At 66.7% G+C, this 52633-nt stretch carries 33 protein-coding genes and 4 pseudogenes; 27 read left to right on the top strand and 10 right to left on the bottom strand.

All coding sequences use genetic code 11. The annotated features are described in order from the left end of the window. The 7 genes and pseudogenes from xseA to Uis4E_RS06805 all read left to right on the top strand — a co-directional run. Nucleotides 1-1250: pseudogene (gene xseA, locus Uis4E_RS06830) on the top strand (exodeoxyribonuclease VII large subunit); the annotation flags it as partial. Nucleotides 1251-1361: 111 nt separating this feature from the next. Continuing rightward, on the top strand, nucleotides 1362-1733 hold the full coding sequence (locus Uis4E_RS12210) for an exodeoxyribonuclease VII small subunit (RefSeq protein ID WP_101622450.1): 372 nt from the start codon (nucleotides 1362-1364) through the stop codon (nucleotides 1731-1733). A 334-nt stretch (nucleotides 1734-2067) separates the two neighbouring features. Beyond that, a complete protein-coding gene (gene nrdD / locus Uis4E_RS06820; protein ID WP_243394407.1) occupies nucleotides 2068-4467 on the top strand; it encodes an anaerobic ribonucleoside-triphosphate reductase in 2400 nt (799 codons plus the stop codon). A 363-nt stretch (nucleotides 4468-4830) separates the two neighbouring features. After that, the gene (gene nrdG, locus Uis4E_RS06815; RefSeq protein WP_101622449.1) at nucleotides 4831-5547 is read left to right on the top strand and encodes an anaerobic ribonucleoside-triphosphate reductase activating protein; all 717 of its coding nucleotides are present in this window, start codon (nucleotides 4831-4833) and stop codon (nucleotides 5545-5547) included. Nucleotides 5548-5947: 400 nt separating this feature from the next. Next, nucleotides 5948-9127: pseudogene (locus tag Uis4E_RS12435) on the top strand (acyl-CoA dehydratase activase-related protein); the annotation flags it as partial. A gap of 219 nt (nucleotides 9128-9346) precedes the next feature. Further along, nucleotides 9347-10924: pseudogene (locus Uis4E_RS12430) on the top strand (activase); the annotation flags it as partial. Between the two features lie 90 nt (nucleotides 10925-11014). After that, nucleotides 11015-12292: a glutamate-cysteine ligase family protein gene (locus Uis4E_RS06805; protein ID WP_101622447.1), complete on the top strand. Its 1278-nt coding sequence runs from the start codon at nucleotides 11015-11017 to the stop codon at nucleotides 12290-12292. 97 nt (nucleotides 12293-12389) lie between these two features. On the opposite strand, the gene Uis4E_RS06800 is transcribed toward Uis4E_RS06805, so the two are convergent. After that, on the bottom strand, nucleotides 12390-13445 hold the full coding sequence (locus Uis4E_RS06800) for a LacI family DNA-binding transcriptional regulator (RefSeq protein WP_101622446.1): 1056 nt from the start codon (nucleotides 13443-13445) through the stop codon (nucleotides 12390-12392). A gap of 364 nt (nucleotides 13446-13809) precedes the next feature. Here Uis4E_RS06800 and Uis4E_RS06795 point away from each other — a divergent pair, with 364 nt between their 5' ends. The 3 genes from Uis4E_RS06795 to Uis4E_RS06785 all read left to right on the top strand — a co-directional run bounded on the left by Uis4E_RS06795 (nucleotide 13810) and on the right by Uis4E_RS06785 (nucleotide 19282). Further along, nucleotides 13810-15120, top strand: a complete 1311-nt coding sequence (locus tag Uis4E_RS06795) for an MFS transporter (protein ID WP_101622445.1) — start codon at nucleotides 13810-13812, stop codon at nucleotides 15118-15120. A gap of 89 nt (nucleotides 15121-15209) precedes the next feature. Continuing rightward, on the top strand, nucleotides 15210-17900 hold the full coding sequence (locus Uis4E_RS06790) for an alpha-L-rhamnosidase (protein WP_101622444.1): 2691 nt from the start codon (nucleotides 15210-15212) through the stop codon (nucleotides 17898-17900). An 89-nt stretch (nucleotides 17901-17989) separates the two neighbouring features. Next, nucleotides 17990-19282: an MFS transporter gene (locus tag Uis4E_RS06785; protein WP_101622443.1), complete on the top strand. Its 1293-nt coding sequence runs from the start codon at nucleotides 17990-17992 to the stop codon at nucleotides 19280-19282. A gap of 73 nt (nucleotides 19283-19355) precedes the next feature. Here Uis4E_RS06785 and Uis4E_RS06780 read toward each other — a convergent pair whose 3' ends face one another. After that, on the bottom strand, nucleotides 19356-20636 hold the full coding sequence (locus Uis4E_RS06780) for an ATP-binding protein (protein ID WP_101622442.1): 1281 nt from the start codon (nucleotides 20634-20636) through the stop codon (nucleotides 19356-19358). A gap of 225 nt (nucleotides 20637-20861) precedes the next feature. Here Uis4E_RS06780 and Uis4E_RS11885 point away from each other — a divergent pair, with 225 nt between their 5' ends. From Uis4E_RS11885 to Uis4E_RS06755, 6 genes are all read left to right on the top strand, one after another. Then, nucleotides 20862-21002 carry a hypothetical protein gene (locus Uis4E_RS11885; RefSeq protein WP_165784895.1) on the top strand — a complete coding sequence of 47 codons (141 nt, stop codon included), beginning with the start codon at nucleotides 20862-20864 and terminating at the stop codon, nucleotides 21000-21002. A 40-nt stretch (nucleotides 21003-21042) separates the two neighbouring features. After that, nucleotides 21043-21675, top strand: coding sequence for a TetR/AcrR family transcriptional regulator (locus tag Uis4E_RS06775; protein WP_101622441.1), 633 nt, complete (start codon nucleotides 21043-21045; stop codon nucleotides 21673-21675). A gap of 259 nt (nucleotides 21676-21934) precedes the next feature. Continuing rightward, complete coding sequence (locus Uis4E_RS06770; protein ID WP_101622440.1) at nucleotides 21935-23263, top strand: MFS transporter; 1329 nt, start codon at nucleotides 21935-21937, stop codon at nucleotides 23261-23263. A gap of 103 nt (nucleotides 23264-23366) precedes the next feature. Continuing rightward, the gene (locus Uis4E_RS06765) at nucleotides 23367-24713 is read left to right on the top strand and encodes a glycoside hydrolase family 30 protein (protein WP_101622439.1); all 1347 of its coding nucleotides are present in this window, start codon (nucleotides 23367-23369) and stop codon (nucleotides 24711-24713) included. A gap of 48 nt (nucleotides 24714-24761) precedes the next feature. Continuing rightward, complete coding sequence (locus Uis4E_RS06760) at nucleotides 24762-27149, top strand: glycoside hydrolase family 3 N-terminal domain-containing protein (RefSeq protein ID WP_101622438.1); 2388 nt, start codon at nucleotides 24762-24764, stop codon at nucleotides 27147-27149. A 167-nt stretch (nucleotides 27150-27316) separates the two neighbouring features. Beyond that, nucleotides 27317-28522, top strand: a complete 1206-nt coding sequence (locus Uis4E_RS06755; protein WP_243394405.1) for a glycoside hydrolase family 5 protein — start codon at nucleotides 27317-27319, stop codon at nucleotides 28520-28522. A gap of 135 nt (nucleotides 28523-28657) precedes the next feature. Here Uis4E_RS06755 and Uis4E_RS06750 read toward each other — a convergent pair whose 3' ends face one another. Further along, nucleotides 28658-29935 (bottom strand): MFS transporter, encoded by a 1278-nt coding sequence (locus tag Uis4E_RS06750; RefSeq protein ID WP_101622437.1) that lies wholly within the window; start codon nucleotides 29933-29935, stop codon nucleotides 28658-28660. 267 nt (nucleotides 29936-30202) lie between these two features. Here Uis4E_RS06750 and Uis4E_RS06745 point away from each other — a divergent pair, with 267 nt between their 5' ends. The 3 genes from Uis4E_RS06745 to Uis4E_RS06735 all read left to right on the top strand — a co-directional run bounded on the left by Uis4E_RS06745 (nucleotide 30203) and on the right by Uis4E_RS06735 (nucleotide 34080). Next, on the top strand, nucleotides 30203-30907 hold the full coding sequence (locus tag Uis4E_RS06745; RefSeq protein ID WP_101622436.1) for a TetR/AcrR family transcriptional regulator: 705 nt from the start codon (nucleotides 30203-30205) through the stop codon (nucleotides 30905-30907). Nucleotides 30908-31127: 220 nt separating this feature from the next. After that, nucleotides 31128-32717: a DUF5605 domain-containing protein gene (locus Uis4E_RS06740; RefSeq protein ID WP_101622435.1), complete on the top strand. Its 1590-nt coding sequence runs from the start codon at nucleotides 31128-31130 to the stop codon at nucleotides 32715-32717. A 10-nt stretch (nucleotides 32718-32727) separates the two neighbouring features. Then, complete coding sequence (locus Uis4E_RS06735) at nucleotides 32728-34080, top strand: MFS transporter (protein ID WP_101622434.1); 1353 nt, start codon at nucleotides 32728-32730, stop codon at nucleotides 34078-34080. An 89-nt stretch (nucleotides 34081-34169) separates the two neighbouring features. On the opposite strand, the gene Uis4E_RS06730 is transcribed toward Uis4E_RS06735, so the two are convergent. Next, the gene (locus Uis4E_RS06730; protein ID WP_101622433.1) at nucleotides 34170-34769 is read right to left on the bottom strand and encodes a TetR/AcrR family transcriptional regulator; all 600 of its coding nucleotides are present in this window, start codon (nucleotides 34767-34769) and stop codon (nucleotides 34170-34172) included. 324 nt (nucleotides 34770-35093) lie between these two features. Between Uis4E_RS06730 and Uis4E_RS06725 the strand changes: the two genes are divergently transcribed. The 5 genes from Uis4E_RS06725 (at nucleotide 35094) to Uis4E_RS06705 (ending at nucleotide 43907) form a co-directional block, all read left to right on the top strand. Next, the gene (locus tag Uis4E_RS06725) at nucleotides 35094-37340 is read left to right on the top strand and encodes an exo-alpha-(1->6)-L-arabinopyranosidase (protein WP_101622432.1); all 2247 of its coding nucleotides are present in this window, start codon (nucleotides 35094-35096) and stop codon (nucleotides 37338-37340) included. Between the two features lie 240 nt (nucleotides 37341-37580). Then, nucleotides 37581-38165 carry a MarR family winged helix-turn-helix transcriptional regulator gene (locus Uis4E_RS06720; RefSeq protein WP_101622431.1) on the top strand — a complete coding sequence of 195 codons (585 nt, stop codon included), beginning with the start codon at nucleotides 37581-37583 and terminating at the stop codon, nucleotides 38163-38165. Between the two features lie 65 nt (nucleotides 38166-38230). Beyond that, nucleotides 38231-40096, top strand: coding sequence for an ABC transporter ATP-binding protein (locus Uis4E_RS06715; protein ID WP_423734927.1), 1866 nt, complete (start codon nucleotides 38231-38233; stop codon nucleotides 40094-40096). Beyond that, nucleotides 40093-42108 carry an ABC transporter ATP-binding protein gene (locus Uis4E_RS06710; protein WP_101622430.1) on the top strand — a complete coding sequence of 672 codons (2016 nt, stop codon included), beginning with the start codon at nucleotides 40093-40095 and terminating at the stop codon, nucleotides 42106-42108. The genes Uis4E_RS06715 and Uis4E_RS06710 overlap by 4 nt, the downstream gene beginning before the upstream one ends. A gap of 1034 nt (nucleotides 42109-43142) precedes the next feature. Continuing rightward, nucleotides 43143-43907 carry a hypothetical protein gene (locus Uis4E_RS06705; RefSeq protein ID WP_243394403.1) on the top strand — a complete coding sequence of 255 codons (765 nt, stop codon included), beginning with the start codon at nucleotides 43143-43145 and terminating at the stop codon, nucleotides 43905-43907. Nucleotides 43908-44335: 428 nt separating this feature from the next. Here the strand turns inward: Uis4E_RS06705 and Uis4E_RS06700 are convergent, their stop codons facing one another. Further along, nucleotides 44336-45112, bottom strand: a complete 777-nt coding sequence (locus tag Uis4E_RS06700; RefSeq protein WP_101622454.1) for a vitamin K epoxide reductase family protein — start codon at nucleotides 45110-45112, stop codon at nucleotides 44336-44338. A 164-nt stretch (nucleotides 45113-45276) separates the two neighbouring features. Continuing rightward, a complete protein-coding gene (dapF, locus tag Uis4E_RS06695) occupies nucleotides 45277-46173 on the bottom strand; it encodes a diaminopimelate epimerase (RefSeq protein WP_101622453.1) in 897 nt (298 codons plus the stop codon). 167 nt (nucleotides 46174-46340) lie between these two features. Between dapF and murI the strand changes: the two genes are divergently transcribed. Further along, on the top strand, nucleotides 46341-47135 hold the full coding sequence (gene murI, locus Uis4E_RS06690) for a glutamate racemase (protein WP_101622428.1): 795 nt from the start codon (nucleotides 46341-46343) through the stop codon (nucleotides 47133-47135). Between the two features lie 31 nt (nucleotides 47136-47166). Further along, nucleotides 47167-48018: a patatin-like phospholipase family protein gene (locus Uis4E_RS06685; protein ID WP_165784894.1), complete on the top strand. Its 852-nt coding sequence runs from the start codon at nucleotides 47167-47169 to the stop codon at nucleotides 48016-48018. A 110-nt stretch (nucleotides 48019-48128) separates the two neighbouring features. Here the strand turns inward: Uis4E_RS06685 and Uis4E_RS06680 are convergent, their stop codons facing one another. Together Uis4E_RS06680 and Uis4E_RS06675 are read right to left on the bottom strand one after the other, a co-directional pair. After that, nucleotides 48129-49124 (bottom strand): D-2-hydroxyacid dehydrogenase, encoded by a 996-nt coding sequence (locus tag Uis4E_RS06680; RefSeq protein WP_101622427.1) that lies wholly within the window; start codon nucleotides 49122-49124, stop codon nucleotides 48129-48131. A gap of 67 nt (nucleotides 49125-49191) precedes the next feature. Next, entirely contained in the window at nucleotides 49192-50100 is a 909-nt protein-coding gene (locus Uis4E_RS06675; protein WP_423734926.1) for an SPFH domain-containing protein, read from the bottom strand. A gap of 195 nt (nucleotides 50101-50295) precedes the next feature. On the opposite strand from Uis4E_RS06675, the gene Uis4E_RS06670 reads away from it, so the two are divergent. Further along, nucleotides 50296-51189, top strand: coding sequence for a PHP domain-containing protein (locus Uis4E_RS06670; protein ID WP_423734925.1), 894 nt, complete (start codon nucleotides 50296-50298; stop codon nucleotides 51187-51189). Nucleotides 51190-51402: 213 nt separating this feature from the next. Here the strand turns inward: Uis4E_RS06670 and Uis4E_RS06665 are convergent, their stop codons facing one another. Continuing rightward, nucleotides 51403-51627 carry a DUF3107 domain-containing protein gene (locus Uis4E_RS06665; RefSeq protein WP_034530082.1) on the bottom strand — a complete coding sequence of 75 codons (225 nt, stop codon included), beginning with the start codon at nucleotides 51625-51627 and terminating at the stop codon, nucleotides 51403-51405. A 135-nt stretch (nucleotides 51628-51762) separates the two neighbouring features. Beyond that, a pseudogene (locus Uis4E_RS11880) lies at nucleotides 51763-52633 on the bottom strand (hypothetical protein); the annotation flags it as partial.

Raw genomic sequence — 52633 nt, 5'->3', positions numbered from 1 at the left:
ACGCGTTCCGCATGATGCGCGAGGCCGTCGACAACGGCATGAAATACCTCGTCATGGAGGTCAGCTCCCAGGCGTACAAGGTGAACCGCGTCCACGGACTCACCTTCGACGTCGGCGCGTTCCTCAACATCTCCCCCGACCACATCAGCGACATCGAACACCCCTCGCTCGAGNTCAACACGCGCCGCGCCGGATCCGCCTATCTCACGGTGCGCGACGACTTCGAGGACATCGCGATCTCCGTCTCCGGCTGGCGCGCGTTCGCCGCCGCCGCCGCACAGTTCCGCCAGGGCGACCGGGTCGTCATCCACGGCCGGGCCGACATCTGGGTCAAGCAGACCCGATTGAGCTTCATCGGCGACGAGATTCGCAAGATCGGCGCAGGCGGGCTCAAGGAGCAGATCGACGAGCTGCGCAGGAAGCTCAAGGGCGAAGGCCTGTTCGACGCGGAGAACAAGGTGCCGCTGCCCGAGTTCCCCAAGTGCATCGGCCTGATCTGCGCCCCGCAGGCGCGCGCCGAAGGCGACGTGGTCACCAACGTGAACCTCAGGTGGCCGGTCGTGCGCTTCAAGATCGTGCACGCGCACGTGCAGGGCGCGCAATGCCCGCCCGACATCATCGAGGCGATCAGGCGTCTCGATGCCGACCCGGAGGTGGACGTGATCATCGTGGCGCGCGGCGGCGGCGCGTTCGAGGACCTCATCGGATTCTCCGACGAAGGCGTGGTGCGGGCCACGGCCGCATGCCGGACGCCGATCGTCTCCGCCATCGGCCACGAGGACGACTGGACGCTCATCGACCTGGCCGCCGACCTGCGAGCCTCCACGCCCACCGACGCGGCGAAGAAGGTCGTGCCGGACGTGCGCGAGCAGTGGCAGCTCGTCGACAACGCGGTGGCGCGGATGCGCATGCGCATCTCCTCGCGCGTCGAGGGCGAGATCCGGCTCGTCGAAGGCTATGCGAACCGGCCGAGCCTCACCCGGCCGCTCACCATGCTCGAGCCGCACCAGCGGTTCCTCGACGACGCGCGCGGCCGGCTCGACATCGGCCTGCGGCGCATCGTCGACGACGCCTCGCTCACCATCGAGAAGGCGCACGCCTCGCTCACCGCGCTGAGCCCCCAGTCCACGCTGAACCGCGGGTACGCCGTCGTGCAGACCGCCGACGGGCACGTACTCGACGACGCCGCGAACGTCCACGCCGGCGACGAGCTCACCCTGACGCTGCGCAGGGGCGTCGTCACCGCCAAGGCCGACTGACCCGGCGCGTGGGCGGACGCACCGGGTCAGGCGCTGCCGGTACGTGCCGGCGCGTGGCGCTGAACGAACGAAACGATACGACACGAACGAAAAGGAACGGACATGACCGACAAGAACACGACGGAACAGACCGCGGCCGAGACCGTGGAGACCGACAACGCGACCGCGCAGAACACGGCCGCGAAGGCGGGGGAGGCCGCCGCGGCCCCCGCCTCGACGCTCACCGACAAGGAACGCGCCGCCATCGCGCGGATGCCCTACGAGGAGGCTCGCGACAAGCTCATCCAGGCCGTGCAGGCGCTGGAGGCCGGCGGCCTCAACCTCGACCAGTCGATGCGTCAGTGGGAGATCGGCGAGGCGCTCGCCCAGCGGGCGCAGAGCCTGCTGAACGACGTGCGCGCCCGCCTCGACGCCGCGCAGAACGCGCAGGCCGCCACGGCCGACACGGCCGGCACGCAGTCCAATCTGGACTGACCGCCCCCCGCGGCTCCATTGTCCGGGCGGGTTGGCAACATGCTTCCCGGCCCGCTTGGGCGGAGCCGTGCCCAAGGTGCCTTCCGGCCGCTCCGGACGCCGTCGCGACACGCGGCGTATGGGATTGTTACGTTAATCACACAGATGTGATTCCGCGGTATTCCGCCGAAAAACCACTACCACTAGTGTTTGGGCGGCGTGCCGCGACTAGATATAGGGGTGGGGATGCCGTACAGTATCTGAGGCCCGAAAAACGGGAACGCGCCGAGCGGCTCCCCGACGATCGGGAGAAGTTGTACGACAAGGCCTTTCGGGGCCGGGATGGAGATGCGAGATGGAGACAGCAACGATCAGTCCGACGACCACCACCGTCAAGGCCGCCGGCCGTCCGGTCCAGGTCGAGAAGCGTGACGGACGCGTCGTCGACTTCGACCCGATCAACATCATCTCCGCCGTCAAGGCCGCGTTCGGCGACCTCGACAAGCAGGTCGGCCCGGAGGAGGAGAAGCTCATCCGCGGCTTCGCCAACCAGGTCGAAGGCGAGATCAAGGAGCGCTACGCCGGCCCCGCCAAGATCGAGGACATCCAGAACCTCGTCGAGCACGCGCTCATCGATGCGCACCTGTACGACGTGGCCCGCGCCTACACCACCTACCGCCTCGACAAGGACATCGAGCGCGCGAAGGCCACCGACGTGAACGAGGCCGTGTCCCGCTTCATCAACCAGGACCCGACCCTCATCCACGAGAACGCCAACAAGGACGCCAACGTCTACGCCACCCAGCGCGACCTGCTGGCTGGCGCCGTCTCCAAGGCCGCCGCGTTCAACATGCTGCCGCCGGCCGTGTCCAACGCACACATGAAGGGCGACATCCACTTCCACGACGCCGACTACTCGCCGTTCACCGCGCAGTCCAACTGCTCGCTGCCCAACTTCTGGGACATGCTCGCCAACGGCTTCACCCTCGGCAACGCGCCGATGGCCTCCCCGAAGTCCATCGCCATCGCAGCCACCCAGATCACCCAGATCATGAAGGACGTGGCCTCCAGCCAGTACGGCGGCCAGACCGCCAACCGCGCCGACGAGCACCTCGCCCGCTACGCGAAGCTCGACTACGAGAAGTTCCTCGAAGAGGCCCGCGAGATGATCCCGGACGACATGCCGATCGAGTTCGCGCGCCGCCAGGTCGCCAACGCGAAGGCCAACGAGCCGTCCAAGCTCCACTTCGAGAAGGGCCGCGAACCGCTGCCGATGGACACCCCGTTCCACGACGACGTCGACGAGATCGAGCAGGAGCGCGAGATCCTCGCCAAGATCCGCACCCGCAAGGCCATCTACGACGCCATGCAGACCATGGAGTACCAGATCAACTCCAACCGCGTCTCCAATGGCCAGACCCCGTTCGTCACCGTCGGCTTCGGCCTCGGCACCGACTGGTTCTCCCGCGAGATCCAGCGCGCCATCCTGCTCAACCGCATCCGCGGCCTCGGCCGCGAACACCACACCGCCATCTTCCCGAAGCTCGTGTTCACCGTGCGCCACGGCGTGAACGCCGACCCGGGCGACCCGAACTACGACCTCAAGCAGCTGGCCCTCGAATCCGCCACCAAGCGCATGTACCCGGACGTCGTGTTCTACGACAACATCGTCAAGATCACCGGCTCCTTCAAGGCGCCGATGGGCTGCCGCTCCTTCCTGCAGGGCTGGATCAACCCGGAGACCGGCAAGGACGAGGAGGACGGCCGCATGAACCTCGGCGTCGTCTCCGTGAACGTGCCGCGCATCGCCCTCGAATCCCACGGCGACAAGGCCCGCTTCTGGAAGCTGTTCGAGGAGCGCATGGAGATCGCCCACCAGGCCCTCCAGTTCCGCATCATGCGCTGCAAGCAGGCCACCCCGGTGAACGCGCCCACCCTGTTCCGCTTTGGCGCCTTCGGCCGCCTCGGCGCCAACGACAGCGTCGACGCCCTGTTCAAGAACGAGCGCGCCACCGTGTCCCTCGGCTACATCGGCCTCGCGGAGACCACCGCCGTGTTCTACGGCAAGAACTGGATCCGCGACCACGGCTGGGATCCGGAAGGCAAGGAGTTCGCGCTGTCCATCGTCAAGCGCATGAGCGAACTGTGCAAGCAGTGGAGCAAGGCGGAGGGCTACCACTACTCCGTGTACTCCACGCCGGCCGAATCCCTCACCGACCGCTTCAACCGCATGGACCGCGAGAAGTTCGGCCGCGTCGACGGCGTGACCGACCACGACTTCTACACCAACTCCTTCCACTACCCGGTGTGGCTCCAGCCCACCCCGATGGAGAAGCTCAACTACGAGAAGGACTTCCCGTACTACGCGTCCGGCGGCTTCATCAACTACTGCGAGTACCCGTGCCTGCAGGACAACCCGAAGGCGCTCGAAGCCGTGTGGGACTACGCGTACAACGTGGGCATCGGCTACCTCGGCACCAACACGCCGATCGACCACTGCTTCGTGTGCGGCTTCCAGGGCGACTTCGAGCCCACCGACGAGGGCTTCAAGTGCCCCGAGTGCGGCAACTCCGACCCCGACAAGTGCAATGTGACCAAGCGCACCTGCGGCTACCTCGGCAACCCGGTGCAGCGCCCGATGGTGCACGGCCGCCACGAGGAGATCTCCCACCGCGTCAAGCACATGAGCGGCGAGACCGGCCACGTCACCCTCGGCGACGGCTCCACCCGCGAATGGTTCGAGGAAGCCAAGTAGCCGATTATCCTGTTCCCGCCATCGGCGGGACGCGGNGGATGACGGCCATTGGTTTCGCTCCCGCCGGCGGGAGCCGTCGAACGAAGTGAGACTGAGGGTGGTTCGTGCAACGTCGCGACCACCCTCAGTCCGTCTGCGACGGACAGCTCCCGCCAGCGGGAGCGCATCACGGTGTGGAGCATCTGATCCGTCTGCGACGGACAGCTCCCGCCAGCGGGAGCGCATCACGGTGTGGAGCATCTGATCCGTCTGCGACGGACAGCTCCCGCCAGCGGGAGCGCATCACGGTGTGGGGCATCTGATTCGTCTGCGACGGACAGCTCCCGCCAGCGGGAGCATGCACGTAAGTGAGGAGTGTGGATCATGGTTGAGGACGGAAGAATGATCCGTCGCGACTTCGCGGCGGGGGAGACCGGGCGCGGCCCCTCCGTACCGTCGAACGGACTCGCCAACGATCCGCGCGCCGGACAGTGGGACGGCCGGCGCATGTCCCATCGCATGATCGCCGACTACAAGACCTTCGTCGTCACCGACGGCGAAGGCGTGCGCAACTCGCTGTACGTCTCCGGCTGCCCGTTCCACTGCGTCGACTGCTTCAACTCGTCCATCTGGGATTTCCAGGCCGGCCATGAGTACACGCAGAAGCTCGAAGACCGAATCATCGACGACCTCAAGGCCCCATGGGTGCAGGGCATCACGTTCCTCGGCGGCGAACCGTTCCTCAACACCCCCGTCCTGCTGCCGCTCGCGCACCGCATCCGCGCGGAATTCGGCCACGCCAAGGACATCTGGTGCTGGACCGGCTACACGTGGGAGGAGCTCGCACGCCCCGGCGAGACCCCTGACAAACGCGAGCTCCTGGGGCTCATCGACATCCTCGTCGACGGCCGGTACTTGAAGACCCAGAAGGACTCGCTCTTGCAGTTCCGCGGTTCCAAGAACCAGCGCATCATCGACGTGCCCCGATCCCTCGCGCAGGGCCGCCCCGTCATCTGGGGCAAGCTCCACGACCAGGAGCGCGACATCCCCGAAATCTACCTCAAGGACCGCGAAGCCGGCGAAGGCGCCCAGGCCTCCTGACACGGCGCTCCTCCCTTCCCCTTCCCCGTCCTCCCCTCCATCCCATGGTGCGGTAAAACTCCCATGGTGCGGTGGCCCAAAACGGCTTGATTCCGGGGTTGTGGAGAAAGTGTGTTGCCGCACCATGGGAAGGGCGGCCCCTATGGGTGGGGCGAGCGGGTGAGTGGGAGAGGGGATTCCTTCACGGGATGGGGAGGGAATCGTCGTGGTATTCCGACAGGACACGCGGAGGCGTTGCGTTTACGGCTTTTCCTGTTAGATGAATCACGCCCGTGCCCCGCGTGACCCGCCTCCCTTGGGCAGGGCTTCGGACTAGAGTATGGGTTTTGAGTGGCCGGGCCATACGCGATTTGCTTGCGACTCGCAAGACGCGTCCCGGAAATCGGTTGAAGAGGTTTACATGGTGAACGAAGCACATACCGTGGCGAACAACCACGATACGAAGCCGTTGCGCGTGGGTTTGGACATCGGCTCCACCACCGTCAAGGCGGTGGTGCTCGACCAGTCCGACTCCCTGAAGAACACGCTGTTCTCCGACTACCGCCGTCATCACGCCAACGTGCGCGCCACCGTCGCCGGACTCCTCGTCGACATCCACGCCGAACTCGACAAGCTCGGCCGCGGCGACGAGCCGATCCGCCTCGCCATCACCGGCTCCGGCGGCCTCGCGCTCGCCGACAACCTGCACGTGCCGTTCGTCCAGGAGGTCATCGCCGAGACCGAGGCGATCGACAAGGAGTACCCGCAGGCGGACGTCATCATCGAGCTCGGCGGCGAGGACGCCAAGATCACGTACCTCAAGCCCACGCCCGAACAGCGCATGAACGGCTCGTGCGCGGGCGGCACCGGCGCGTTCATCGACCAGATGGCCACCTTGCTCGACACCGACGCGGCCGGCCTCAACGAGATGGCGAAAAACTACGAGAACCTGTACCCGATCGCGTCCCGCTGCGGCGTGTTCGCCAAGACCGACCTGCAGCCGCTCATCAACGACGGCGCCGCCAAGCCGGATCTCGCCGCCTCGATCTTCACCGCCGTGGCCACGCAGACCATCGCCGGCCTCGCCTCCGGCCGCCCGATCCATGGCACCGTCATCTTCCTCGGCGGCCCGCTGTTCTTCATGAGCGAGCTGCGCGCCGCGTTCCAGCGCGCGCTCGACGGCAAGGTCGACGAGTTCATCGTCCCCACCGACGCCCACCTGTACGTCGCCTACGGCTCCGCGCTCCAGGCGGACATGGACGTCGACGACGAAGGCCACCATTTCGAGGCGCACACCTGCGACGAGATCCTGAAGCGTCTCGACGAGCTCAAGAACCTGCCCAGCAACACGCCCACCATGCCGCCGCTGTTCCCCACCGAGGCGGACCGCGAGGCGTTCGACAGGCGCCATCACCGCGAACACGTGCACATCGGCACGCTGGAGGGCGCGCACGGCCCGCACTTCCTCGGCATCGACGCGGGCTCCACCACCATCAAGGCGACGCTCGTCAACGACGACCGCGAGATCGTGTGGTCCTCCTATGCGAACAACGAGGGCAGCCCGCTGACCGCCGCCATCAACATCGTCAAGAAGATCCAGTCCGAACTGCCGCCCGAGGCGTGGATCGCGCGCTCCTGCGCCACCGGCTACGGCGAGGGCCTCATCACCACCGGCCTGCACCTCGATGAGGGCGTCGTCGAGACGATGGCCCACTACCGCGGCGCCGAGATGGTCAGCCCCGGCGTCACCGCCGTCATCGACATCGGCGGCCAGGACATGAAGTACCTGGCCATCACCGACGGCGTCATCGACTCGATCGCCGTCAACGAGGCCTGCTCGTCCGGCTGCGGCTCGTTCCTGCAGACCTTCGCCATGTCGATGGGACTGACGATCCAGGAGTTCACGCAGAAGGCGCTCGCCTCCACGCATCCGGTGGACCTCGGCTCGCGCTGCACCGTGTTCATGAACTCGTCCGTCAAGCAGGCGCAGAAGGAGGGCGCGTCCATCGAGGACATCGCCGCCGGCCTGTGCTATTCGGTCGTGCGCAACGCCCTGTACAAGGTCATCAAGCTGCGCGACTCCGGCGAACTCGGCGACACGGTCGTCGTGCAGGGCGGCACGTTCCTCAACGACGCCGTGCTGCGCGCGTTCGAACTGCTCACCGAACGCGAGGTGACGCGCCCGAACATCGCCGGCCTCATGGGCGCGTTCGGCGCGGCCCTCACCGCGCGCATGCACTACGAGGACGAGTTCGACAACGGCGCGTCCGAGCACACGAAGTCGTCGATCCTCACCGGCGACGCGCTCGACGACATGTCGATGACCACCGAACGCGACGTGTGCAAGCTGTGCCAGAACCACTGCAAGCTCACCATCACCACGTTCTCCGACGGATCGCGCTTCGTGACCGGCAACCGCTGCGAACGCGGCGGCGACGCGAAGAAGAAGCGCTCCGACCGTCCGAACCTGTACGACTACAAGTACAAGCGCTGCTTCGCCTACCGCCGCCTGACCGACAAGAAGGCCACGCGCGGCGAGATCGGCATCCCGCGCGCGCTCAACATGTACGAGAACTATCCGTTCTGGTTCACGCTGCTCACCTCGCTCGGCTTCAAGGTGATGATCTCCGGCCGCAGCTCCCACGAACTGTTCGAGACCGGCATCGAATCGATCGCCTCCGAGAACATCTGCTACCCGGCCAAGCTCGTGCACGGCCACATCAAGTGGCTGCTCAACAAGGGCGTCAAGACGATCTTCTACCCGTGCGTGAGCTACGAGGACAATCTCGTGCCCAACACGGACAACCACTACAACTGCCCGGTCGTCGCCAACTACCCGCTCGTCGTCGGCGCGAACATGCCCGAACTGCGCGCCGAGGGCGTGCGCTACATGCACCCGTACTTCAACCTCGCCAACCACGAGCTCATGGTCGACCGCATCGTCGAGGAGTTCGCGTGGGCGAACGTGACGCGCGAGGAGGCCGAGACCGCCGTCAAGGCCGCTTACGCGGAGGACAAGGTCTTCAAGCACGACGTGCAGCAGGAGGGACTGAAGGCCCTGGCGTACATGAAGGAGCATGACTGCCGCGGCATCGTGCTCGCCGGACGCCCCTACCACATCGACCCGGAGATCAACCACGGCATCCCCGAGACGATCTGCTCGCTCGGCATGGTCGTGCTCTCCGAAGATTCGATCTGCGAACTGCAGCCGGGGGAGAAGCTCAACCTCACCGAATTCCTCGCCAAGGGCGAGGAGGATCCGCGCAAGAAGAACGCGAACGGGTTCCGGCACGTCGGCGACCGCAAGCTCACCGTCAAGCGCATGCCGCTGCGCGTCACCAACCAGTGGGCCTACCATTCCCGCCTGTACGCGGCGGCCCACTTCGTCGCCTCCTATCCGGGCCTCGAACTCGTCCAGCTCAACTCGTTCGGCTGCGGCCTCGACGCGATCACCACCGATCAGGTCGCCGAGATCCTCGCCGACAAGGCCGACGTGTACACGCTGCTCAAGATCGACGAGGTCTCCAACCTGGGCGCGGCGAAGATCCGTCTGCGCTCGCTCAAGGCCGCCGTCGAGGAGCGTGAGGCGAACAAGCGCCGCCTCGCCGCCGCGTCCGGCGTCGTCGACAAGCACGACCGTCCCGTCGACGCCGCCACGGACACCGCCTCCCGCAAGGCGCGGGAGAAGGCCGAGGCGGATCTCGCGGCCGCGAAGGCGGCGCTCGCCGCGGCGCAGGCCGCCGTCGACGCCGCCGAGGCGAAGGTGAAGGCGTCCGGCGCCGCCGGCGCCGCCGGCGCGGACGTCCCGGCGAACGCTCCGAAGTCCACCGGATTCCGCAGGACCGGCACGAAGGCGCCGACCGCGGGCCGCCAGATTCTGCTCGACACGACGATGGCCGCCAATCCGAAGCTCACCGAGGCGATGCGCAAGGCGTCGAAGCGCGCCGCGCGGCGCGACGTCGAGAACGCGCGTCTCGCCGCGCTCGGCGACGGCACCACGGCGAACGCCGTCGCCGGCGCGGACGGCGAGGCCGCGAGGAAGTCCGGACACAACAACGCGACGATGTCGCGCTACGCGCACCGCGAGAAGTTCCTCAAGAACATGAAGAAGGACTACACGATCGTCGCCCCGCAGATGAGCCCGATCCACATGTCCCTCGTCGAGGCGGTCATCCGCTCCGGCGGCTACAAGTTCGACATCCTGAAGCACGCCTCCCGCGGCGACGTGGAGACCGGACTCAAATACGTGAACAACGACGCCTGCTATCCGGCGATCATGGTCATCGGCCAGCTCATCGACGCGATCATCGAAGGCAAGTACGATCCGGACCACGTGGCGCTCGCGATTACGCAGACCGGCGGCATGTGCCGCGCGACCAACTACTTCGGTCTGATCCGCAAGGCGCTGGTCGACGCCGGCTACCCGCAGATCCCGGTCATCGCCATCTCGACGCAAGGGTTGGAGGACAATCCGGGCTTCAAGGCGACGCCGGCGCTGCTGCACCGCGCCGTCAAGGCGCTGATCCTCGGCGACCTGCTCATGAAGTGCCTGTACCGCGTGCGCCCGTACGAGGTGGAGAAGGGCTCGGCGAACCGCCTCTACGAGCAGTGGGACACGATCGTGCGCGAGACGATCGAGCACCACGGCTTCTCGAAGACGGCCGCGAAGACCCCGTGGCTGAAGAAGGGCTACCTGCCGTACGGCCGCCTCGCCAAGGAGATCGTCAAGTCGTTCGACGCGCTGCCGTTGAAGGACGAGCCGTGCAAGGTGCGCGTCGGCGTGGTCGGCGAGATCCTCGTCAAGTACCAGCCGGACGCGAACAACCACGTGGTCGACGTCATCGAATCGCAGGACTGCGAGGCCGTGGTGCCCGGCATCATGGAGTTCATGACGACCCGTCCGTACATCACCGACTGGAACGAGAAGCATCTCGGCACCGGCGGCAACAAGACCCTGTACGCGCTCATGCGCTGGGGCCTCGACCGCTACAACGCGCCGATCAAGGCGGCGATCGCCGGCTCGCACGGCAAGTTCAAGCAGGACGACCCGATGCCCGAGCTCGTCGAGAAGGCCGCCGAGGTCACGTCGATCGGCGTGCAGGCCGGCGAAGGCTGGCTGCTGACCGCCGAGATCCTCGAGCTCATCGAACAGGGATGCCCGAACGTGATCTGCGCGCAGCCGTTCGCCTGCCTGCCGAACCACGTGACCGGCCGCGGCATGTTCGGCAAGATCCGCCGCCTGCACCCGGAGGCCAACATCGTCTCCATCGACTACGATCCGGGCGCCTCCGAGGCGAACCAGCTCAACCGCATCAAGCTGATGATCGCCGCCGCCAAGAAGGCGCACAAGGCGAAGTTCGGCGACGACGAGCCGCAGGGCTTCACCACCGCCGACTGACGGGGCAGCGCGCCCGCTATCGGTTTTTCATATAGCCGATTCGCGGGCGCGCGGCGGGGCGTGTAGACACGCTCGCCTACCATACCGCTTATGGTCACTCCCAGAATCAGCTATGCGCATCTGCTCGCCAAGCCGAACCCGAAGCATGTCGAGAGCCTCCTGAAGTTCTTCGAGGCCGGACGCTCCAAGCGCGGCACCGGCGGATTCGGCGTCGAGATCGAGCACCTGCCGGTGCACAACGCCGACGACACCGCCGTGAGCTACTACGAGCCGAACGGCATCGAGGCGCTGCTCAAACGTCTCGCCCCGTACTACGACGAAAGCAAGGAGTACTGGGAGAACGGGCATCTGGTGGGCCTCGGCCGCAAGGGCGTCTCCGTCTCGCTCGAACCGGGCGGCCAGGTCGAGACCTCGATCGGAATCCTGCATCAGCCGTCCGACCTCAACCAGCTGTACGGCCAGTTCCGCCGCGAGGCCGACCCGATCCTCGACGAGCTGGGCTTCCGCCTCGTCAACTACGGCTACCAGCCGAAGTCGAGCTACGCGGACGTGCCCGTCAACCCGAAGGACCGTTATGACGCGATGACCGACTATCTCGGCCGCGTCGGCCAGTTCGGCCCGTGCATGATGCGCTGCTCCGCCTCCACGCAGGTGAGCATCGATTTCGTCGACGAGCAGGACGCCATCGACAAGATGCGCGTCGGCACCGCCATCGGCCCGATCCTCGCCTGGTTCTTCCGCAACACCCCATACTTCGAGGGGCGCGTCAACCCGTACCCGCTGCTGCGCCAGCGCATGTGGGATTATCTCGACTTCCAGCGCACCAACGTGATCCCCGGCCTGTACGACCAGCGGTTCACGTGGGAGGACTACGCGGTCGACGTGCTGTCCACGCCGCTCATGTTCGCCGACCTCACGCACACGCCCGAGGCGGTCGAATCCGGTCTGAGCCGCAAGGAGCTGCACCGCGCCGCCTTCCGCGAGAACGCGGGCGACGTGTACCCGGACCGCGAGCTCAACGCGTACGAGATCAACCACATCATCTCCACGCACTTCAACGACGTGCGCCTCAAGAACTTCATCGAGTTCCGTCATTGGGATTCGCTGCCGATCGAACGCGCGGAGCGTCTCACCGAGATCATCGCCTCCCTGTACTATGTGCCGTCCAACCGCATCCGTCTCGAAAGCTACTTCGACGGGCTCACTGAGGAGGACGTGTTCGAGGCGAAGGCGAACATCCAGGCGCATGGCCGCGAATCCAACCCGTACGGCCAGCCGCTCGACTTCTGGCGCGAGTTCCTCGGCCTCGAAGGCCTGCTCGAGGACATCCCCGGCGACCCGAAGCACCCGGACGTGTTCCAGCGCTGAGTCCGGTCCGCCGGTTCGCGCGTATCGCGCATGACCGGGGCGGGATGCCGATGGCGTCCCGCCCCTTGCCGTATCCGCCCGTATCGGCCGTGCCGGGTCAGTCCGTCGTCGCGCCGTCCGGGGTTCTGCGCGTGGATTCCCTGCGCACGAGCGTCGGTTCGAGCAGCATCGTGCCGTGGACGTGGGTGATGGGGTCCTCGAGGTAGTCGAGCATCTGCAGCATCGCCTTCCGGCCCATGTCGACGCCGGGCGCCTGCACCACGGTCAGCGGCATCGGGCTGACGGCCGGCAGGTGCGCTCCTTCCGAGCCGATGACGGCGATGTCGTCCGGCACGCGCAGCACGCCGCGCTCCTCCAATCCGACGATGATGCCGACGGCGACCGCGTCCGCCACGGCGACGATGCCGTCGGGCGCGTCCTGAGGCTTCCCGGACAGCGCGAGTCCCAGCTGGTAGCCGTCCTCGACCATGAGTCCGCCCGAATCGATGAGCGTGAACGTCACGTCGCCGCCCGCGGCCATCACCGCCTTCTGCACGCCGAGCTGACGGTCCTGCACCTGCTCGTAGTCGAACGAGTGCGCCGCGAACGCGATGCGGCGGCAGCCGGTGCGGATGAGCTCCTCGGCGGCGATGCGGCCGACGGACAGGTTGTTCTCGAGGATCGCGCACGCGGGCTCGCAGCCGTGCGGATGGGAATGGTCGACGACGATGACGGGGATGCCGGCCGCGCGCGCGGCGGCCACGTCCTGCGCGGAGTCCTGCACGGTGCTCAGCAGGATGCCGGTGACCTTCATGCCGATGAGGAGGTCGACCAGCGCGTGCTGGCGTTCGAGGTCGGACGAGGCGTTGAGCGCGATCACCTGCATGCCGTTCTCCTCGCACACCTCCTGTACGCCTTCGAAGACCGAGGTGAACAGCGAATGTTCGATGTCGGTCATCACGTAGCCGATGACCGGCGTGCCTTTGGCGGAGGGTCCCGGCGCGGGGGCGGAACGGCGCGGCACGTAGCCGAGTTCGGCGATGGCGGCGCCGATCTTGGCCTTGAGCGTGTCGGAGACGCGTTCGGGGTAGTTGAGGTAGTTGGAGACGGTGCCGATGGAGACGCCCGCCCGTTTCGCGACGTCCGACACGCCGACCTTCCTGCGTGCTGGCATGATGCCTCCTTCGTGGTCCCGCGGGGGTTGTGAGGGTTCACATCATTGGAACCCCGCCTGTTCACGCTTCCACTGTACGGCATGTGGGTGCCACATATTCAATGAAACACGCCGGTATTTTTCAATCCGAATTGAAATATTCAATTTGAAATGATATATTCATACCAACGAAATCACCGAGGATTGTCGGCCGGCGATGCGGCGGGTCTGCGGGGAAATCGCGAGGATTCAAGTATTTGATGGTGATTGATTGTGCCTGATGAGAGGTTGAAATCACATTGAAATACTTGAAACAACTGAAATGGAAGTCGTCTCCGATTCATGCGAAGGCGATGGGAATGGATTCAGCAGTAAGGAAGAACACATGAACGCTTCAACGAAGCAGGGCAACGGTCTCGGCAAGTACATGCCGCTCGCCTTCGCCGCCGGCATCGGCTCGATGCTCGGCTCCGGCATCATCGTCGGCCTGTCGGCCACCATCGTCGTCTGGCAGGAGGGCCTCGGCCTCGACGCCACGCAGGTCGGCCTGCTCTCCGGCATCCTGACCTTCGCCATCGCGTTCGGCTCCCTGTTCGGCGGCCGCATCGCCGACCGCATCGGCCGCGTGCTGTTCTTCAACTGGATCAACCTGTTCTACGCCATCGGCGCCGCGATCTGCATCTTCGCCGGCGACTTCACGATGCTGCTCGTCGGCCTGATCATCGCGGGCCTCGCCTCCGGCGCCGACCTGCCGGTCTCGATGACCGTCGTCTCCCACGACGCCCCCGACGACGCCACCGCCGCACGTCTTGTCTCCACCACGCAGGTGTTCTGGCAGGTCGGCGTGTTCATCTCCTTCATCTGCGCGTTCCTCGTCTCCACGATGTCCGGCGCCACCGGCGGCCGCGTGGTCTTCACCATCCTCGCCGCGTTCGCCGTCGTCGCATGGCTGTGGCGCGTCGCGTCCCCGACCTTCCGCCGCTTCCACGAGGAGGCCGACGCCCGCGACGCCGCCCGTCCCGCCGGCGTGGCCGACTCCGCCAAGGTGTCCGTCACCAAGGTGCTGTTCGGCGCCGACAGGAAGATCCTGCTCACCTACTTCCTCGCCATCGTGGTCTTCTACTGCGGCTGGAACCTGCTGGCCAACACGTGGGGCCAGTTCCAGACCTACATGTTCTCCAAGGCCGGCGCCACCCAGTCGCTCGCCACCGGCCTGGGCATCATCCTCAACCTCGTCACCCTCGTCCTCAACATCGTCTTCGCGTCCATCGCCGGCGGCAAGTACCGCAACAAGGCGTTCTTCGCCGGCATCGTCATCAGCATCATCGCCATGGTGGCCATGGCGCTCGGCGGCGCGAACCTGTGGGTCATCGTCGGCGCCACCGCGTTCATGAACCTCGGATCCCCGCTCGCCGGCGAGGCCATGTACAAGGTGTGGACGCAGGAATCCTTCCCGATCGAGATCCGCGCCTCCGTGCAGGGCTTCATCAACGGCTTCTCCCGCCTGTGCTGCGGCCTGTTCGCCCTCGTCACCCCGGCGCTCGTGCTGCCCGAGACCATCCAGACCACCATGTGGTGCTTCGCCGGCATCGTCGTGATCGAAGGCATCGCCGGCACGGTCATGATCCGCGCCCAGAAGAAGTACGGCACCGACGAGGAACGCCAGCTCGCCAAGGCCGCGCAGGCCGCCGCCTGAACCGGCACGGCTCCCCTCCGCGAAACGAGGAGGGGAGCCGGCCCTGCATCGCACGCATCCCGAATCCCATCGACAAAGGAGTCCCAGCCATGACCGACACCACCGCATCCGCACCCCTGATCGTGCCCGCCGCCCCCGTCGACGGCCTCGACATCGCCTCCCTCACCGTCGAGCATTACCCCGGCGACGTCCTCGGCATCCCCGCCGCCAGGCCGCGCCTCAACTGGACCTACACGCGCGAAGTCCCCGCCGACGCGCAGATCCTGCTCACGCTCACCCGCCGCACGCCCGGCTCCAAGCCCCGCGAACAGCACACCTACCTGCCCGTCGACGGCAACGTGCTCGTGCCCTGGCAGTTCGAGCCGCTCGTCTCGCGCGAGGAGGCGAGCGCCACCGTGCAGGTCGTCTCCGCCTCCCACCAGCCGCTCGGCGCCCCCAGCGCCGCCCTCCGCTTCGAAGCCGGCCTGTTCGACGAACACGACCACATCGCCGACTTCGTCGGCCCCTCCTGGCCCGAAGCGGAAAGCGACCACCGCCACCTGCCGCTCGTGCGCACCGAGGTCGAACTCAAGGCGGCCCCCGTGCGCGCCCGCCTCTACCTGACCGCGCTCGGCCTCGTCGAGGCGGAGATCAACGGCCGCAAGGTCGGCCATGACGCGCTCACCCCCGGCTGGACCAACTACGACAACCGCGTCGAGATGTGGACCTACGACGTGACCGACGCCCTCGACGCCGGCGCGAACGCGATGGGATTCTGGCTCGGCGACGGCTGGTACCGCGGCCGCCTCGGCTTCGACGGCGGCTACGCGAACTACTACGGCGACCGCCTCGGCGTGTTCGCCCAGCTCGAGGTCGAATACGCCGACGGCACCACCGACGCCGTCTACTCCAACTCCTGGGACCGCCGCTGGAAGACCGAGCTCGGCCCGATCGTCTGCTCCGACCTGTGCGAGGGCGAACGCTACGACGCCCGCCTCGAAATGCCCGGCTGGTCCGAACCCGGCTTCGACGACTCCGCCTGGAAACCCGTCGCCGAGGTCTACTACGACCCCGCACGCATCGAGAACCCGACCGCCTCGCCCGTGCGCGCCCACGAACGCCACGATCCCGTCTCCATCGACCGCATCGGCTCCACCGACGACGGCCGCGGCATCTGGCTCGTCGACTTCGGCCAGAACTGCACGCAGCGCATCCGCCTGAACATGCGCGGGCTCGCCGCCGGCCAGAGCGTCACGCTGCGCCACGTCGAAGTCCTCGAACCGGACGGGACCATCGCCACGCGCACCCTGCGCCGCGGCCAGCAGTGCGACGTGTACACCTCCGACGGCGCCGACGCCTGGTGGGAGCCGCGCTTCGCGATGCACGGCTTCCGCTACGCGCAGATCGAAGGCTTCGCCGGCGAACTCGCAGCCGACGACATGGACTGCCGCGTCTACCACTCCGTCATGACGCGCGCCGGCGGACTCGAGACCTCCGACCCGCTGCTCGACCGCCTGCACGCCAACGCCGTATGGTCGATGCGTTCCAACTTCGTGTCCATCCCCACCGACTGCCCGCAGCGCGACGAGCGCATGGGCTGGACCGGCGACATCTGCCTGTTCGTGCCCACCGCCGCCTACCTGTACGACGTGCACGGGTTCCTGTCCAGCTGGTTGAAGGACGTGCGCGCCGACCAGGCCAAGTGGGGCACCGTGCCGTTCTACGTGCCGTTCGTCCCGCTCGGCATCTGGGCGCACCCGCAGGCCATCTCCACGTGGGGCGACTCCGCCGTCGAAGTGCCGTGGACCCTCTACATGGAATCCGGCGACCCGCAGGTGCTCGCCGACTCGTGGGAGCTGAGCCGCGACTGGATCGACGAGGTCGCCGGATACCTCTCCGACGACGGCGTATGGGACCGCAGGCCCGACTACCCGCTCGGACAGCTCGGCGACTGGCTCGACCCCACCGCCCCGCCGGACGACCCCACCCAGGCCATGACCGAGAAGGAGCTCGTCGCCACCGCCTTCTACGCCCGCTCCTGCACGCAGGCCACGCGCATCGCCGAAATCCTCGGCCACGAGGAGGAGACCCGCCGCTTCGCCGCCCTGCGCGACAAGGTGACCGCCGGGTTCCTCGCCCGCTTCACCCACCTCGACGGCACGATGACCTCCGACACGCAATGCGCCTACGCGCTCGCCATCGCCTTCGGCCTGCTTGACGGCGAACCGGTGCGCAAGGTCAAGGCGGGCAACCGCCTCGCCTGCCTCGTGCGCGAATCGGGCGGCAAGGTGAGCACCGGCTTCGCCGGCACCCCGTTCGTGCTGCCCGCCCTCACCATGACCGGTCACAACGAGGAGGCGTACGCGCTGCTCACCTCCACCGAATGCCCCAGCTGGCTCTACCAGGTCACGATGGGCGCCACCACCACGTGGGAGCGTTGGGACTCGATGCGTCCCGACCGTTCGCTCAACCCCGGCGGCATGACCTCGTTCAACCACTACGCGCTCGGCTCGGTGGCCGAATGGATGCACGCGCACATCGGCGGCCTCGAAGCCGTCGAACCCGGATGGAAGCGGTTCCGCGTCGCGCCCGTCGTCGGCGGCGGTCTCACCCACGCCTCCACCTCCCACCTGACGCCGTACGGCACCGCCGCCGTCTCGTGGACCTTGGCCGACGACGACGCGGACGCCGTCGACCTGACCGTCACCGTGCCGGTCGGCGCCACCGCCGTCGTGGACGTGCCCGGCCACGAGACCGAGGAGCTCGCCGCCGGCGTCCATCACCTGCGCCTCGCCCGCTGAGCCGCATCGCATCGCACATAGGCCGCCGTCCGCCCGCACGCGAGGGCGGACGGCCCCACGCATCGCACACACGAAAGGGAATACACACCATGGCACTCAAGGAAGAGACCGCCGCCGGCATGCCGTCCGACATCGCCCCGGACAGCGGACGCCCGCTCACCACGACCGAGAAATGGCGCTTCGGCATCGGCTTCGCATTGTTCTCGCTGATCTGGATGACCGCCGGCACCTCCGGCTCGCAGGTGCTCCTGCCGCAACGGTTCACCGAACTCGGCATCGGTGTGCCCGAGGTGATCTTCGGCACGATGAACTCCGTCGGCTGCGTGTTCGCGCTCGCCGCCAACATCATCTTCGGCGCGCTGAGCGACATGACGCGTTCCCGATTCGGCAAACGCAACCCATGGGTCGTGCTCGGCGGCATCGTCACCGCCGCCGGCTATCTGTTCGCCGCCAACAGCGTCGCGCTCGCCGGCATCGTCGGCGGATGGTGCGTCGTGCAGATCGGTGTGAACATGATGATCGCGCCCGCCGTCGCCGTGCTCTCCGACCGCATCCCCGAAAGCACGCGCGGCACGTTCTCCGCCTTCTACGGCGGCGCGCAGATCGTCGGCCAGTCCGCCGGCACGTTCCTGGGCGCGCAGTTCATCAAGCACATGGGCGCGGGCTTCCTCACCGGCACCGTGCTGTTCGCCGTCACCGGCATCGTCGCCGTGCTCATCTGGCCGCGCGAACGCTCGTCCAAGGATGCGGGCGTGACCGTCGAACGCCGCACCGCCGCCGACATCGCCCGCTCGTTCATCCCGCCGACGCGCAACTGCCGCGACTTCTACCTCGCGCTCGTCGGCCGCCTGCTGCTCATGGTCGGCTGGTCGATGGTCGCCACCTACCAGCTGTACATCCTGCAGAAGTACGTGGGGCTCTCCGTCGACGACTCCGGCACGGCGATCTCCACGATGTCGGTGATCTCGATGGTCGTGCTCATCGTCACCTCCGTGGTCTCCGGCCCGATCTCCGACCGCCTGCAGCGCCGCAAGATCATCGTCGCCGTCGGCTCGGTGATCATCGCCGCCGGCATCGCCATCCCGATCGCCATGCCCACCGCGCTGGGCATGATGCTCTACGCGGGCGTCGCCGGCACCGGCTACGGCATCTACATCGCCGTCGACCAGGCGCTCAACGTGGACGTGCTGCCCAGCCAGGAGGAGGCCGGCAAGGATCTCGGCATCCTCAACCTCGCCAACACGGTCGGTCAGGTGCTCGCCCCCGTGCTCGTCGGCGGCATCGTCGTGGCGACGGACAGCTACAGGCTGATCTTCCCGATCGCCATCGCCTGCGTGCTCGTCGGCGCCGTCGTCATCATGCTCATCCGCAAGGTGAAGTGACGGTGTCTCCGGTGCGTCTGTAGCGGACCGGTCCGCCGGCGGGCCCGCTGCAGGCGCACCGTCGTCGTCCTCGTCACCGTTCGTCGTGGAGCAGCCAGTCCTTGGCGTTGACGACGGTGATGCCTTCGTCGCTGATGCCGGCCGAATAGGGGTCGAGCGTGACGATCAGGCGGGGGAACGCGTCGGTGAGTGCCAGAAGGGGGGCGAACTCCCGTGCGCGGGTGGTCTCGTCCAGCAGGCTCGCGGTGACTTGGATGTACAGTTTCCGTGTCCCGCCTGATTCCATGCGGCTGGCTATGAAGTCGATCTCCGCCTTGTCGCTGGTGCCGATGCTGACCGCATAGCCGCGTCGGATCAGTTCCATGTATACGGCGCATTCCAGCTTTGCTCCGACGTCACGGGGTGAGAACCCGGTGACGAGTCCCCGGAAGCCGTTATCCACCGGATAGTATTTGCTGAGCGGGCGCAGCACGGTCTTGCCCTGCATGCCTTCCTGCTCGGCACGGTACAGCAGGAATGCGTGGCGCAACGCCTCGACCTGACTGGTGACGGTTCCCGTGCTGATGGGGTGTCCGGCGCTGGTCAGGGTGTTGGCGACGTTGCGCGCGGAGAACAGCGATCCCGAGGTCGAGAACAGGAAGCGGCTCAGTTTCTCCAATCCGTCCAGATCGCGTATGCCGTATCGTTGCGCCACGTCTTTGAACAGGATGGACCGGTAGATGTCGCGCAGTTCGGCGCCGATGGTTTCGGCGGTGCGCGTGCGCAGGGCGAACAGTCCGGGCATGCCGCCGTACAACAGGTATTCGGCGAGCAGATCGTCATCGGATCGTTCCGGCGCATCCGTCAGATTGCGTGAGAATCCGAGATATTCGCCGAATGACAGCGGGAATGAAGGAATCTCGATGTACCGTCCGGTCAGATAGGTGGCGAGGTCGCTGGAGAGCAGGTTGGCGTTGGATCCGGTGATGTAGACATCGGTGTGTTCTCGGGTATGCAGGCGCCGGACAACCTTCTCCCATCCGGGGACGTCCTGGATCTCATCCAACATCACGGTGAACGGGTATGCCTCATCGGCTTCGCCAGTCGCCCGTATGAGTTCTTCGTGCAGATCCGCGGCATCGTAGTCGAGGGGCACATCGAATGCGTCGAACCGCTTGTAGAACAGGTTTTGCTCGGGAACGCCGTCCGCGGCCAGCGCGTCGGCGAACATGGCGAGGGCGGTCGATTTTCCGCAGCGTCTGACTCCGATGATGACCTTGACGTCGGGGGTGTCGCGATGGGCGAGGATTCGGCCAAGCAGCTCCGGTCTCGGGAGATAATGTGGGGTGTTCCGTTCGTTGTGACTGATCACCATGAGCTCGATTCGGTAAGAACGTCAAATATACTGGTCAATTATAGTTTTTGAATTGTGATTGTCCAATGTATTTGACGTTTTGTATATCGTGCGTTGGTCTCGTATGCGACCGTGCGCTGCGATCGGAGCAGGGGGGACGGGCGATCCGCGACGGAGGGCGGTTGCCGATTCGGCAATCATTGCGGTATGGCGTAACGCGTATTGCGGGCCGTGCCGGTGGCGACGATGCTGCTCGTGTTCGAGCTTGCGCAGCACGTAGGCGGCTCGGTTCTTGTTGATGCCGAGACGTTGCTGGATCTCCATGCGAGACATGCCGGATCGGGCTTGCGCGAGCAGTTCGAGCGTGACTTCCTCCAGCGTGCCTGAGAATGGTGGTGTCGAACGGGTATTCGATATACTGGCGGGCATGGCTACGGTGAAGCAGAAGCGGGTGCGCAAGAGCCCCGAGGAGAGGCGTGCGGAGATCACGGCGGCGGCGATCCGTCTGGTGGGGGAGAAGGGCTACTACGGCACCTCGCTCAAGGACGTGGCCGACGCGGTGGGCATGAGCCAGCCCGGCCTGCTGCACTACATCGGCAACAAGGAGGGCCTGCTGTCGCTGCTCATCACCGACGGATACGACATGTACGGCACCCCCGACGACTTCATGCGGTCGGGGCTGCCGGGCAGCGGTCCGGACCGGCTGCTGTTCCCCGCCTACCTGCGGTATCTGGTGCGCTACAACGCGCGGCGGCGCGAGCTCGTGCGCCTGTACATGATCCTCGAATCCGAGTCGTTCAGTCCCGACCACCCGCTGCGCGAGTACTTCGAGCATCGTTCCGAGGCGGTGTGGGACCACTATTCCCGCTATGCGTGGACGATTCCGCCCGAGATGGGGGAGTGGTCGGAGACGATGCGCCCGGTGGTGCGCCGGTGCGTCGAGGCGATGGACGGCGTGCAGCTGCGATGGATGCGGGAGCCTCCGGTGGACCTGTACGACGAATGGCTGGCGTTCGAGGCGATGATTTTCCCTTCGCCGGTATGGGACGGATACCGGTAGCCGGCGGCGGACGCCCCGTGTGTGCGGGGTGGCCGCCGCGTCTGTATCTATGATTTGTTAGATAAATTGGTGTCGCGACACGCCGTATTCCGGTTGTGATTGCGTCAACATTGGCGGAATCTTGGGATTTCTAATACCTAATAGACGTTAGATAACTCCTTGACAAGGGTTTTCCCTCGGTGTTATGCTCTCATTATATCTAATGAACGTTAGATAAAAAGTCAACGCAGACAGCGGAAGCAAGAAACAGAGGTCAAGGATGATTGCACCAACCGCAATCCCCGCCGACGAACGTCTGGCGGCATACAACGCGAACATCGAGGCGGCCGACAAGGACCCGGCCCTGTCGCCGGAGACCGGCAGGACGATGGACAAGGCCACGCTGATCCGGTTCGGCGTCGGATTCCTGGTCTTCGGCCTGCTGTGGATGAGCGGCCTGGCCATCGTGTCCGCCGTGCTGCTCACCAAGCACCTGCAGTCCATCTTCGGCCCGGACGTCGAAGGCCTGACCGGCGTGATCAACGCCTGCACCGCCGTCGCGTCCCTCGTCTCCAACCTGCTGTTCGGCACCCTGTCCGACCGCTCCCGCTCCAAGTGGGGCCGCCGCACCCCGTTCATCGTGCTCGGCGCCATCCTCGGCGGCGCGACCCTGTTCCTCACCGGCATGGTGACCAACGCCGTGGCCATCACCGTCATCTACTGCCTGTGCATGTTCGGCCTCAACGCCATGATCGCCCCGCTGGTCGCCATGATCTCCGACCGCATCCCGATGAACGTGCGCGGCACCATGTCCGCCTTCTTCGGCGCCGGCCAGACCTGCGGCGCCCCGATCGGCACCCTCATCGGCTCCGCGTTCATCCTCGACCCGTTCCCGGGCTTCGTCCTCGCCGGCGTCCTCATGTTCCTCGGCGGCGTCGTCGCCGTCGTCATCGTGCCGAAGGAATCCTCCGCCGACTTCCTGCCCAAGGACGAGGGCAAGGCCACCGACGTGCTCCGCAGCTTCATCCCGCCGAAATTCTCCACCGCCCACGACTTCTACAAGGCGTTCGCCGGCCGCCTGTGCATGCTGCTGAGCTACCAGATGATCACCGTCTACCAGCTGCTCATCTTCCAGAAGTACATCGGCCTGGACGACAAGGCCGCCGGCGCCGCCATGGCCACCATGTCCCTCATCACCATGGTCGTCTCCCTGTCCGGCTCCGTGGTCGCCGGCCCGATCTCCGACGTCATCGGCCGCCGCAAGCTGCCCGTCATCGCCGCCTCCATCCTGTTCGCCATCGGCATGGCCATGCCGTGGATCATGCCGACCGCCATGGGCATGTTCCTCTACGCCGGCATCGCCGGCCTCGGCTACGGCGTCTACTCCTCCGTCGACCAGGCCCTCAACGTGGACGTGCTGCCCAACAAGGAGGAGGCCGGCAAGGACCTCGGCGTCCTCAACCTCGCCACCACGCTCGGCCAGATGCTCGGCCCGGTGCTCATGTCCGTCATCACCATCACCCTCGGCTACGCCGCCGCCTTCCCGATCTCCATCGTGTTCGCGCTGCTCGGCTGCGTGTTCATCATGATGATCAAGGGCGTCAAGTAACCCCATCGGGCAATCCCGCATCCCTCATCCATCGGACGTCACATACCCCCCGGAACGTCATCACATACCGGAACATCATCGCAGACAAGGAAAGGACCCCATCATGACCACCTGGATCGCCACCACCCCCGACGCGAAGCTCGCCGACCGTTCGGCCGAGATCGCCGCCACCGGCGCCACGAGCGCGCCGGACCTCGCGCTCGACGGCACCGAGCATCAGGCGCTGCGCGGCTTCGGCGGCTGCTTCAACGAGCTCGGCTGGCTGCCGCTGCAGACCGTCACCGAAGCCGAACGCGACCAGATCATCAAGGAGCTGTTCAGCCCGGACGAGATGAACTTCACGTTCAACCGCGCGCCCGTCGGCGCCAATGACTTCGCCGACCACTGGTACAGCTACGACGAGGTCGACGGCGACTACGAGATGGAGCACTTCTCCGTCGAACACGACGAGCGGACCCTCATCCCGTACATCCACCGCGCCCAGGAATGGCAGCCGGACATGCGCCTCTTCGCCAGCCCGTGGTCCCCGCCGACCTGGATGAAGCGCCCGAAGGCCTACAACTACGGCCGCCTCGTGCGCACGCCCGAGAACCTCAGGGCCTACGCCAAGTACCTCGTCAAGTACGTGCAGGCGTACGCCGAACATGGCATCACGGTCGACCAGCTGCACGTGCAGAACGAGGTGTTCGCCGACCAGAAGTTCCCGAGCGCCCTGTGGGATTCCGACGCGCTCAAGGAGTTCATCCGCGACTACCTCGGCCCCGCCTTCGACGAGGCCGGCCTCGACGCCGACATCTGGCTGGGCACGCTCAACGGCCCGGAGGACATGGCCTGGACCGGCGACGGCTACGGCATGAAGCTCAACAACTACAACCGCTTCGTCGACGACATCCTCTTCGACGACGGTGCCCGCCACTACATCAAGGGCATCGCCTACCAGTGGGCCGGCCAGAACTGCATCGCGCGCACGCACGAATCCTGGCCGGAGATCGAGCTCATTCAGTCCGAGTCCGAGTGCGGCGACGGCAAGAACACGTGGGAGTACGCCGAATACGTGTTCCACCTCGTCAACCACTATTTCAGGAACGGCGCCACCGCGTACACCTACTGGAACATGATCCTCGACGATCAGGATTCCACGTGGGGCTGGTGGCAGAACTCCCTGTTCACCATCACCGCCGACACGCACGAGGTGCGCCGCAACCCCGAATACTACGTGATGCGCCACTTCTCCGCGTACGTGCGCCCCGGCGCGAAGGTGCTCGGCACCACCGGCCACTTCAATTCCATGGCCATCGCCTTCCGCAACCCGGACGGCACGGTGGTCGTCGTGGCCCAGAACGCGCTGGAGACCGAGCGTCCGTTCGAGTTCGCCGACCCGGCCGACGCCTCGCGCGGCCTCAAGGTCACGCTCGCGCCGCGCTCCTTCAACACCTTCGTCATCGACTGACTACGATCGACTGACAACGCTTGGCATCCAAGGAAGGACGACGACACGATGACCGAAACCTCCACGACCACGGAACCACTGCCCTACGAGAACCCAGACCTGCCCGTCTCCGAGCGCATCGCCGACCTGCTCGGCCGCATGACCCTCGAGGAGAAGGTCGGCCAGATGATGCAGCTCGACGCCCGCGGCGGCGACCTCGACGACCTCATCGTGGGCCGCCACGTCGGCTCCATCCTGCACACCAGCCCGGAGGACCTGCCCCGCGCCGTCGAGACCGTCAACACCAGGACCCGCCTGCACATCCCGCTGGTCATCGGCGACGACTGCATCCACGGCTACTCCTTCTGGCCCGGCGCCACCATCTTCCCCTCCCAGCTCGGCATGGCCGTCAGCTGGGACCCGGAGGCCGTCGAGGCCGCCGGACACGCCACCGCCGAGGAGGTGTCCTGCACCGGCGTGCACTGGACGTTCTCCCCGGTGCTGTGCATCGCCCGCGACACCCGCTGGGGGCGCGTGGACGAGACCTTCGGCGAGGATCCGACGCTCATCGGCGAACTCGCCTCCGCCATGGTCCGAGGCTACCAGGGCGGCGCCAAGGCCGGCGAGCCGCTGCCGAAGGACGCGATCCTCGCCTGCGCCAAGCACTTCGCCGGATACTCCGAGACCCAGGGCGGCCGCGACGCCTCCGAGGCCGACCTGAGCCACCGCAAGCTCGAATCCTGGTTCCTGCCGCCGTTCGAACGCGTCGCCAAGGAGGGCTGCGGCACGTTCATGCTCGGCTACGAGTCCATCGAGGGCGTGCCGGTCACGTTCAACAAGTGGCTGCTCACCGACAAGCTGCGCGGCGCCTGGAAGTACGACGGCACGCTCATCACCGACTGGGACAACGTCGGCCGCTCCGTGTGGGAGCAGCACGTCAAGCCCGACTACGTGCACGCCGCCGCCGACGCGGTCCGCGCCGGCAACGACCTGGTCATGACCACCCCGCGGTTCTACGACGGCGCCATCGAGGCCGTCAGGACCGGTCTGCTCGACGAATCGCTCATCGACGAGGCCGTCGCGCGCATCCTCGCCCTGAAGTTCCGCCTCGGCCTGTTCGAGGACCCGCGCCTGCCCGACGCGGCCCGCATCAAGGCCGTCATCGGCTCCGCGGAGCACCGCCGCGTCAACCTCGAACTCGCCCGCGAATCCGTCGCCCTGCTGCGCAACGACGGCGGACTGCCGTTCGACGCCCGCCCGGTCGCGGCGGTCGCCGGAACCGGCTCCGGCGCGCGCAAGCGCATCGCCGTGGTTGGCCCGCTCGCCGACGACGCCCAGAACCAGCTCGGCGACTGGGCCGGCAACTCCGGCCAGGTCGGCTGGATGCCCGACGGCCACCCGCGCGACATGATCACCACCGTGCTCGACGGATTCCGCAAGATCGCCGGCGACGCATGCGAGGTCACCTACGCCCGCGGCGCCGACGTCATCGACCTCGTGCCCGACCCGGAAGGCGAGTTCTACCCGGACGGTCAGCCACGCCCGAAGATCGGCGTGAGCGCGCCCGTCGACCGGGCGCTGCTCGACGAGGCCGTCGCCGCCGCGCGCGAGGCGGACCTCATCGTCGCCGTCGTCGGAGACGTGGTGCAGCTGGTCGGCGAGACCTGCTCCACCGCCACGCTCGAACTGCTCGGCGGCCAGAACGCGCTGCTCGACGCGATCGCCGCGGTCTCCCGCGAGACCGGCAAGCCGATGGTCACCGTGCTCGTGAGCTCCAAACCGCAGGTGCTGCCGCGCTCCATCGTCGGCGATTCCGGCGTGCTCGCCGGCCGCTGCAACGATCCCGCCGCCGGCGCCGGTTCCATCCTGTGGGCACCGAACCCGGGCATGGAGGGCGGCCGGGCCATCGCCGAGATCATCCTCGGCGAGGTGAACCCGTCCGGCAGGCTCCCGATCACCTTCCCGCGCCACGCGGGCCAGCTGCCGGTCTACTACAACCAGATCCGCGGCCAGCACGGCGACCGCTACGCCGACCTCACGCAGGACCCGGCGTTCGCGTTCGGCGAGGGCGAGGGCTACACGACGTTCGCCTACGGCGAGCCGACGATCGTCGGCGGCGCGTCGAACGCGGACGGCACGTTCGCGCGATCCGACACCGTGCACGCCGAGATTGCCCTCACCAACACGGGGCGCCGCGCGGGCACCGAGGTCGTGCAGGCGTACGTGGGCGACATCGTCACCTCCTACAGCTGGACCGACCGCGAGCTCAAGGCGTTCCGCCGCGTCACGCTCGAGCCGGGCGAGACCGCGACCGTCGCGTTCGACATCCCGGTCGCCGACTGCACCATCGTGGACGCCGACGCCAACCGCATCGTCGAGCCCGGCGAGTTCGAGCTCCTCATCGGCCACTCGTCGCGTCGCACGGACTTGAAGCGCGTCACTTTCACCGTCGCGTGACGGTATCGGCTCCCGGACATGCGTGAACCCCCGATCCCGCCCACCCCGGCGGGCCGGGGGTTTCACGCTGCGAGGGAACCGGCGTGCGTTCGTCCCGATCGCCCCTCCCCGGGAACCGTCCGGCCTATGCTTGCATGAAGGACGGTTGCGGCGGAACGGGGACGGCGATGCATGACGTGAACGGGAACATGACGGATGCGGCGACCGCCGACGAACGCATCGACGGCGTGAACCTCGGCGGCTGGCTGGTGCTGGAGCGGTGGATGACGCCCGGCCTGTTCCGCGCGAGCGGCGAGGAGGACGAGATCTGGCTGCACCGGACGGCCGACCCGGCCGAACTGGAACGCCTGCTGCGCCGTCATCGCGACACCTACGTCACCGAAGACGATTTCCGCGCCATCGCCGCCCATGGGTTGAATCTCGTGCGCATCCCCGTGCCGTATTTCGTCTTCGGCGACGTGCCCGGCCATCCCGGCTGCATCGACCATCTCGACCGCGCGTTCGACTGGGCGGAACGCGTCGGAATCAAGGTACTCATCGACCTGCACACCGTGCCCGGCTCGCAGAACGGATTCGACAACGGCGGCATCACCGGTGTGGTCCGCTGGCACAGGAGTCCGCGGCACGTCGCGTTCGCGCTGGACGTGCTCGCCCGTCTCGCGGAACGCTACCGCGACCGGCCCGCGCTGTACGGCATCGAAGTGCTCAACGAGCCGGTCGACCGGCTCACCTACCTCCTGTCGCCGTCGAGCTCGCGTGCGAAGGACCCGCGTGAGGCGCGGGGGAGCGGGCACATTCCGACGCGGTTCCTCAAACGGTTCTACCGTGCGGCGTACCGGCGTCTGCGGCCGATCCTCGGCGACGATCCCGTCATCGTCTTCCACGACGGATTCCGGCTCGGGCGGTGGCGCGGCTGGTTCGCGCGCGAAGGCATGCGGAACGTCCTCCTCGACACGCACGTCTATCTCGTCATGTCGGAACGGCCCGAGGCGCTGTTCCGCGCGCTGCCGGACGCGTGGCTCATGCGCTGGTACCGGCTGTTCACGGCGTGGCACGCGCGCCGCATCCGCCGCGCCGCGCGGTTCACGCCGGTCATGGTCGGCGAATGGTGCATCGCGAACCGGCTCGCGGCGCGCGTGGACGACGTCGCGCGCCGCCGCGACGTCTACCGCGCGGTCGCCGCGATGCAGCGCGACGCGTGGAACGTCTCCGCCGGGCGGATCTACTGGAGTTATCGTCTGCGCGGCGGCCGCGACGTGTCCGGCCGGCTCGCGCGCCTCGCGCCGGTCGGCGGCGACGGCATCGTGACGGACGACTCGCGTCTCGACCCGTGGGATCTCACGCACGTGTGGCACGCGGGATGGATGGCGTGACGATGTGATTCCGCGCGACTGCGCGTATACGTGACGGCGTCCCGCCCGTCGAGCCGAATCGCTTCGGTTTCGACGGGCGGGACGCCGTCACGTCATGGGATGGGGATGTCGGTCGGACCGTCCGTCAGGCGGACGTCACTTCACCTTCCTGATGAAGAGGATGATGACGGCGCCGACCATGACGGCGGCGATGGCGACCGGGAACACGAGGAAGTAGTTGCCGTCGGTGGCCACGACGATCGAGGAGACCGCGATCGGGGCGATGACCTGGCCGAGCGTGTTGGCGAGGTTGAGGATGCCGAGATCCTTGCCGGCCTCGTCCGGGTTCGGCAGCACGTCGATGTTGAGCGCCTGGTCGACGGCCATGTAGATGCCGTATCCGATGCCCATGAGCGCGGCGTAGGCGAGCATCGCGGTCTTGGTGGGCCACAGCCACGGCACGGCGATGCCGACGGCGATGATGGCGGAGGAGATGAACACGGGCAGCTTGCGCTTGCCGATGCGGTCGGAGATCGGGCCGGAGGCGAGGGAGACGGCCAGGGAGACGACCATGGTGATGACCGCCATCGTGGACACGGTGGCCGAGGCGGCGACCTTGTCCTGGCCGATGTAGCGCATGCACACGTACAGCTGGTAGCCGACGATCATGTTGTAGCCGAAGATGAGCATCAGACGGCCGACGAGCGCCTTGTAGAAGTCGGCGGCGCCCTTGGTCGGCGGACGGAACTGCATCAGCGTGGACTTGAGGTCGAAGCGTTCGCCGTCCGCGGCCTTGGAGGGCAGCTCGCGGGGGATGAGGAGGACGGTGCCCAGACCGCACAGGAACCAGCAGACCGTGCCGATGAGGAAGCCGGTCTTCGGGGCGTTGATGAACGCGGAGCCGATGATGGTGCCCATCGACTGGCCGACGATCTGGCCGGCGCCGTAGAAGGCGCTCATCGTGCCGCGGTACTTCTGCGGCACGCGGTCGGACAGGATCGCCACGCACGGCGCGATCATGCAGTTCAGACCGATCTGCAGCAGCGACCAGGAGGCGACGATGGTGACGAGCGTGGGGGAGATGGAGGTCAGGTAGAAGCCGATGCCGGCGATCGGGCCGCCGACGATGATCCACGGGGTGCGCTTGCCGAAGCGGGAGTGCGAGGAGTCGGACAGCGCGCCGAAGATGACGTTGGAGATGAGGGCGAAGATGATGCCGATGGAGTTCATCGTGCCCAGGATCGTCTCGCCGCGGCCGATGCCGAGCGTGTCGAAGCGGGCGGGCAGCAGGACGGTCGAGCCGATGGTGCCCGACATCATGAAGACGACGCAGAAGAAGATGAAGCCGGCGCCGAAGCGGCCGAGGTTGAGCTTGCTGACGGGTTTGCCGGTGTCCGGGGCCAGTTCCTCGCTGGCGATTGCCTGGGTTTCCATGGGATGCCTTCCTTGGCGGTATGGATGGGTGGGTGGGTAACTGCTGTGTTCCGGTTGAGTAGTTGGTAATTACTACTCGGTAACTTCAGAATATAGAAACGGCTCCTGGGTTTGTCAAAAGCGGCGTGTCGCGATGCGTTTCCCAAAGTCGGTGGCAGAATGATTACCACATAGTAACCATTGATGTGAGGGGTTCGTCGCCGAAGTCGATGTAGGGCGGGGCGCCGTGGGCGGACCGCCCGCGTCCACGCCTGCCGGGGAGCCTCGATGGGGGATGAAACCGCGATGGAGAACATGAACGAACGCTCGCGCATCGCCGAGCTGATCAACGACCACGCCGCCGACGCTCGGCGGAAGAAGCCCGCGCGGAAGCGCATGAGCTCGGAGGAGCGGTTCGAGCAGATCGTCGACGTGGCGGTGAACCTCATCGCGCAGAAGGGCTACTACGGCATGTCCCTGCAGGACGTCGCCAACGAGATCGGCATCTCGCAGACAGCCGTGATTCATCGGGTCAAGAGCAAGCAGGGGCTGCTCATCGCCGTCATCGAACGCCACTACGACAAGTCGGACGCCATCGCGCGCTATCTCGCGCGTTTCGCGCCAGGCGGCGACCGCGAGGGCGACAGGCCGCGCATCCCCGAGGCGCTGCACGAGGTGGTCGAACAGCAGGTGCGACGCCCGCAGCTGGCCAAGGTGTTCGAGATGCTCAACGCCGAGGCGATGTCGCCGGTGCATCCCGCCTACTCCTATTTCGCCGAGCGTCCGGCGCGCATGGCCGCCGAGTTCCGCGCCCACGAATGGCTGCTGCCGGAGGGGGTCGACGGTGAATTCGTCTACATGCTGGCGAACGCCGCGCTCTACGGTCTGGAGGGCCGCTGGCTGGCCAACCCGGACGGCATCGACTTCGTCGCCGAATGGGAACGGTATGCCGACTACCTGTTCCCATCGCCGCAATGGGACGGCTGCCGCTGAACCGGTCCGGGCGGCGGGTCCAGAGCGGTGGTCCAGAGCGGTGGCTCAGAGTGGCCGCCGGCGTGTCGCGCGATTTGACAGCGTCGTCGCATCGTCGTAACTTACCTATCAGTAACTAATAACGAACGGATGGGTTCCGGTATCCGCCCGTTATCGGTCACGACAACGCAACCACCCGCGCACGTCGCCGTGCGCACCCAGATACAGAAAGCGCCCCATCATGAACGAACCGATGCATGTCGAGCAGTACGCGATGTTCGAACTCAACCTCACCGGAACCGCCGCCGGCAACCCCTACGCGGACGTCGAACTGTCCGCCACGTTCACCCACACGGCGACCGGCCGCACCATCGAGGTCGGCGGCTTCTACCGCGGCGAAGGCCGCTACGGCGTGCGCTTCATGCCCGTCGGCACCGGCGCATGGACCTACGAGACCCATGCCACCGACCCGGCGCTCGCCGGCCATGCCGGCGCGATCGCCGTCGACCCGGCATCCGAAGGCAACCACGGCCGCGTGCTGCCCGCCAGGGACGTCGCCAAGGGCGCGGCCCGCGACGCCTACGGCCCCGAGCTCGCCTACCGCTTCAGCTACGAGGACGGCACCGACTACCAGCCGTACGGCACCACCTGCTACGCATGGACCAACCAGGCGCCGGACGTGCAGGACCGCACCGTCGAAACCCTCGCGCACGCGCCCTTCAACAAGATCCGCATGTGCGTGTTCCCCAAGTTCTACGACTTCAACACCGCCGACCCCGCCATGTTCGCCTACCCGGGCTCCATGGCCGAGGGATTCGACCACACGCGCTTCAACGAGCCGTTCTTCGAGAACCTCGACCGTCGCATCGCGCAGCTGCGCGACCTCGGCATCGAGGCGGACGTCATCCTGCTGCACCCGTACGACAAGCCCGAATGGGGCTTCTCGAAGATGACCAAGGCCGAGGACGAGTTCTACCTCAAGTACATGGCCCGCCGCTACGGCGCCTACCGCAACATCTGGTGGTCCCTGGCCAACGAGTACGACCTCCTGCCCTGGAAGAGCCTCGAGGACTGGCGCGACTACGCCCGCGTCGTCATGGGCAACGACGCGTTCGGCCACCTGCGCTCCATCCACAACTGCATCCCGATCTACGACTACAACGAGCCGTGGTGCACCCACTGCTCCATCCAGCGCGTCGACGTCACCCGCACCACCGAATGCGTGGCCGACTGGCGCAAGGCCTACGGCAAGCCGGTCGTGTGCGACGAACCCGGCTACGAGGGCAACATCTACTGGGGCTGGGGCAACCTGACCGGCGAGGAGCTCACCCGCCGCTTCTGGGAGGGCGCCATGCGCGGCGGCTACGTGACCCACGGCGAGACCTTCATCGACAAGGGCGAGCAGGTCTGGTGGGCCCACGGCGGCGAACTGCACGGCGAATCGCCGGCCCGCATCGCATTCATGAGGAAGGTCTTCGCCGACGTTCCGCTCGACGCCACGCCGCTCGACGCCTCCCTCGCGCCAGGCGACGTCTGGCCGGTCGCCTCGCCGCTGCCCGAGGGCACGGCGCTGACCCCGACGCTCGAGAAGGGCATCCAGTACTGGGACGTGCCGGTCCTGCGCTCCGGCACCGACTTCCAGCTCGTCTACCTCGGCTGGTTCCGTCCCGCCTACCGTGAGTTCCCGCTGCCCGCCGGCGCCAGGTACACGGTCGACGTCATCGACACGTGGAACATGACCGTCGAGACGCTGCCCGGCGTCTACGAGGGCAAGGTGAGGGTCGAACTCGGCCGCCAGTACATGGCCGTGCGCATCCGCAAGGTCGCCTGAGGAGACGGTGATGACCTCGTCGAAATCCCCGCGACTCACCTTCCTCACCCGGTTCGCCTTCGGCATGGGCGATTTCTGGACGTCCATCGGCAACATCGCCATGTCCACCTACCTGACGATGTTCTACACGGACGTGGTCCGCCTCGACCCGTCGATGATCGCCATGATGCTGCTCGTCGTGCGTCTCGCCGTCGCCTTCTGGGACCTGTCCGTCGGCATCCTCGTCGACCAGACGAAGTCCCGCTGGGGCAAGGCCCGCCCGTGGATGCTGTTCGGCGGCCTCGCGTACGGCGCCGCGTTCCTGTTCCTGTTCGCCGACCCGTTCGGGAACTCCCTCGCCGGCATCGTCTACGCGTGGGCCGTCTACACGCTCGTCAACGTCGCGTACTCGACCGTCAACGTCGCCTACGCCTCGCTCACGTCGCTGCTCACCGACGACACGAACGAGAAGACGACCCTCAACATCTTCCGCATGACCACCGCGAACGTGGGCGCGATGCTCGTCTACGTGCTCGCCATGCCGGTCATCGGCATGTTCGGCGGCTCGTCGCTCGGCTGGAGCGTGTTCTTCGGCGTGATCGCCGTGCTGATCCCGTTCGGCTACTGGTTCACCTTCGCGAACACGCGCGAGGTCGTCGGGGGCTCCTCCGCATCGGGCGACGGCATCGCGCGTCGTTCCGTCGCCGAGCATTTCCGCGCGTTGGCGCGCAATCGTTACTGGTGGCTCACGCTCGGCCTCAACTTCGCGCTGTGGGTCTACAACGGCATCGCCAACGGCATGGCCGCCTACATCGCCAAGTACGTGCTCGGCAACGCCAACCTGACCGCCGTGATCGGCCTGGCCACCGTCATCCCGATGGTCGTCGTCCTGCCGTTCGCCAGTCCTCTGGTCGCACGGTTCGGCAAGCGCAACTCCTCGCTCGCCGGCCTCGTGCTGGTCGTGGCGGGCAGCCTGCTCGTGTTCGTCGACCCCGCGAACCTATGGGTGTTCTTCGTCTCGATCATCGTGCGCATGATCGGCATCGTGCCGATGAACGCCGCGCTCAACGCGATGAGCGCCGACGTGGTCGACTACGGCGAATGGGCCACCGGCGTGCGCTCCGACGGCATCGTGTTCAGCTCGTCGAGCTTCTCGATGAAGGTCGCGATGGGCGTGTCCGCCGCCGCGATCGCATGGGTGCTCGGCGCGTCCGGCTACGACGGCGCCGCCGCCGTGCAGTCCGCCGGCACGATCGCCGCGATGGTGAACACCTTCGTGTGGGTGCCGGTCGCGATGGTCGTCGTCATGGCCGTGCTCCTGTGGTTCTACGACCTCGACGGGCGCATCGACGGCATCGTGTCCGACCTCGCCTCCCGTCGTTGAATTCACGGATATGAGGTGCGCATGTGCCGGGCCCCGTGGGGACTCGGCACATGCCGTATCCGCGACGCGGTGGAACGCCGAAAGGGGACTCAGCGGTAGCCGTCCCACAGGGGCGAAGGGAACAGCACCTCCTCGCAGTCGGCCCACATGGCGTTGAGGTCGCGGCCGGGGGAGCGCAGCCAGCGCAGCTGGATGCCGTCCATCATGGACAGTCCCGCCTGCAGCACGTGCTCCACGTTCACGCCGTCCGGCACCGACCAGTTGATGTTCATCGCGCTGACCACCGTCTGCCGCTCGCGCTCGGCGAAGTAGTCGTGCGCCGGATGCTTCGGGTCGAGGGCCTCGGCGCTCAGCGTGGAGAACATGTGCACCTGGTCCGGCCTCGTGCTGTTGAGCGCGACGAGACGGCGCCACATCTCGGCGATGATCGGCCGGTCCATGGCGATCATGTCGGCCATGATCCGTTCGCCGGCGCGGTCGTACTCGTCGGTGAGCGCGAGCCGCAGCAGTCCCTCCTTGCTGCCCACGTAGTGCAGCACGCCGGCCTTGGTGAGGCCTACGGCGGTGGCGATGCGCTGGATCGACGTGCCGTAGTAGCCGAAGCGGCCGAAGGACAGCGTGGTCGCTTCGAGGATGGAGTGACGACGGTCGGTGTCGTCGGTGACGTCGTTGGAGTCGTTGGTGGTCATGCTGTCTTCTTTCCGCTCCCGCCGGCGGGAGCTGGCGGCGGAGCCGTCTGAGGGTGGTCGCCACGGCGGCCTCGTAGTGTCTTCGGCGCCGCGTGATGTCTTCCTTGCGTTGGCAGGCGATATTAACCATACGGTCGGTCGGTTGGTATTCCAAATGATTTCGGCGTGTTGTGACCAATGATTTGATAATCTACCTACCAACCGGTTGGTTGAAAGTGGTTCGCCTGGGATTCGTGGAGGAAGACCGGACGGGCCGCACCGGAACGGCCGGCCGCACGGCTCAACGGAACATACGCAAGGAACTCAAGGAAAGAGGCACACGCCATGAGCGAGCACACCTACCCGTCCGTCAAGGATCTGACGCTGGAGGAGAAGGCCTCCCTCACCTCCGGCGGCGACGCCTGGCATCTGCAGGGCGTCGAGGCCAAGGGCATCCCCGGCTACATGATCACCGACGGCCCTCACGGCCTCAGGAAGTCTCTCGCCACCAGCACCGGCGAGACCGACCTCGACGACTCCGTGCCCGCCACCTGCTTCCCGCCGGCCGCCGGCCTGTCCAGTTCGTGGAACCCGGAACTCGTCCATAAGGTCGGCGAGGCCATGGGCGAGGAGTGCATCCAGGAGAAGGTCGCCGTCATCCTCGGACCGGGCGTGAACATCAAGCGCAACCCGCTCGGCGGCCGCTGCTTCGAATACTGGAGCGAGGACCCGTACCTCGCCGGCCATGAGGCCGTCGGCATCGTCGAAGGCGTGCAGTCCAAGGGCGTGGGCACGTCCCTGAAGCACTTCGCCGTCAACAACCAGGAGACCGACCGCCTGCGCGTCGACGCGCGCGTCTCCCAGCGCGCCCTGCGCGAGATCTACCTGCCGGCCTTCGAACACATCGTCAAGACCGCCCAGCCGTGGACCATCATGTGCTCCTACAACCGCGTCAACGGCGTCCACTCCGCCCAGAACCGCTGGCTGCTCACCGACGTGCTGCGCGACGAATGGGGCTTCAAAGGCATCGTCATGTCCGATTGGGGCGCCGACCATGACCGCGTCGCCTCCGTCAACGCCGGCCTCAACCTCGAGATGCCGCCGAGCGGCACCGACGACGAGGTCGTCTACGCCGCCCGCGACGGCCGCATCGACCCCGCCCAGCTCGGCCGCATGGCCCAAGGCATGATCGACCTGACCGACAAGGCCCGCGCCGCCATGAGCATCGACGGCTACCGCTTCGACGTCGACGCCCACGACGAGGTCGCCCACCAAGCCGCCGTCGAATCGATGGTCCTGCTCAAGAACGAGGACGCCATCCTGCCGCTGAAGAAGGATTCGAAGATCGCCGTCATCGGCGAATTCGCCCGCACCCCGCGCTACCAGGGCGGCGGCTCCTCCCACATCACCCCCACCAAGATGACCTCGTTCCTCGACACGCTCGCCGAACGCGGCATCAAGGCCGACTTCGCCCCCGGCTTCACACTCGACCTCGAACCCGCCGACTCCGCGCTCGAACTCGAAGCCGTCGAAACCGCCAGGGACGCCGACGTGGCGCTCCTGTTCCTGGGCCTGCCCGAGGCCGCCGAATCCGAAGGCTTCGACCGCGAGACCCTCGACATGCCCGCCAAGCAGACCGAGCTGCTCGCCAAGGTCGCCGCCGTCAACCCGAACGTCGCCGTCGTGCTGTCCAACGGATCCGTCGTCTCCGTCGCCCCGTGGGCCGGCCACGCCAAGGGCATCCTCGAATCCTGGCTGCTCGGCCAGGCCGGCGGCCCCGCGCTCGCCGACGTGATCTTCGGCGAGGCCAGCCCGTCCGGCAAGCTCGCCCAATCCATCCCGCTGGATATCAACGACGATCCGAGCATGCTCAACTGGCCGGGCGAGGAGGGCCACGTCGACTACGGCGAGGGCGTGTTCGTCGGCTACCGCTACTACGACACCTACGATGTCGCCGTCGACTACCCGTTCGGCTACGGCCTGAGCTACGCCTCGTTCGAGATCTCCGACGTCCACGCGGAGAAGACCGGTGCGAACACCGCGACCGTGACCGCCACCGTCGCCAACGTCTCCGACGTGGACGGCGCCGAGACCGTGCAGGTGTACGTCGCCCCCGGCAAGGCCGACGTGGCCCGTCCGGTCCACGAGCTCAAGGGCTTCGCCAAGGTGTTCCTCAAGGCGGGGGAGTCGCGGACCGTGACCATCGATCTCGACGAGCGCGCCTTCGCCTACTGGTCCGAGAAGTACGGCGACTGGCACATCGAGTCCGGCGACTACGACATCGAGGTCGGCACGTCCAGCCGCGACATCGCCGCCGTCGTCACCGTCGAACTCGAAGGCGACGGCAAGTCCCTGCCGCTCGACGAATGGTCCACGTACGGCGAATGGGAGGCCGACCCGGTCGGTGCGAAGGTCGTCGCGGCCGTCGAGGCCGCAGGCGACAGCGGCGAACTGCCGAAGCTGCCCGACAACACCATGATGCGCATCTTCCTCAAGTCCATGCCCATCAACTCGATGCCGATGCTGATGAGCGACGGCGGCAGGCGCATCACCGCCTTCATGCTCGACGAATACGCCAAGCTCACGAAGTAGCCATCGGCCGACCTACGGCCCCGCCTCCGGTACGGGGCTCGCCGATGTGGCTCGTGGTGTTCTCGGCCCCCTCTGACGAGGGGGCCTTGTCGTCGCGCGATGTGTGACACGCCGATTGTTGCATCTGCAACTGTTGTATGCGGGACGTATTACTATCGCACCGTGCAAGATGGTTGCATATGCAACAAAACGCATGCCCGACCATATCCGACCATGTCCGGAAACGAAGGTGGATGAGTTATGGACAGTCACATCCTCAGCTTCGAGCTGAGGGCGCTGGTCAAGGCGATCAACCGCCACCTCGGCGAGACGATGCCCGAATCCGCGCGCATCGCCACGGGCGGCAACGCCCGCATCATCATGTTCCTCGCCCGCAACCGTGACAAGGACATCTACCAGCACACCATCGAACGCAAGTTCTGCATCACGCGGTCCACCGCGTCGCGCGTGCTCGCGCTGATGGAGAAGAAGGGCCTCATCGCCCGCGAATCGGTGGCGCATGACGCACGGCTCAAGAAGATCGTGCTCACCGCCAAGGCCGATTCCATCGTCGCCTGCCTCTCGGCGAACGGCGAGCGGATGGAACGCCGTCTGGTGGAGGGGTTCACCGACGAGGAGCGGGCCGCCCTCATGGACTACGTGCTGCGCATGCGCGCGAACGTGGACGCGGCACAACGCGAGTTCGAGGAACGGTCGGCCGCCGGCATCCCGGCCGGTGAGCCATGCGGGGACCTCGCCGGCGACCCCGGCGATCCCGATGACGTCCCGGTCGAGGGGACCGGTGACACGAACGATACGGACGATACGAAGGAGGAGAACGCATGAGCGACAACACGACCGCCGCCGCGACACGCGACGCGGACGGCCTGACCGCCACCGAAGCGGCCATCATGAAGTCACGTAAGAAGAACGAACCCGACCGGCCGAAGCACATCATCCGCACGCTGGCCGGATCGATGCGCGAGTACACGAAGGAAAGCTGGCTGGCCCCGCTGTTCGTGTTCATCGAAGCGATCCTGGAGATCGTCATCCCCACCGTCATGGCGTCCCTCATCGACCAGGGCATCACCGGCGGCAACATGAACGCCATCGTCAGGTTCGGCCTGATCCTGCTGCTGTGCTCGCTGGTGTCGCTCGCCTGCGGCTTCCTCGCCGGCAAGTACGCGGCCATCGCCGCCGCCGGATTCGCGAAGAACCTGCGCCGCGACCAGTTCGAGAAGGTGCAGGCGTTCAGCTTCACCAACATCGACCGGTTCTCCACCGGCTCGATCATCACGCGCCTCACCACCGACGTGACCAACCTGCAGATGGCCTACGGCATGATGGTCCGCATGGGCGTGCGCGCCCCGATCATGGTCGTCGTCGCGTGGATCTTCTCGTTCCGCATCTCGCCGTCCATCTCGCTCGTGTTCCTCGCCTGCGTGCCGATCCTCGCCATCGGCCTGTGCGGCCTCGCGGTGCTCGTCCACCCGGTGTTCGAGCGCGTGTTCCACACGTACGACGCGCTCAACAACGTCGTCGACGAGAACCTGCAGGGCATCCGCGTCGTCAAGTCGTACGACCGCGAATCCTACGAGATCGGCAAGTTCGGCCGCATCTCCCAGCGTATCTTCAAGGACTTCACCAAGGCCGAGCGCATCATGAGCTTCAACAGCCCGATCATGATGTTCTGCATCTACGCCTCGATGATCATGATCTCCTGGATGGGCGCGCAGCAGATCGTCGCCTCCGGCAACAACGCGGCCCTCGGCCTCACCACCGGCGACCTCACCGCCCTCGTCACCTACGCGATGCAGATCCTCATGGCCATGATGATGCTCTCCATGATCTTCGTCATGTGCATCATCTCCCAGGCCTCCGCCGAACGCATCTGCCAGGTGCTGCAGGAGAAGAGCACCGTCACCGACCCGGAGAACCCGGTCATGGACGTCGCGGACGGCTCCATCGAGTTCGACCACGTCACCTTCCGCTACTCCGCATCCTCCGAGAAGCCCGTGCTCGACGACATTGACCTGAAGATCGACTCCGGCATGACCGTCGGCATCGTCGGCGGCACCGGCTCCGCCAAGTCGAGCCTCGTGCAGCTCGTGCCCCGCCTCTACGACGTGTCGGCCGGCTCGCTCAAGGTCGGCGGCCGCGACGTGCGCGACTACGACCTCGTCACCCTGCGCGACCAGGTCGCCATGGTGCTCCAGAAGAACGTGCTGTTCTCCGGCACCATCACCGAGAACCTGCGTTGGGGTGACCCGGACGCCACCGACGAGCAGATTCGCCACGCCTGCCGTCTCGCGCAGGCCGACGGCTTCATCCAGGAGTTCCCCGACAAGTACGACACGTACATCGAACAGGGCGGCACCAACGTGTCCGGCGGCCAGCGCCAGCGCCTGTGCATCGCCCGCGCCCTTCTCAAGAAGCCGAAGATCCTCATCCTCGACGACTCCACCAGCGCCGTCGACACGAAGACCGACAAGCTGATCCGCGACGCGTTCCACCACGAGATCCCCGACACCACGAAGATCATCATCGCCCAGCGCATCGCCTCCGTGCAGGAATCCGACCTGATCCTCGTCATGGACAACGGCCGCATCATGGCCAAGGGCACGCACGACGAACTGCTCGAAACCTGCGACGAATACCGCTCCATCTACGAATCGCAGACCCGCGACACCGCCGCCGGCCAGGCCGAGCTCGAACGCGAGGCCGCCCAGCGCGCCGAGCACATGCAGCAGGCCGAACAGGAAGGAGAGAACCGATGAGCGACAAGCAGCCCTCGCAGAACCGCAAGCCCGCGATGCGCAAGCCCGCGCCCGGCACCACCAAGCGCATCTTCGGCTACATCATGGCCTACCGGTGGCGCGTCATCGCCATCGTCGCATGCATCCTCGTCGGCGCCGCCGCCCAGGCCGGCTCCGCCCTCTTCCTCCAGACGCTCGTCGACACGTACATCCTGCCGATGGTCGGCGCCACCGACCCCGACTGGGGGCCGCTGATCCGCGCCATCACGCTCATGGGATGCCTGTACGTGGCCGGCATCGTGGCCAGCTGGCTGTGGCAGTGGCTCATCGTCACCGTCGAACAGGGCGTGCTCAAGAAGATCCGCGACGACATGTTCGCCCACCAGCAGTGGCTGCCGATCCGCTACTTCGACACCAACGAGCACGGCGACATCATGAGCCACTACACCAACGACACCGACACGCTGCGCCAGGCCATCAGCCAGTCGTTCCCGCAGATGTTCGCCGCCGGCATCTCCGCGATCGCCGCGATCATCTCCATGCTGTGGCTGAGCGTGCCGATCACCGCGTTCGTGCTGCTGTTCACCGTCGGACTCTACTTCATCGTGCGCGCGATCGTCGGCCGCGCCGGCCGCTACTTCGTCAGGCAGCAGCACTGGCTCGGCGACGTCAACGCGTTCGTCGAGGAATCCGTCAACGGCCAGAAGGTCATCAAGGTCTTCAACCACGAGCCCGACACCCAGAAGACCTTCGACGAGAAGAACGAGGAGCTGTTCAAGGCCGCCGCCGAGGCGAACACGTGGGGCAACGTCACCATGCCTGTCGTCGGCAACATGGGCTACATCCTCTACATCCTCCTCGCCATCGTCGGCGGCGCCATGGCGCTCGCCGGAGTCGGCAACTTCGGCCTCGCCGGCGCGGGACCGCTCACGCTCGGCACGCTCATCTCCCTGCTCACCCTGTCCCGCTCGTTCATCAACCCGCTCGGCCAGGTGTCCATGCAGCTCAACATGGTGATGATGGCGCTCGCCGGCGCCTCCCGCATCTTCCAGCTGATGGACGAGCCGGTCGAGGCCGACTCCGGTACCGTCACGCTCGTCAACGTGGAGCTCGGCGAGGACGGCCGCACGATGCGCGAGGTCGACCACGAGACCGGCCACTGGGCGTGGAAGCGCGAAGAGGGCGACGACGGCACCCGTTCGCTCAAGGCCGCGGAGAAACTGCACGGCGCCGCCCGCGAGGTCGCGCTCAAGGCCAAGGAGCAGGCCGTCACCTCGCCCGACGGGCGCTACACGCTCCTCAGGGGCGACGTGCGCTTCACCAACGTGACGTTCGGCTATGATCCGGCCAAGCCGGTCCTGCACGACATCACCTGGTTCGCCAAGCCGGGCCAGAAGATGGCGCTCGTCGGCGCGACCGGCGCCGGCAAGACCACGGTGACGAACCTCATCAACCGCTTCTACGACATCCAGGAGGGCCAGATCCTCTACGACGGCATCGACGTGAAGAATATCAGGAAGCCGGACCTGCGCCGCTCCCTCGGCATCGTGCTGCAGGACGTCAACCTGTTCACCGGCACCGTGATGGACAACATCCGCTACGGCCGTCTCGACGCCACCGACGAGGAGTGCATCGAGGCCGCGAAGCTCGTGAACGCGGACGGCTTCATCCGCATGCTGCCGCAGGGCTACCAGACGGTGCTCGAAGGCGACGGCTCCGGCCTGTCGCAGGGCCAGCGCCAGCTCATCTCCATCGCGCGCGCCGCCGTGGCCGATTCGCCGGCGCTGATCCTCGACGAGGCCACCTCGTCGATCGACACGCGCACCGAGGAGGTCGTGCAGGCCGGCATGGACGCGCTGATGAAGGGCCGCACGGTCTTCGTAATCGCCCACCGTCTCTCCACCGTGCGCAACTCCGACGTGATCATGGTCCTCGACCACGGCAACATCATCGAGCGCGGCTCCCACGACGAGCTCATCGCCCAGAAGGGCGAGTACTACCAGCTCTACACCGGAGCCGTGGAACTCGAATAGGGAGTCGCCTCCGCCACACCCCGCCGAGGTGCCGATTCCCCTCCATGTCCGGTGGCGATTCCCATATTGGGCAGCGGTCCCGTACTTGGTGGTGGTTCCGGTACCCGGCAGTGGTTCTCATCCTTGGTGGTGGTTCCCTCACCCGGTTCTCTTACCCGGTTCTCTTACCCGGTGGTAATCCCTCACCCGGTGGCGGTCTCGTACTTGGTGGTGGTCCTATATCCAGCGTCCCGTTGTCCGGAGCACAGCCCATTGCTCCGGACAACGGGACGCTTGCGTTTGCTCAGCGTCGCTTTGTCGGGAGGTGGCAGCTGTTTCCCGGACAGCGGGACGCTGATGGCGGCTCAGCGTCCCCGGTTACGGAGCAATGGGACGATTCCCCGACAGCGGGACGGCAAAGCCGTAGCGGGGAGCGGGTCGATGGGCCCGTATCCCGACAATGGGACGGGCAAGCCGTGACCAGAAGCATCCGGGAACGGAGCAATGGGCTTGTCTCCCGACAGCGGGACCCGGGGAGTCCGTGTTCTCAGGGAGTCGCCGGGGAGTATTCCGTGAGCTATCCGGGGTACGGAAGATACCCAAGGTACTACCGCCGGATACTTCCGGCGTCGTCCTCGCTGAAATGTCACCCGGGATTGCCCGGAAGAGAGGCTCAACAGTTCCGAAAACCAAGCCCCGCCACCGGAACCCAAACCGTCGGCAAGGTAAGGCGGTGGTGTATCTCGATGTTCTCGACGCATCAGGGTTGATGAGTTATCCACAACACGCCCGGGGAAGGGGGCTCTGTCCACATTGCCGTGACGGGTTGCGGCCACGGACGGAACCCACATAGCGTCGAAACCATGAAGACACATGAAGGAATCAAGACGCTTCTGGACGGAGCCGAAGCGGAACGGCGCTGCGCCATCGGACGGGGTGACGCCATGCGGCACGCGTTGCGTAGGCGCCTGCGTGCCGGGGAACTGGTCTCCCCCTATTCCAATGTGTACGCGCGTTCGGAATATTGGAGCCGGCTTACGGTGGAGGAGCGGTCGTTGCACACCATCCGTGCGCTGGCGATACGCCGTCCGCGGTGGGTGTTCGCCGGATTGAGCGCCGTATGCCTATATGGACTTGAGCACGCGTACGATCTGCATGACGGAACGATTCACATCGCCTCGCGCAACGGTTCCCACAAGCGGGACGACAAACGGCTGCGAAGGCTGTACATGGCGCAGACCGGTCCGCTGTGGCAATCATCCGGCATCCTCATCACTCCGCCGGCGCGCACGCTCATCGATTGCGCGGTCTATCCGTTCGCCAAGGCGCTCGCCATCTATGATTCCGCGCTACGTCGGCGTCTGATCGGTGCGGAGGAGATACGGTCCCTGTCCTTGCGGACGAATTGTGACGACAAGGCGGTCGAGCAGCTTCTGCGATACGCTTCTCCGGACAGCGAGAACGGCGGTGAATCGTTGATGCGCGGCCTGCTGATCTCCCAAGGATTCGCGGAACCGCAGCTTCAGACGGAATTCGACAATCCCGACAACCCGGATGCCGCGTATCGGGTCGATTTCTGTTGGAGACTCGCCGACGGACGCATCATCGTCGTCGAATACGATGGCATGGCCAAATACGCGGATACCAGCAATCCGAACCGGGCCAGCCTCCAGCAGAAGCTCGATTACGAGCGGCGAAGGGAAGGGCATCTGCGAGAGCAGAACGTCAGTGGAGTGACGCATATCGTCTATGAGGATCTGATACGGCCGGAACGGCTCGAACGGAAGCTGATCGATGCCGGAGTCCCCAAAATCCGCTGACACCACGATGCAACCGGCATCGCGATACGGCCGATATCGGGATACGGGCGACACCGATACACGGCCGACCGCGATGTGACCGACATCGATACACCGCCGACCGCGATGTGACCGACATCGATACACGGACGGCACCGGGGCACGGCCGACGCTGAGACATGGCCGACACCACTCCGGTGGTGTCCCGTTGTCCGGAGCACGGTCCATTGCTCCGGACAACGGGACGCTTGCGTTTGCTCAGCGGCGTTTTGTCGGGAGGTGGCGGCTGTTTTCCGGACAACGGGACGCTGACGGCGGCTCAGCGTCCCCGGTTACGGAGCAACGGGATGGTTTCCCGACAAGGGGACGGTTTCCCGACAACGGGACGGTTTCCCGACAACGGGACGGGCGTCCGACAACGGAACGGGCGGCAAACCGTGGTGGAACCGTTACATGAACAGGGCGGCGCCGTCCTTGACGACGATCAGGACGACGATCGCGAGGATCCACACGAAGTCGACCATGAGATCGTAGTTGAGCCGGTAATAGGTGTCGAGGCCGCGCGGCTTCGACACCGCGACGGCACCGGCCTCGTCAGCTGCGGCCGTCCCATCGGCCGCCCCAGCGGTCGCTTCAGTGTCCACGCCGTCAGTCACGCCGCCGTCAGCCGCGCCGCCATCATCGGCCCGCACGTCCCCGGGCAGCCCCTGCACGACGGCGGTCGCATGGCTCAGCGCCATGAACTGGATCGTCGTGGAGAACATGAGCGCCAGGCACCACGGGCACAGCGCGTTGATCACGAACAGCGACTGCGAGGTCAGCCAATACGAGTACAGCAGCGCCGCCAATCCGCCGAGCCACGTGCATGCGGCGAACCAACGCGGCACGCGGACCCTCGCCAGTCCGATCACGGCGATCGTCACGAACACGGATTCCGCGGCGATGCCGAAGAACGCGTTCGGGAAGCTCAATCCGGCGAACTTCACGATCTCCGACTGCCAGGATTGCGCGACGGTCGAGCAGGAGAGCACCGCGTTCACGTCGCAGCCGAGCTGCTCCTTGGGATGCCTCGCCAGCTGGAGCGTCTCCGCGCTCAGCACGAACGAGACGATCAGCGCCGCAGCCGAGGCGAGCAGCACGACCAGATAGGTCCAGGTCGCGCCATGCCGCCATCCGTGCGGCCTCAGGTCGCGGGTGCCGAGCGCCTGCACCTCCTCCATCGTCATATCGTCCTCCACCTTCTCGTTCGTCGTCGTATCATCGGCCATCCGTCATCGTCCCCTTCCGCCATCGAATCGTCGAACATCGTCAATGTCTCTCGAACGCAACGCCTCATCGGGCGCATCGTTCCGGCCGGCCGCGCGTATTCGCGCGCGGCGCCCTCACCGCGTCACCGCGCCAGCGTCACATCGCCGACGATCGTCGCGTCGCCGGTGAGCGTCACGTCCGTGTCGCTCACGTCGACGCGCAACGTGCCGCCGCGCACGGTGATGAGCCAGTGGTCGACGCCGGTCTTCGCGCGCAGCGTGATCGCCGTCGCGCACAGTCCGGTGCCGCACGAGAGCGTCTCGCCGCAGCCGCGCTCGTTGACGCGCATCGTCGCCTCGCCGAGGTCGTCCGCGTCGTCGTCGATGTCGTCGATGCGCACGAATTCGACGTTCTGGTCGGATTCGATCGCGGGCGCGACGACCGGCTTCGTGACGAGGTCGAGCGCCTCGACGGTCGGCAGCGTGGAGAACGCGTCCTCGATGACGGCGACGACGTGCGGGTTGCCCATGTCGACGAACGTGCCGCGGGCCGCGCCCGGCGTGCCGGGGATCGTGACCTCGTACGCGTCGGTCTCGCCGCGCCTCCACGCGCCCATGTCGACGCGGAACACGTGCTCGCCGAGCCCCGCGACCTTCCCGAGCGAGGTGAGCGTCTTGACGCCGGCGCGCGTGCCGAGACGGAACACGTCGCCGTCGAACAGGCCCTCGCGCTGCGCGAACAGGGTGATGGCGCGCGTGCCGTTGCCGCACATCTCCGCCAGCGAGCCGTCGGCGTTGCGGTAGTCCATGAACCATTCGGCGCCGTGCGCTTCGCAGTCGGCGATCTGTTCCTCGCTCAGGTCAGACACGTCGCGCGGGTGGGCGAGACGGATGAGGCCGTCGCCGCCGATGCCGAAATGACGGTCCGTGAGGAAGCGCACCTCCTCCTCGGTGGGCTCGAACCGTCCCTCGCGGTCGAGGTAGACGACGAAATCGTTGCCGGTGGCGTGCGCCTTGGTGACATGCTGCGGAATGCTCATGCACGCCAGCATACCCGTCGCGCCGGCCCCGGGCCCCGCGCTGTTCGCCATGCGCGAGTACGCTGGGACGGCGGTGGACGATTGCGGACGCCGGACGTCACGTCCGGCGGGACAGGCCGCGCGACGTCCGGCGGAAACGTTCTACGGGAACGGCAAGGAGGATGACGATGAGTTCGACGGCGCCGATCGGCGTGTTCGATTCCGGATTGGGCGGCATCTCGGTGGTGCGTCAGCTCGTGCGCGACATGCCGCACGAGCGGGTCCTCTACTTCGGCGATTCCGCGAACGCGCCGTACGGCGTGAAATCGCCGGAGCAGGTGAAGGAGCTGAGCTTCGCGATCGTGGAACGCTTCGTGAGACAGGGCGTCAAGGCGGTGGTGATCGCGTGCAACACGGCCACGTCGGCCGCGGTGAACGACCTGCGCGAGGCGTACGACATCCCGATCATCGGCATGGAACCGGCGCTGAAGATCGCCTGCGACCGCGGCGACGTGCCCTCCGACCCGCATCACATCCCGCAGCGCGTGATCGTGGCGGCCACGCCGCTGACGCTGCGCGAGCGCAAGTTCGCGAAGCTGATGGACCGCTTCGACTCGGACAACGAGATCGTCAAGGAGCCGTGCCCGGATCTGGTGGAGATCGTCGAATCGGGGCGTCTCGGCGACCATGATCTGGTGATGCGCACGCTGCACGGCTACTTCGACCAGTACGACCTCGACCGCATCGACTCGGTGGTGCTCGGCTGCACGCATTTCGTGTTCTACCGCGACTACTTCCGCGAGCTGCTGCCCGAGCGCGCGGCCGTCATCGACGGCAACGAGGGCACGGTGCGCCATCTGGGCGTCGTGCTCGAATCGCTCGGCCATCTCGCGCCGGAATCGGCGGAGGGCGGCGTGGAGCTCGCGAACTCCGACCCGTCGGAGCGCATCGCCGCGCTGTCGCGCGAGCTGCTGCACGCGTGAGACGATAGGGACAAACGCAAGGGGGACTGACATGACGGACAGGACGGCGATGATCGACGTGGGCGGAGGATTCCGCGCGATCTTCGGATGCGGCGTGATGGACTACATGCTCGAGGAGGGCATCGACGTGGACATGTGCTACGGCGTCTCCGCGGGCGCCGCGAACATGACCTCGTTCATCGCGCGCCAGCACGGCCGCAACCACACGTTCTACACGAAGTTCGCGTTCCGCAAGGAGTACGCGAGCGCGGAGAGCTTCTTCAAGAACCGCAATTTCGCGAACCTCGACTACATCTACGGCACGCTGAGCAACCATGACGGCGAGTATCCGGTGGACTTCGACGCGTTCGAGGCGAATCCGACCGGCTTCACCGTGGTCGCCTGCAACGCCGAGGACGGTTCGACCAAGTACTTCGACAAGTCGCGCATCCGCTTCGACGATTTCGACGCGGTGAAGGCGTCGTCGGCGGTGCCGGTGGCGTGCGAGCCGTACGTGGTGGACGGCGTGCCGTACTACGACGGAGGCATCGCCGATCCGGTGCCGGTGCAGAAGGCGCTGGACGACGGCTACGACAAGGTGATCCTCATCCTGTCGCGTCTGCGCGACGAGGTGCGCCAGCAGAGGAAGGACCTCGCGCCGGCGAGGATTCTCGAACGCACGTATCCGGCGGCGGCCGAGCGCCTGCGCATGCGCTACAAGACGTACAACGACGAGATCGAGCTGGCGAAGCGCTACGAGGCGGAGGGTCGCGTGCTGATCCTCGCGCCGGAGGACCTGTACGGCCTCAACACGCTGAGGAAGAGCTTCGAGGGTCTGGAGATGATGTACCGCAAGGGGTATGCAGCGGCCGAAGCGTCGGTGAAGACGTTCCTCGCGGGCTGAGTGCGGTTCGCGACGTGTGCGATGCGTGTGCGATGCGTGGCGGGGCGCCGGCGGAATCATCCGCTGCCGGCGCCCCGCCACGTCGTATGGGGCGTTTCTCGCTTCTCGCTTTATTCCGCGTGCCGCCGCACGTTGGCGAGCGTCTCGCCGGCCGCGTACCGGCGCACGTTCTCCAATGCGATGGCGATGATGCGCCGTTCGGTGACCTCCAGGTGGTTGCCGCCGGCCACGTGCGGGGTGATGAGGCAGTGCGGCTCGTCCCACAGCGGACTGTCGGCGGGCAGCGGTTCGGGTTCGGTCACGTCGAGTCCGGCGCCGTGCAGCTGGTCCTCGGCGAGCGCGGCGGCGAGCGCGCGCGGGTCGATGGCGTTGCCGCGTCCCGCGTTGAGCAGCACGCACGTGGATTTGAGCAGGTGGAGCCGGCGCGCGTCGATGAGATGGTCCGTGCTCGGCGAGGCGGGCACGGCGAGCGCGACCACGTCCGCGTCGGGCAGCAGCGCGTCGAGTTCGTCGAAGCCGTGCATCTCGTCGATGCCGTCCGCCGGTTTCGCGGGGTTTCGCCGGATGCCGACGGTGCGTGCGCCGACCGCCTTGGCGAGCCGCGCGAAGTGCGAGCCGATGTCGCCGGTGCCGATGACGAGCACGGTCGCGCCTTCCGGGGTGAGCGCGCGGCCGAGATCATGCCAGCGGTGTTCGTCCTGCTGGCGCGCGTAGGCGGGGATGTTGCGCATGAGCGCCCACATCATCGCGAACAGGTGTTCGCCGACGGTCTGCCCGTAGGCGCCGGTCGCGTTGGTGACGGTGACGCCGTCGGCGAGGACGCCGGGCGCGACGTATCTGTCGACGCCGGCGCTCCACGTCTGGAGCCATTCGAGCCGCGGATAGTCGCGGGCCTCGGCGGGCGGGATGTTGCCGATGACGGCGGTGGCGGCGTGGCGCAGCTCGGCGGGGACGCGCGCCTTCCACGTCATCGTGCCGCGTTCGATCGGGTTGCCGACGAACTCCTGGCGCACGCCGGGCGCGGCGGATACGAAAGCCTGCCGCTCGGCGTCGCTGAGCGGCAGGCAGTTGATGATGGTCTTCGCGGGTTCGGTGCTTTCGCTCATACCGTCATTGTAGGTTCGTCGTCCGGCGTGGGCCGGGCGACGGCCGTCACTTGACGGCGTATGCTCCCTACTTGCCTTGGGTTTCGGAGGCGGTGAGCATGGCCTTGGTGACCTGCTCGTAGAGGTCCTGGTAGCCGCCGGGCGTGGAGGCGGGCAGTACCACGGTCTTCGCGTTGTTGGATTCGGAGAGCGAGCGCATCACGTCGAGGTACTGGTTGAACAGGACCACGTTGTTCACGTCGTTGATGTTCATGCCCACGGCCTGCAAGCTCTTGATCTGGTCGACGATGCCGTTGGCGATCTCGCGGCGGTAGTTCGCCTGGCCTTCGCCCTGCAGTCGCGTCTTCTCGGCTTCGGCGGCGGCCTGCGTCTCGATCTGGATGCGCTGCGCCTCGGCGCGCTGGCGCGTCGCCTCCTTCTCGCGCTGGGCGGCGTTGATGGAGTCCATCGCGTTCTTCACCTGCGGCGAGGGGTCGATGGCGGTGATGAGCGTCTTGACGACGGTGAAGCCGAAGCGGCTCATCTCGTTGCCGACGGTCTTCTGCACGTCGAACGCGACGTCGTCCTTGCGGGCGAACGCGTCGTCGAGCGTGAGCGCCGGGATGGCGGAGCGCAGCGCGTCCTCCATGTAGGAGCGCAGCTGGCCGGCCGGGTCGCGCAGCTCGTAGTAGGCGGTGGCCACGTTCTGCGCGTTGACGCGGAACTGGGTGGAGGCGACGACGGTGACGAACACGTTGTCGAGCGTCTTGGTCTCCAGCTGCACGTTGAGCTGGTTGACGCGCATGTTCGTCTTCATCGCGATGCGGTCGACGAACGGGATGCGGATGTGGATGCCGGCGAACTGCACCGACTGGAACTTGCCGAACCGTTCGATGATGTACGCCTGCTGCTGCGGGACGATGAAGATCGACGAGAACACGAGGACGAGGACGACCACCACGATCGGTACGACCACGCCTCCGAGGAGTACGCCTATCATTGTTGACTTCCCTTCTGTTGTGCCGTGACCTTCGTTAGTCACATGGCCCAGTACCGTCAATCCTACCAGCGCGCGACGCGCCTGCGGAGGAGTGCGCGGGCGGCGGTTCGGTGAACGATCGGTGACGCGGCGGGACGATGTCCGCGGCGCGAGGCACGTCGGTGCGCGGAAGGCCGCCGCGTCCGGGTTACGATAGAACGTATGACCGGATACGTTGCGCCCACCGAACCACCGAAGCGGGGATGGGATCTCCACTGCCACACCGTGTTCTCCGACGGCACGCGCACGCCCGCCGCGATGCTCGCCGAGGCGGGGGAGCGGGGGCTCGTCGGCATCGCCATCACCGACCATGACACGACGGCCGGATGGAGGAGCGCTCAGGAGGCCGCGACCGCGCAGGGCCTGCCGCTGCTGCGCGGCAGCGAGATCACCGCATGCGACGAAGGCGTGTCGGTGCACATGCTCGCCTACCAGTACGATCCGCGCAACCTGCACATCACGCGGCTGTTCGCGGCGACGCGCGAGGCCAGACTCAGGCGCACCGAACGCATGGTGGCGCGTCTCGCCGAGGACTACCCGATCAGCTGGGAGTCGGTGATGGCGCAGGTCAAGGAGGGCGGCAGGACCACGGTGGGCCGCCCGCACATCGCCGACGCGCTGGTGGCGGCCGGCGTGTACGCGAACCGTTCGGAGGCGTTCGCCGACGCGGTGAGCGCCGATTCGAAGTACTACATCCCCACGCCCTCGCCGACCACGCACGAGGTGGTGCGCGCGGTGAACGAGGCGGGCGGCGTGGTCGTCATCGCGCATGCGGGCGATCTGAGTCGCAACCGCCGGCTCCTGTCCGACGGGCAGATCGAACGGCTGATCGGCGAGGGGCTCGACGGGCTTGAGGTATGGCATCGCGGCAACCCGCCCGAGCAGCGCGAACGCCTGCTCGCCATCGCGAACGCGCACGGGCTGCTCGTCACGGGCGGCTCCGACTGGCATGGCGCCGGCAAGCCGAACCTGCTGGGGGAGAACCTCACCGACGAGGCGACGGTGCGCCGCATCGTCGAACGCGGCGCGATCCCCCTGTGGCGGTGAGGGCGTGCTGATTCCGCTCCCGCTGGCGGGAGCTGCCCCGTGGAACGGGACTGAGGGTGGTTTCGCGTGAGGGTGTGACCGTAAATTCCGCTCCCGCTGGCGGGAGCTGTCCCGTGGAACGGGACTGAGGGTGGCATGACGGTTCGCGTGTGACCACCCCCAGTCGGCTCCGCCGACAGCCCCCGCCTGCGGGGGGCGAAGAGGTGTGTTCGGTCAGAGCGCGCCGAAGCCGACGGCGTGCTTGGTCTCCGAGCCGACGATCGCGTAGCCGAGCGCGTCGGCCGGCACGATGATGCGGCGGCCCTTGTCGTCGGTGAGGACGACCGGCTGGTGCGCGTCCAGCGCCTTGGCGATGGTCTCGTTCACCTGGTCGGCGGAATCCTCGGTGCTGAAGGTGACGGTGCGCGCCACGTTGCGGATGCCCAGTTCGATGTCCATGATGCTCCTTTTCCTGTGTGGATCGTTCCCATGTGAGGGTATGCGGACCTGTGTCCGTCCCGCGTGCGGCCCTGCGGCCGCCGATGCTCCCATTGTGCCCGCCCGTGGCCTGCCGCCGCGGGCGGGCGTCCGCGATTACGCCGACGGCGTGGCGTCCGGATCGCCCGGCGTGGTGTCCGCGGCTTCCGGTGCGGCTTCCGGTGCGGCTTCCGGTGCGGTACGTTCCGCCTCGTCGACGTCCTTCACGTCGTCGGGGATGGTGTGCGCCTCGCCGGTGTCGTCGTCCGCCTCGTCCACCGGAGCCGGCGCCTCGTCCGCGGAACCGTCCGGTGCGTCGTCGTCCGTCTCGTCGGAGGTCACGGTGCCGGTGGACGCGATCACCGCGACGGACGGCGCCGCCACGACGATCGGCGTGACCGACGGCGTGTCGTCGGGGTCGGCGGACGCATCCGACGCGACGCCCGCGGCATCGTCCGCCGCGGCACCCGCCGCGACGCCCGTGACGCCGTCCGACCCCGGATCGGTCGATTCGGCCGCCACCGGAGCCGACACCTTCGGCGTCTCGTCCCCCTCGGACGGCGTGTAGTCGCCGTCCGCATGCGGCTTGTCGTCGAACGTCTCGTCGTCGAAGTCGAGTCCGGCGCGCGCGTCGCGCAGCGCGCGCTCCTCGCGTTCGAGCAGCGGGATGACGACCGTCGCGGACGTGTCCGTGGACGGTTCGTGCGGCGGCTCGACGGACGGCGCGTCGAACGTCCCCGACGTGATGACGCGCGAGAGCGGCTTGATCGGTTTGATCGTCGGCGGCATCGGCATGCCGTTCACCATGCGCGGGCCCGCATCGCTTCCGGCGTTCCCGTCGGCGACGCCGTCCGCTCCCGCCGCCTTGTCGCGGTCATCGAGCTCCTGCAGCGTGATCGTGACCGACGAATCGGGCGCCGGCATGTCCGGGTAGGCGGGACGCTGCGGCTTCGTCGAACCGGTGCCGTCGTCCGCGCCCGAAGCGCCC

This window comes from Bifidobacterium parmae, from assembly GCF_002860365.1.
GTDB classification, from domain to species: domain Bacteria; phylum Actinomycetota; class Actinomycetes; order Actinomycetales; family Bifidobacteriaceae; genus Bifidobacterium; species Bifidobacterium parmae.
The sequence above is the reverse complement of the archived record's forward strand: the minus strand, read 5'-3'. Positions and strand labels throughout refer to the sequence as shown.

Bases quoted from the DNA above. Each gene is read 5' to 3' on its own strand.
- Uis4E_RS06755 (WP_243394405.1), top strand. From the start codon at position 27,317: ATGCATGACGTGAACGGGAACATGACGGATGCGGCGACCGCCGACGAA.
- Uis4E_RS06785 (WP_101622443.1), top strand. From the start codon at position 17,990: ATGGCACTCAAGGAAGAGACCGCCGCCGGCATGCCGTCCGACATCGCC.
- Uis4E_RS06740 (WP_101622435.1), top strand. From the start codon at position 31,128: ATGAACGAACCGATGCATGTCGAGCAGTACGCGATGTTCGAACTCAAC.
- Uis4E_RS06735 (WP_101622434.1), top strand. From the start codon at position 32,728: ATGACCTCGTCGAAATCCCCGCGACTCACCTTCCTCACCCGGTTCGCC.
- Uis4E_RS06790 (WP_101622444.1), top strand. From the start codon at position 15,210: ATGACCGACACCACCGCATCCGCACCCCTGATCGTGCCCGCCGCCCCC.
- Uis4E_RS12210 (WP_101622450.1), top strand. From the start codon at position 1,362: ATGACCGACAAGAACACGACGGAACAGACCGCGGCCGAGACCGTGGAG.
- nrdG (WP_101622449.1), top strand. From the start codon at position 4,831: ATGGTTGAGGACGGAAGAATGATCCGTCGCGACTTCGCGGCGGGGGAG.
- Uis4E_RS06725 (WP_101622432.1), top strand. From the start codon at position 35,094: ATGAGCGAGCACACCTACCCGTCCGTCAAGGATCTGACGCTGGAGGAG.
- Uis4E_RS06800 (WP_101622446.1), bottom strand. From the start codon at position 13,445: ATGCCAGCACGCAGGAAGGTCGGCGTGTCGGACGTCGCGAAACGGGCG.
- Uis4E_RS06760 (WP_101622438.1), top strand. From the start codon at position 24,762: ATGACCGAAACCTCCACGACCACGGAACCACTGCCCTACGAGAACCCA.
- Uis4E_RS06780 (WP_101622442.1), bottom strand. From the start codon at position 20,636: ATGGTGATCAGTCACAACGAACGGAACACCCCACATTATCTCCCGAGA.
- Uis4E_RS06765 (WP_101622439.1), top strand. From the start codon at position 23,367: ATGACCACCTGGATCGCCACCACCCCCGACGCGAAGCTCGCCGACCGT.
- Uis4E_RS06720 (WP_101622431.1), top strand. From the start codon at position 37,581: ATGGACAGTCACATCCTCAGCTTCGAGCTGAGGGCGCTGGTCAAGGCG.
- Uis4E_RS06730 (WP_101622433.1), bottom strand. From the start codon at position 34,769: ATGACCACCAACGACTCCAACGACGTCACCGACGACACCGACCGTCGT.
- Uis4E_RS06715 (WP_423734927.1), top strand. From the start codon at position 38,231: ATGAAGTCACGTAAGAAGAACGAACCCGACCGGCCGAAGCACATCATC.
- Uis4E_RS06750 (WP_101622437.1), bottom strand. From the start codon at position 29,935: ATGGAAACCCAGGCAATCGCCAGCGAGGAACTGGCCCCGGACACCGGC.
- Uis4E_RS11885 (WP_165784895.1), top strand. From the start codon at position 20,862: ATGCTGCTCGTGTTCGAGCTTGCGCAGCACGTAGGCGGCTCGGTTCTT.
- Uis4E_RS06710 (WP_101622430.1), top strand. From the start codon at position 40,093: ATGAGCGACAAGCAGCCCTCGCAGAACCGCAAGCCCGCGATGCGCAAG.
- nrdD (WP_243394407.1), top strand. From the start codon at position 2,068: ATGGAGACAGCAACGATCAGTCCGACGACCACCACCGTCAAGGCCGCC.
- Uis4E_RS06685 (WP_165784894.1), top strand. From the start codon at position 47,167: ATGACGGACAGGACGGCGATGATCGACGTGGGCGGAGGATTCCGCGCG.
- dapF (WP_101622453.1), bottom strand. From the start codon at position 46,173: ATGAGCATTCCGCAGCATGTCACCAAGGCGCACGCCACCGGCAACGAT.
- murI (WP_101622428.1), top strand. From the start codon at position 46,341: ATGAGTTCGACGGCGCCGATCGGCGTGTTCGATTCCGGATTGGGCGGC.
- Uis4E_RS06680 (WP_101622427.1), bottom strand. From the start codon at position 49,124: ATGAGCGAAAGCACCGAACCCGCGAAGACCATCATCAACTGCCTGCCG.
- Uis4E_RS06775 (WP_101622441.1), top strand. From the start codon at position 21,043: ATGGCTACGGTGAAGCAGAAGCGGGTGCGCAAGAGCCCCGAGGAGAGG.
- Uis4E_RS06745 (WP_101622436.1), top strand. From the start codon at position 30,203: ATGGGGGATGAAACCGCGATGGAGAACATGAACGAACGCTCGCGCATC.
- Uis4E_RS06665 (WP_034530082.1), bottom strand. From the start codon at position 51,627: ATGGACATCGAACTGGGCATCCGCAACGTGGCGCGCACCGTCACCTTC.
- Uis4E_RS06700 (WP_101622454.1), bottom strand. From the start codon at position 45,112: ATGACGATGGAGGAGGTGCAGGCGCTCGGCACCCGCGACCTGAGGCCG.
- Uis4E_RS06805 (WP_101622447.1), top strand. From the start codon at position 11,015: ATGGTCACTCCCAGAATCAGCTATGCGCATCTGCTCGCCAAGCCGAAC.
- Uis4E_RS06770 (WP_101622440.1), top strand. From the start codon at position 21,935: ATGATTGCACCAACCGCAATCCCCGCCGACGAACGTCTGGCGGCATAC.
- Uis4E_RS06795 (WP_101622445.1), top strand. From the start codon at position 13,810: ATGAACGCTTCAACGAAGCAGGGCAACGGTCTCGGCAAGTACATGCCG.